This window comes from Planococcus maritimus (assembly GCF_001592825.1).
Taxonomy (GTDB): domain Bacteria; phylum Bacillota; class Bacilli; order Bacillales_A; family Planococcaceae; genus Planococcus; species Planococcus maritimus_C.
This window is the reverse complement of the sequence record NZ_LTZG01000032.1, coordinates 173015-229381: the sequence shown is the minus strand read 5'-3', so window position 1 is coordinate 229381 and position 56367 is coordinate 173015. Positions and strand designations below refer to the sequence as shown.

At 50.3% G+C, this 56367-nt stretch carries 63 protein-coding genes and 1 riboswitch (2 of these 64 only partly in view); of the genes, 48 read left to right on the top strand and 15 right to left on the bottom strand.

All coding sequences use genetic code 11. From position 1 onward, the window contains the following. The 28 genes from flgC to AY633_RS13320 form a co-directional block, all read left to right on the top strand. Positions 1-357, top strand: the 3' portion of a protein-coding gene (gene flgC, locus AY633_RS13460; RefSeq protein ID WP_068488801.1) for a flagellar basal body rod protein FlgC. 93 nt of this gene lie to the left of the window's left edge; 357 of the gene's 450 nt are visible here — the last part of the coding sequence; the start codon falls outside the window, past its left edge; the stop codon is at positions 355-357. Positions 358-382: 25 nt separating this feature from the next. Then, positions 383-679, top strand: a complete 297-nt coding sequence (gene fliE / locus AY633_RS13455) for a flagellar hook-basal body complex protein FliE (RefSeq protein WP_068488800.1) — start codon at positions 383-385, stop codon at positions 677-679. Between the two features lie 22 nt (positions 680-701). Beyond that, complete coding sequence (gene fliF / locus AY633_RS13450; RefSeq protein ID WP_068488799.1) at positions 702-2342, top strand: flagellar basal-body MS-ring/collar protein FliF; 1641 nt, start codon at positions 702-704, stop codon at positions 2340-2342. Positions 2343-2353: 11 nt separating this feature from the next. Continuing rightward, positions 2354-3370, top strand: coding sequence for a flagellar motor switch protein FliG (gene fliG, locus AY633_RS13445; protein ID WP_068459845.1), 1017 nt, complete (start codon positions 2354-2356; stop codon positions 3368-3370). After that, a complete protein-coding gene (locus tag AY633_RS13440; protein WP_068488798.1) occupies positions 3363-4151 on the top strand; it encodes a FliH/SctL family protein in 789 nt (262 codons plus the stop codon). The genes fliG and AY633_RS13440 overlap by 8 nt, the downstream gene beginning before the upstream one ends. After that, the gene (gene fliI, locus AY633_RS13435; protein ID WP_068488797.1) at positions 4132-5457 is read left to right on the top strand and encodes a flagellar protein export ATPase FliI; all 1326 of its coding nucleotides are present in this window, start codon (positions 4132-4134) and stop codon (positions 5455-5457) included. The genes AY633_RS13440 and fliI overlap by 20 nt, the downstream gene beginning before the upstream one ends. Next, positions 5454-5915 carry a flagellar export protein FliJ gene (fliJ, locus tag AY633_RS13430; RefSeq protein WP_068459851.1) on the top strand — a complete coding sequence of 154 codons (462 nt, stop codon included), beginning with the start codon at positions 5454-5456 and terminating at the stop codon, positions 5913-5915. Before fliI ends, fliJ begins: the two co-directional genes overlap by 4 nt. After that, positions 5912-7183: a flagellar hook-length control protein FliK gene (locus AY633_RS13425; RefSeq protein ID WP_068488796.1), complete on the top strand. Its 1272-nt coding sequence runs from the start codon at positions 5912-5914 to the stop codon at positions 7181-7183. Before fliJ ends, AY633_RS13425 begins: the two co-directional genes overlap by 4 nt. 18 nt (positions 7184-7201) lie before the next feature. After that, complete coding sequence (locus tag AY633_RS13420; protein ID WP_068488795.1) at positions 7202-7666, top strand: flagellar hook capping FlgD N-terminal domain-containing protein; 465 nt, start codon at positions 7202-7204, stop codon at positions 7664-7666. Between the two features lie 31 nt (positions 7667-7697). Beyond that, positions 7698-8459 (top strand): flagellar basal-body rod protein FlgF, encoded by a 762-nt coding sequence (gene flgF, locus AY633_RS13415; RefSeq protein ID WP_068488794.1) that lies wholly within the window; start codon positions 7698-7700, stop codon positions 8457-8459. A gap of 28 nt (positions 8460-8487) precedes the next feature. Continuing rightward, positions 8488-8703 carry a flagellar FlbD family protein gene (locus AY633_RS13410; RefSeq protein ID WP_068459858.1) on the top strand — a complete coding sequence of 72 codons (216 nt, stop codon included), beginning with the start codon at positions 8488-8490 and terminating at the stop codon, positions 8701-8703. An 11-nt stretch (positions 8704-8714) separates the two neighbouring features. After that, positions 8715-9659: a flagellar motor switch protein FliM gene (gene fliM, locus AY633_RS13405; RefSeq protein WP_068488793.1), complete on the top strand. Its 945-nt coding sequence runs from the start codon at positions 8715-8717 to the stop codon at positions 9657-9659. After that, the gene (gene fliN / locus AY633_RS13400; protein WP_068488792.1) at positions 9649-10698 is read left to right on the top strand and encodes a flagellar motor switch protein FliN; all 1050 of its coding nucleotides are present in this window, start codon (positions 9649-9651) and stop codon (positions 10696-10698) included. Before fliM ends, fliN begins: the two co-directional genes overlap by 11 nt. 16 nt (positions 10699-10714) lie before the next feature. Next, on the top strand, positions 10715-11326 hold the full coding sequence (locus tag AY633_RS13395; protein WP_068488791.1) for a flagellar biosynthetic protein FliO: 612 nt from the start codon (positions 10715-10717) through the stop codon (positions 11324-11326). Next, complete coding sequence (fliP, locus tag AY633_RS13390) at positions 11323-12006, top strand: flagellar type III secretion system pore protein FliP (protein WP_068459866.1); 684 nt, start codon at positions 11323-11325, stop codon at positions 12004-12006. The genes AY633_RS13395 and fliP overlap by 4 nt, the downstream gene beginning before the upstream one ends. Before the next feature lie 17 nt (positions 12007-12023). Then, positions 12024-12293 carry a flagellar biosynthesis protein FliQ gene (gene fliQ, locus AY633_RS13385; RefSeq protein WP_068459868.1) on the top strand — a complete coding sequence of 90 codons (270 nt, stop codon included), beginning with the start codon at positions 12024-12026 and terminating at the stop codon, positions 12291-12293. A gap of 9 nt (positions 12294-12302) precedes the next feature. Beyond that, positions 12303-13079, top strand: a complete 777-nt coding sequence (fliR, locus tag AY633_RS13380) for a flagellar biosynthetic protein FliR (RefSeq protein ID WP_390176120.1) — start codon at positions 12303-12305, stop codon at positions 13077-13079. Position 13080: 1 nt separating this feature from the next. Beyond that, on the top strand, positions 13081-14166 hold the full coding sequence (gene flhB, locus AY633_RS13375) for a flagellar biosynthesis protein FlhB (RefSeq protein ID WP_068488789.1): 1086 nt from the start codon (positions 13081-13083) through the stop codon (positions 14164-14166). 241 nt (positions 14167-14407) lie between these two features. Then, a complete protein-coding gene (flhA, locus tag AY633_RS13370; protein ID WP_068488788.1) occupies positions 14408-16447 on the top strand; it encodes a flagellar biosynthesis protein FlhA in 2040 nt (679 codons plus the stop codon). After that, positions 16444-17544: a flagellar biosynthesis protein FlhF gene (flhF, locus tag AY633_RS13365; protein ID WP_068488787.1), complete on the top strand. Its 1101-nt coding sequence runs from the start codon at positions 16444-16446 to the stop codon at positions 17542-17544. The genes flhA and flhF overlap by 4 nt, the downstream gene beginning before the upstream one ends. Then, positions 17537-18394, top strand: a complete 858-nt coding sequence (locus AY633_RS13360; RefSeq protein ID WP_068488786.1) for a MinD/ParA family protein — start codon at positions 17537-17539, stop codon at positions 18392-18394. The genes flhF and AY633_RS13360 overlap by 8 nt, the downstream gene beginning before the upstream one ends. A gap of 27 nt (positions 18395-18421) precedes the next feature. After that, positions 18422-19180 (top strand): FliA/WhiG family RNA polymerase sigma factor, encoded by a 759-nt coding sequence (locus tag AY633_RS13355; RefSeq protein WP_068488785.1) that lies wholly within the window; start codon positions 18422-18424, stop codon positions 19178-19180. A gap of 21 nt (positions 19181-19201) precedes the next feature. After that, positions 19202-19624, top strand: a complete 423-nt coding sequence (locus AY633_RS13350; RefSeq protein WP_068488784.1) for a hypothetical protein — start codon at positions 19202-19204, stop codon at positions 19622-19624. A 13-nt stretch (positions 19625-19637) separates the two neighbouring features. Further along, positions 19638-20072, top strand: a complete 435-nt coding sequence (locus AY633_RS13345; protein WP_068488783.1) for a YaaR family protein — start codon at positions 19638-19640, stop codon at positions 20070-20072. A 29-nt stretch (positions 20073-20101) separates the two neighbouring features. Next, on the top strand, positions 20102-20452 hold the full coding sequence (locus tag AY633_RS13340) for a PilZ domain-containing protein (RefSeq protein ID WP_068488782.1): 351 nt from the start codon (positions 20102-20104) through the stop codon (positions 20450-20452). Between the two features lie 356 nt (positions 20453-20808). Beyond that, complete coding sequence (locus tag AY633_RS13330) at positions 20809-21567, top strand: hypothetical protein (protein ID WP_068488780.1); 759 nt, start codon at positions 20809-20811, stop codon at positions 21565-21567. Between the two features lie 21 nt (positions 21568-21588). Next, complete coding sequence (locus AY633_RS13325) at positions 21589-22059, top strand: GNAT family N-acetyltransferase (protein ID WP_068488779.1); 471 nt, start codon at positions 21589-21591, stop codon at positions 22057-22059. Then, complete coding sequence (locus AY633_RS13320; RefSeq protein WP_068488778.1) at positions 22049-22678, top strand: NUDIX hydrolase; 630 nt, start codon at positions 22049-22051, stop codon at positions 22676-22678. Before AY633_RS13325 ends, AY633_RS13320 begins: the two co-directional genes overlap by 11 nt. A 64-nt stretch (positions 22679-22742) precedes the next feature. On the opposite strand, the gene AY633_RS13315 is transcribed toward AY633_RS13320, so the two are convergent. The 6 genes from AY633_RS13315 to AY633_RS13290 form a co-directional block, all read right to left on the bottom strand. After that, positions 22743-23531 (bottom strand): putative hydro-lyase, encoded by a 789-nt coding sequence (locus AY633_RS13315; protein WP_068488777.1) that lies wholly within the window; start codon positions 23529-23531, stop codon positions 22743-22745. Positions 23532-23538: 7 nt separating this feature from the next. After that, positions 23539-24744 carry an NRAMP family divalent metal transporter gene (locus tag AY633_RS13310; protein WP_068488776.1) on the bottom strand — a complete coding sequence of 402 codons (1206 nt, stop codon included), beginning with the start codon at positions 24742-24744 and terminating at the stop codon, positions 23539-23541. 22 nt (positions 24745-24766) lie between these two features. Then, the gene (locus AY633_RS13305) at positions 24767-25537 is read right to left on the bottom strand and encodes a LamB/YcsF family protein (protein ID WP_068488775.1); all 771 of its coding nucleotides are present in this window, start codon (positions 25535-25537) and stop codon (positions 24767-24769) included. Beyond that, positions 25534-26514 (bottom strand): 5-oxoprolinase subunit C family protein, encoded by a 981-nt coding sequence (locus AY633_RS13300; RefSeq protein ID WP_068488774.1) that lies wholly within the window; start codon positions 26512-26514, stop codon positions 25534-25536. Before AY633_RS13300 ends, AY633_RS13305 begins: the two co-directional genes overlap by 4 nt. Further along, positions 26498-27196, bottom strand: coding sequence for a 5-oxoprolinase subunit PxpB (gene pxpB / locus AY633_RS13295; protein WP_068488773.1), 699 nt, complete (start codon positions 27194-27196; stop codon positions 26498-26500). Before pxpB ends, AY633_RS13300 begins: the two co-directional genes overlap by 17 nt. Positions 27197-27471: 275 nt before the next feature. Next, on the bottom strand, positions 27472-28311 hold the full coding sequence (locus tag AY633_RS13290; RefSeq protein ID WP_390176119.1) for a transporter substrate-binding domain-containing protein: 840 nt from the start codon (positions 28309-28311) through the stop codon (positions 27472-27474). A gap of 181 nt (positions 28312-28492) precedes the next feature. Between AY633_RS13290 and AY633_RS13285 the strand changes: the two genes are divergently transcribed. The 3 genes from AY633_RS13285 to AY633_RS13275 are packed head-to-tail and all read left to right on the top strand — an operon-like array spanning position 28493 to position 31652. Further along, on the top strand, positions 28493-29149 hold the full coding sequence (locus AY633_RS13285; RefSeq protein ID WP_068488851.1) for a TetR/AcrR family transcriptional regulator: 657 nt from the start codon (positions 28493-28495) through the stop codon (positions 29147-29149). Continuing rightward, the gene (locus AY633_RS13280) at positions 29146-30051 is read left to right on the top strand and encodes an ABC transporter ATP-binding protein (protein WP_068488771.1); all 906 of its coding nucleotides are present in this window, start codon (positions 29146-29148) and stop codon (positions 30049-30051) included. The genes AY633_RS13285 and AY633_RS13280 overlap by 4 nt, the downstream gene beginning before the upstream one ends. Continuing rightward, positions 30051-31652 carry an ABC transporter permease gene (locus AY633_RS13275; RefSeq protein WP_068488770.1) on the top strand — a complete coding sequence of 534 codons (1602 nt, stop codon included), beginning with the start codon at positions 30051-30053 and terminating at the stop codon, positions 31650-31652. The genes AY633_RS13280 and AY633_RS13275 overlap by 1 nt, the downstream gene beginning before the upstream one ends. A gap of 80 nt (positions 31653-31732) precedes the next feature. Here AY633_RS13275 and AY633_RS13270 read toward each other — a convergent pair whose 3' ends face one another. After that, on the bottom strand, positions 31733-32422 hold the full coding sequence (locus AY633_RS13270; RefSeq protein WP_068488769.1) for an LrgB family protein: 690 nt from the start codon (positions 32420-32422) through the stop codon (positions 31733-31735). 2 nt (positions 32423-32424) lie between these two features. Further along, the gene (locus AY633_RS13265; protein ID WP_068488768.1) at positions 32425-32799 is read right to left on the bottom strand and encodes a CidA/LrgA family protein; all 375 of its coding nucleotides are present in this window, start codon (positions 32797-32799) and stop codon (positions 32425-32427) included. A 336-nt stretch (positions 32800-33135) separates the two neighbouring features. Between AY633_RS13265 and brnQ the strand changes: the two genes are divergently transcribed. Beyond that, positions 33136-34509: a branched-chain amino acid transport system II carrier protein gene (gene brnQ / locus AY633_RS13260; protein ID WP_068488767.1), complete on the top strand. Its 1374-nt coding sequence runs from the start codon at positions 33136-33138 to the stop codon at positions 34507-34509. Positions 34510-34554: 45 nt separating this feature from the next. On the opposite strand, the gene AY633_RS13255 is transcribed toward brnQ, so the two are convergent. After that, positions 34555-35217 (bottom strand): GntR family transcriptional regulator, encoded by a 663-nt coding sequence (locus AY633_RS13255; protein ID WP_068488766.1) that lies wholly within the window; start codon positions 35215-35217, stop codon positions 34555-34557. A 163-nt stretch (positions 35218-35380) separates the two neighbouring features. On the opposite strand from AY633_RS13255, the gene AY633_RS13250 reads away from it, so the two are divergent. From AY633_RS13250 to AY633_RS13215, 8 genes are all read left to right on the top strand, one after another. Beyond that, positions 35381-35740, top strand: a complete 360-nt coding sequence (locus tag AY633_RS13250; protein ID WP_068488765.1) for a SpoIIAA family protein — start codon at positions 35381-35383, stop codon at positions 35738-35740. 6 nt (positions 35741-35746) lie between these two features. Further along, complete coding sequence (locus tag AY633_RS13245; RefSeq protein WP_068488764.1) at positions 35747-36103, top strand: SpoIIAA family protein; 357 nt, start codon at positions 35747-35749, stop codon at positions 36101-36103. A gap of 1754 nt (positions 36104-37857) precedes the next feature. After that, positions 37858-39048 (top strand): class I SAM-dependent rRNA methyltransferase, encoded by a 1191-nt coding sequence (locus tag AY633_RS13240; RefSeq protein ID WP_068488763.1) that lies wholly within the window; start codon positions 37858-37860, stop codon positions 39046-39048. Positions 39049-39188: 140 nt separating this feature from the next. Next, positions 39189-40403 carry an MFS transporter gene (locus AY633_RS13235; protein ID WP_186008776.1) on the top strand — a complete coding sequence of 405 codons (1215 nt, stop codon included), beginning with the start codon at positions 39189-39191 and terminating at the stop codon, positions 40401-40403. 33 nt (positions 40404-40436) lie between these two features. Beyond that, the gene (locus tag AY633_RS13230) at positions 40437-42176 is read left to right on the top strand and encodes an ABC transporter ATP-binding protein (protein ID WP_068488762.1); all 1740 of its coding nucleotides are present in this window, start codon (positions 40437-40439) and stop codon (positions 42174-42176) included. A gap of 62 nt (positions 42177-42238) precedes the next feature. Then, positions 42239-43000 (top strand): MerR family transcriptional regulator, encoded by a 762-nt coding sequence (locus AY633_RS13225; protein ID WP_068488761.1) that lies wholly within the window; start codon positions 42239-42241, stop codon positions 42998-43000. A gap of 92 nt (positions 43001-43092) precedes the next feature. Then, on the top strand, positions 43093-43839 hold the full coding sequence (locus tag AY633_RS13220) for an endonuclease/exonuclease/phosphatase family protein (protein ID WP_068488760.1): 747 nt from the start codon (positions 43093-43095) through the stop codon (positions 43837-43839). Positions 43840-43935: 96 nt separating this feature from the next. Continuing rightward, positions 43936-44784, top strand: coding sequence for an endonuclease/exonuclease/phosphatase family protein (locus AY633_RS13215; RefSeq protein WP_068488759.1), 849 nt, complete (start codon positions 43936-43938; stop codon positions 44782-44784). Between the two features lie 61 nt (positions 44785-44845). Here the strand turns inward: AY633_RS13215 and AY633_RS13210 are convergent, their stop codons facing one another. From AY633_RS13210 to AY633_RS13200, 3 genes are all read right to left on the bottom strand, one after another. After that, entirely contained in the window at positions 44846-45475 is a 630-nt protein-coding gene (locus AY633_RS13210; protein ID WP_068488758.1) for a queuosine precursor transporter, read from the bottom strand. A 12-nt stretch (positions 45476-45487) separates the two neighbouring features. Then, positions 45488-45982, bottom strand: a complete 495-nt coding sequence (gene queF, locus AY633_RS13205; RefSeq protein WP_068488757.1) for a preQ(1) synthase — start codon at positions 45980-45982, stop codon at positions 45488-45490. A gap of 97 nt (positions 45983-46079) precedes the next feature. Continuing rightward, positions 46080-46127: riboswitch (PreQ1 riboswitch) on the bottom strand. An 855-nt stretch (positions 46128-46982) separates the two neighbouring features. Next, on the bottom strand, positions 46983-48311 hold the full coding sequence (locus tag AY633_RS13200) for a cytochrome P450 (protein WP_068488756.1): 1329 nt from the start codon (positions 48309-48311) through the stop codon (positions 46983-46985). Positions 48312-48507: 196 nt separating this feature from the next. Here AY633_RS13200 and AY633_RS13195 point away from each other — a divergent pair, with 196 nt between their 5' ends. The 4 genes from AY633_RS13195 (at position 48508) to AY633_RS13180 (ending at position 50938) form a co-directional block, all read left to right on the top strand. Beyond that, on the top strand, positions 48508-49437 hold the full coding sequence (locus AY633_RS13195; RefSeq protein WP_068488755.1) for a phosphotransferase family protein: 930 nt from the start codon (positions 48508-48510) through the stop codon (positions 49435-49437). Between the two features lie 77 nt (positions 49438-49514). Then, the gene (locus AY633_RS13190; RefSeq protein WP_068488754.1) at positions 49515-50066 is read left to right on the top strand and encodes a TraR/DksA C4-type zinc finger protein; all 552 of its coding nucleotides are present in this window, start codon (positions 49515-49517) and stop codon (positions 50064-50066) included. Positions 50067-50129: 63 nt separating this feature from the next. Further along, on the top strand, positions 50130-50495 hold the full coding sequence (locus tag AY633_RS13185) for a nuclear transport factor 2 family protein (protein WP_068488753.1): 366 nt from the start codon (positions 50130-50132) through the stop codon (positions 50493-50495). 41 nt (positions 50496-50536) lie between these two features. Then, positions 50537-50938 (top strand): thiol-disulfide oxidoreductase DCC family protein, encoded by a 402-nt coding sequence (locus AY633_RS13180; RefSeq protein WP_068459948.1) that lies wholly within the window; start codon positions 50537-50539, stop codon positions 50936-50938. A gap of 71 nt (positions 50939-51009) precedes the next feature. Here the strand turns inward: AY633_RS13180 and AY633_RS13175 are convergent, their stop codons facing one another. Next, positions 51010-52203, bottom strand: coding sequence for a DUF3238 domain-containing protein (locus AY633_RS13175; RefSeq protein WP_068488752.1), 1194 nt, complete (start codon positions 52201-52203; stop codon positions 51010-51012). Positions 52204-52389: 186 nt separating this feature from the next. On the opposite strand from AY633_RS13175, the gene AY633_RS13170 reads away from it, so the two are divergent. Next, positions 52390-53241 (top strand): STAS domain-containing protein, encoded by an 852-nt coding sequence (locus AY633_RS13170; protein ID WP_068488751.1) that lies wholly within the window; start codon positions 52390-52392, stop codon positions 53239-53241. A 53-nt stretch (positions 53242-53294) separates the two neighbouring features. On the opposite strand, the gene AY633_RS13165 is transcribed toward AY633_RS13170, so the two are convergent. Then, a complete protein-coding gene (locus AY633_RS13165) occupies positions 53295-53795 on the bottom strand; it encodes a metallophosphoesterase family protein (protein ID WP_068459952.1) in 501 nt (166 codons plus the stop codon). 128 nt (positions 53796-53923) lie between these two features. Here AY633_RS13165 and AY633_RS13160 point away from each other — a divergent pair, with 128 nt between their 5' ends. From AY633_RS13160 to AY633_RS13150, 3 genes are all read left to right on the top strand, one after another. Beyond that, positions 53924-54199 carry a hypothetical protein gene (locus AY633_RS13160; RefSeq protein ID WP_253183189.1) on the top strand — a complete coding sequence of 92 codons (276 nt, stop codon included), beginning with the start codon at positions 53924-53926 and terminating at the stop codon, positions 54197-54199. A 54-nt stretch (positions 54200-54253) separates the two neighbouring features. Next, on the top strand, positions 54254-54787 hold the full coding sequence (locus tag AY633_RS13155; protein ID WP_068488750.1) for a dihydrofolate reductase family protein: 534 nt from the start codon (positions 54254-54256) through the stop codon (positions 54785-54787). A 504-nt stretch (positions 54788-55291) separates the two neighbouring features. After that, complete coding sequence (locus tag AY633_RS13150; RefSeq protein ID WP_068488749.1) at positions 55292-55915, top strand: cell wall hydrolase; 624 nt, start codon at positions 55292-55294, stop codon at positions 55913-55915. Between the two features lie 37 nt (positions 55916-55952). On the opposite strand, the gene AY633_RS13145 is transcribed toward AY633_RS13150, so the two are convergent. Beyond that, a protein-coding gene (locus AY633_RS13145) for a carbohydrate ABC transporter permease (RefSeq protein ID WP_068488748.1) crosses the window boundary here: on the bottom strand, positions 55953-56367 show its 3' portion. Its footprint extends 395 nt past the window's final position; only the last 415 of its 810 coding nucleotides appear in the window; its start codon lies off the right edge, out of view — the gene reads right to left on this strand; its stop codon occupies positions 55953-55955.

Below are 56367 nucleotides of genomic sequence, written 5' to 3'. Positions count from 1 at the left end.
AATACGAACCGTGCCGAGTTAGTGGATGGGGAATGGGTGCCTTATCGTCGCAAAACAGTTGAGTTGTCGACGGCTGATGCTTCGCCTTTTGCCAAACAGTTGAGCTCTGCCATGGGGCAAAACGCGGGCGGCGGAGTTAAAGCGAGCGCGATTCGTGAAGACCAGACACCTTTTCCAGTGACTTACAACCCGGAGCACCCGGATGCGGATGCTGAAGGGTATGTCCGGACATCGAACGTCGATCCCATTCAAGAAATGGTCGATTTGATGTCTGCCACCCGTTCGTATGAAGCGAACGTGACAGCGATGAACGCGTCGAAAAGCATGTTCATGAAAGCACTCGAAATCGGGAAATAACGAAGTTTAGTTTAGGAGGGGCAGCATGGAGAAAATTGGACAGCTGCAGACGCCGTTTCTGCAAAATCAATTCATGGAAAAATTACAGCCAGAATCGCAAGCGACAGGCTTCGGCGATGTCTTTAAAAATGCATTAAAAGAAGTGAGCAATGCGCAAAACGTATCCGATAAAAAGACCGATCAATTGCTGACGGGCGAAGTACAAGATGTCCACGAAGTGATGATCGCTTCGCAAAAAGCAAGTTTGTCCCTGCAGATGACGATGCAAGTGCGCAATAAAGTGGTAGAAGCGTATCAAGAAGTCATGAGAATGCAAGTATGAAAAAGACTAAGGTGTGCGGTCAATGAAAGAAAAGTTCGAAACGTATAAAACCAAAACAAAAGACTCCTGGGGCAGTTTATCGAAAGCGACCAAATGGCTAATGGCCGCGTCCTTTTTCATCACTTTACTTGCTCTAGGGCTTTTTGTTTTCTTCAATAGCCAATCGAATATGTCGCCGCTTTATGCCAATTTGGATCCGGCAGAAGCGGGCGAAATCAAAGCAGCCATCGAGAGCCAAGGCATCCCGGTCGAAGTGTCGACAGACGGGTCCACGATTTCCGTGCCGGATGAACAAGTCGCCGGGCTGAAAGTCAGCTTAGCGGCTGAAGGCTTGCCGAAAAACGGCAATGTCACGTACGGCATCTTCAGTGAAAACATGGGCCTCGGCATGACCGACCGCCATTTTGATGTCGTCGAACGCGATGCCATGCAAAATGAATTAGCGTATTTGGTCAAGCAAATTGCGGGTGTGACAGATGCCAACGTCATGATTACCTTGCCGAAAGAAAACGTCTGGTTGACCGATGAAGAGCAAGTGTCGACAGCCTCGATTGTCGTCAAAGGCGACGGCACCTTAAATCTAGACCAGAAGCAAATCAATGGCTTGTATCATTTGGTCAGCAAATCGGTGCCGAATTTACCGATGGAGCAAATCGTCATCATGGACCAAAACGGCCAAGTGTTTGAATTGCAGGATACCGGAGCACCGGATACCAATTTGACAATGTATCAGCAAAACCGCGAAATCCAGCAAGGCATCGAACAGGATATTCAGCGCGAATTGCAACAAATGCTTGGGTTATTGCTCGGGCAAGACAAAGTCGTCGTGTCCGTTATGGCGAATATTGATTTCACGAAAGAAAAACGCGAAGAGCAATTGGTGGAACCGGTCGATCTCGAAACCGGAGAAGGCATCGACATCAGCGTTGAGCGGATCGTCGAGACTTACGCAAGCGAAGGCCAAGCCTTGGCAGACGATGCCGGTACCGGAGAGACGGATATTGCCAACTATCCATCAGCGGATGGCAGCGGCACAAGTGAATCTGAACGTACCGAAGAGCGCATCAACCGCGAAGTCAATCGCATCAGCCGACAGATCGAAATGAGCCCTTATGTCATTGATGACATTACGATCAATGTCGGCGTCGAACCGCCCGTGCCGGATAATCCGGCAACATTAACCGAACAGAATATGACGGATATCCGTACCTTATTAGCAAATACTGTTAGCGCGTCGCTCAGCATGAACGAATTCCAGCCGACTCCAGCAGAACTCGATGACCGAATTTCGATCTTTGCGACGGAATTCCAAGGACGTCCCGAACTGGCGGAAGAAGAGCCGGTCGTGACCCTTTGGACAGGCATCCCGCTTCTATGGTATGTGGCAGCAGGTGTTGGCATCCTATTGTTGACGGGCATTATCTTATTCGTCGTGAAAAGACGCAAAAAGCAACAAGCAGAATTGGAAGCGGAACTGGAGATGGATTATTTCGAGCGAGCGGCAGCGAAAATGCAACCAGCAGCAAGCACGCAAGAAGGTGAAGTGGATTTGTCCGAGTTTAATAATCGAACGAATCCGAAACGCAAAACGATCGAGAAGCTTGCCAAGGGACGCCCGGACGACTTTACGAATTTACTGCGCTCGTGGATGGCGGATGATTAGGAGAGAACTGAATGGTAGAACGGATAAAAGAATTGACGGGCATCCAAAAAGTGGCCGTATTGCTTGTGGGCATGGGGCCGGATGTGTCAGTGGAAGTGTTCAAGCGCCTGTCTGAAAAGGAAATCGATCAATTGACGATGGAAATTTCCAATGTGCGCCAATTGAAAAACAGCCAATCGGAACGGGTCATCAACGAATTTTATGAAATGGTGCTGGCTCAGGATTATATGAACGAAGGCGGGCTCAGCTATGCGCGGGAAGTGCTTGAAAAAGCGCTCGGCAAAGAAAAGGCCATCGATACAATTGGCCGGCTGTCGAATCGCCTTCAAGTCAAGCCGTTCAATTTTGCAAGGCGCCTCGACCCAGCACGCATTGTGACGGTGCTGCAAAGCGAACAGCCCCAGACGATCGCGTTGGTGTTGTCGTATTTGGATCCGAAGCAATCTTCTGCGATCCTGTCGCAGCTGCCTGTCGAGCAGCGGGCGGAAGTGGCGAAGCGCATCGCCTTGATGGAAAGCACATCGCCTGATGTCATCCAGCAAGTCGAGCAAGTGCTAGAACGCAAGCTTTCTTCTGTAAACGGCGCACAGGATTATGCGGCAACCGGCGGCGTGGAAGCGATTGTCCGCGTGCTTAACCAAGTGGACCGAAGCACCGAAAAAGCCATCTTGTCTGAACTTGAAACCGGCAGTCCGGACCTTGTCGCTGAAATCAAGAAGCTTATGTTTGTTTTCGAAGACATCGTCAAATTGGACGTCCGTTCGATTCAACGAGTCATTCGCGAGGTGAGCGACTTGGACTTGAGTTTTGCGTTAAAAGCGGCCAGTGATGAAGTAAAAGAAAGCATTTTCCGAAATATGTCGACAAGGCGTTCGGAAATGATCCGTGAAGAAATCGACGTCATGGGGCCTGTCAAATTAAAAGACGTAGAAAATGCCCAGACCGAAATCGTGGCCTTGATCCGCAAACTGGAAGAAGAAGGGGAAATCACCGTCTCACGTGAAGAGGGAGATGAACTGATTGTCTAACATCATCCGCAGCACGGAACAAAGCGGCACGAAAATCATCCAATTGCGCAAAGTGGAGACGCGCAGGCAATTCACCAGCCAAGCGGATGGAGACATCGAGCAATACGGCGTTCGCTTGAAAGATGAGGTTGCGACGCTTGAACAGCAGCTCGACACTTTACGGCAGCAATTGGCCGAAGAGCAACAGCAAGCGCATGCAGAAATGGCCGCTTGGCGGGAAGAACAGCAGCTACTAGCGGCGGCAGAAGCCCAGGAACAAGCACAAGCCGCAGCAACAGAAGGGTTTCAAGAAGGCTTCACGCAAGGACTCGCACAAGCCGAAGCGGATTTTCGCGAACAGCGCGAATTGATGGAAAGCTTGATTGCGGGAGCGTACGAAGAGCAAAAACGCATCATCCGCGAAGCAGAGCCATTCTTGCTGTCGCTCAGCACAGAAATTGCGCGCAAAATCATCCGCAATGAACTCAAACAAGACGATGCCCAGCTTTTGTCGATCATCCAACATGCTCTCCGGCAAGCGGACGATTCAGAAGAAGTGGTAATCCATGTGGCACTCGAAGATTATCCGGCTGTTTTGCCATTTGAAGATGAGCTGAAAAGCTATATCCGGGCAGGCGCCGAGCTAAAATTGATGCCGGTGGCGAACCAAGCGCCTTCAGGCTGTACGATCTACACGAAAAGCGGATCGTACGATGCGACGTTGGATAGCCAATTGAGCGAGATCAAAAAACAATTGCTTCTTTATTGTGAGGAGAAGGCCAATGACGAAGCTGGAAGATAGCGAATACTTAACGCTTCTAGAAGAAATCGAACCGGTGAAAAAACACGGCAAAGTCGTCCAAGTCATCGGCTTGACCATAGAAGCGCAAGGGCCGAACGCCAAGCTTGGCGAGTTGTGCTTATTGTACCCAAGCCGTTTTGACCCGCCGATTGAAGCGGAAGTGGTCGGTTTTAAGGAAAATAAAATCATGCTCATGCCGCTAAGCGACCTCGCGCAAGTGGGACCAGGCTGTCTCGTCGTTGCGACAGGTGTGCCGTTGCAAATTCGCGTCGGCCCGGCGATCCTCGGAAAAATCCTGGACGGCACCGGAAAACCGCTCGATGACAATAAATTGCCAAAAGGCTTGAAGAAATATTCCACGACCAATACGCCGCCGAACCCGCTCAAGCGGCCGCGCATCGATAAGCCTCTAGAAGTCGGCGTCCGCGCGATTGACGGCTTGCTGACAGTCGGGCAAGGCCAGCGCATCGGCGTATTCGCAGGAAGCGGCGTCGGCAAAAGTACGCTCATGGGCATGATCGCCCGCAACACCGAAGCCGACGTTAACGTCATCGCCTTGATCGGCGAGCGGGGCCGGGAAGTGCGAGATTTCATCGAGCGCGATCTCGGGCCAGAGGGCTTGAAAAACTCGGTCGTCGTCGCCGCAACTTCCGACCAGACACCGATGCAGCGCATTAAAGGAGCGCTGACGGCGACGGCGATTGCGGAGTATTTCCGCGACCAGGGCAAAAACGTCATGCTGATGATGGACTCGGTCACTCGTTTTGCCATGGCGCAGCGCGAAGTCGGACTTGCAGTCGGAGAACCGCCGACCAGTAAAGGCTATACGCCAAGTGTTTTTGCCTTGCTGCCGCGCTTGCTCGAACGTTCCGGCACTTCGGCGAAAGGGTCGATCACCGCCTTCTACACAGTGCTGGTCGATGGCGACGATATGAACGAACCGATTGCCGATGCAGTGCGCGGGATTTTGGACGGCCATATCGTGCTGGACCGCAAATTGGCACAAAAAGGCCAATTTCCGGCGATCAATATCATGGCCAGCGTCAGCCGAATCATGAATGAAGTGACGACGCGCGACCACCAGCAGGCAGCGACCGAACTCAAGCGCCTGCTCGCAGCGCATGATTCGGCGGAAGACCTAATCAATATCGGGGCCTATAAGAGTGGGGCCAATAAGGAAATTGACGAAGCGATCCGCGCGTACCCGTTAATCCGGGAATATTTGCAACAGGATATTTACGAGAAGGCCGAATTGACGGAAAGCGTCGACCGGCTCGCACGACAATTTGGAGGTGCTGAAACGTGACACGATTCAATTTCCGATTCCAGAAAATTCTCGAACTGAAAGAAAACGAAACGCAGCTAGCCCAAGTCGAGATGGCGGAAGCGCTGAAAAAAGAGCAGGCCGTCCGCGAGCAAAGCGAAGCCTTGCAAACGAAGATCATGGAAGCTGAAGAAATGAAAAAAGCAAAAGAACAAAAAGGCATTCCGATTTCTGAGCTGCGCATGCTCGAAGGCTATATCTATCAGTTGTATGAGCAGTCGTCTGCGGCAAACCGTGAAGTCGCGGCGCACGAGCGACACGTCTCTCAAAGCCAGGATGCCTTAAAAGCAAAAGCGCGCGAAGAGAAAACCTGGGGCAATTTGAAAGAACAAAATTATGCCGCCCACCAAAAAGAGAACCAAGCGGCAGAGCAGAGCTTTTTCGATGACCTGGCAGGGAGCCGCTACCATCGCCTCGGCAGAACCGGTGATGCCCAGTGAACGCCCTATCTTCTATCTTGATGGGAAGCACCGCTGCTCCTACTGCTGCGAAAGCGGCGAAGGCCGCCGATCCGGCACGGCAATTTGAACAATTGCTGATGGGCTTGTCAGCGGGATCAACAGAACAGCTGGAACTTGAAGCGGCCGCAGAACAATTACCTGAAGAAGAACTGATGGCGCTGTTCGGGCAATTGATGGTTACACCGACAGAGCAATTGACCGAAGAACAGCAAGCCTTGCAATACGCAGTCTTCCAATTGCTCGGCGATGCAAACGGAGAACAGCTACAACTGGCCATTGAAGCTTACAGTGCCGGTGAAGAAATGCAGGCGGAATTGACTGCACTGGTCAAACAATTGAAATCGTTTATGACAGCTGCTAAAGAATTCGCACAGCCCGATGGATTTTCGGGGGTCGCGCTAAAAGAAATGGACCTAACTGATGCGGCACCGGAAGAAACCTTGCGCCCGCTCATCGAACTGGCTGCGCAGTTGACAGAAGAAACGCCTTCTTCAGAAAAAGTGCAAATAGTAAAAGAGCTCATGCCTGTTAAACCAGAAACGCGCCTGCCATTTGCGCAAACGCCCGCTTTCTTGCTTCGTGCCTTAACACAAGAAAGCGCTCCAGTTGATCGCGCGGTGGAGCAGCAAGCGCCTGATGTGCAAGCGATGCCTGCGGAAGAATTGGTTCCAGAAGCTGAGGCCGTTCAACCCGCAGCTCCCGTGAAAACAGAAGGACAAGTACAAGCCGCGGTGCTTCCGGCCGCATTCGCTGAACAAAAACCGGCGGATGTCCAAGTGCGGCAAGTGCCGGTGCAAAAACTTTCGGAAACACTCGCGGAATGGATCAGCTCTCCTGCTCGCCTTGCCGCTGGCGGAAATGAAACGCGCTTACGCATCAATATTTTCCCTGAGCATCTCGGCCATTTAGAGATTTTGGTCAGTACAGCAAGCGGAAAAGTCAGTGCGCAAATCATTGCAAGCCACGGGGCAGCAAAAGAAGCGGTCGAGCTTCAATTAAATCAATTGCGCCTATCGCTGTCTCAACAAGGCGTGGACATCGATCGCTTGGAAGTGCGGGAAGACAGCGGTTCACCGGAATTCCAACAGCGCGAACAGCAGCAACCGCCTTTCTCCAATGCACCTAAACACACTGCTAGCCAAGGCAGCGGAAACGGCGGTGAAGCTGTGTCGGACGATGCCGATATACCGCAACAGCGCGAGCGTGAAACCGCATCAGCCAATGGCCAAGTGGATTATAGCGTTTAAACAAAAGGGAGTGCTTGAATGAATATCGCAGCAACAGGGACAACGACGGCGGCAAATCAACCGGCGGCAACAACAGAAAAAACAAAGCCGGATGCTCTCGGGCAAGACGCTTTCCTGAAAATCCTCATCGCGCAGTTGAAATACCAGGATCCGATGGAACCACAGAAAGATGCAGAGTTTATCGGGCAGATGGCGCAGTTCAGCAGCCTCGAGCAATTGACGCAATTGAATAAGACGATGAGAGGATACGCCGGAGAAGGCGGTAACGCATCACTTGCAGGTTCCGCCCATTTACTCGGGACGGAAATCAGCTGGTCGGCGAATGGCGAAAGCGGCACCGGCATTGTCCAAGCCGTGACGATGAAAAATGGTGAAGTCATGGTCGAGCTGAAAGACGGGGAAACCAAAATCCCGCTATCGGCCATTGAACGGATCGAACAACAAAACGACAATCAAAACGAACAGGCGGCCGAGCAAGCTTAAACTTGCAGCCAGCTGAAAGGGGAAATGACAAATGTTGCGTTCTATGTACTCAGGGGTAGCCGGCATGAAAAACTTCCAGGTGAAATTGGATGTAATCGGGAACAATATTTCCAACGTCAACACGATCGGATTCAAGAAAAGCTCGATCCAGTTTCAGGATTTACTCAGCCAAACGGTCTCAACAAGCGGGGCAAACCCGATGCAGGTCGGTCTTGGCTCTAGCGCCGCTTCTCTCAATATCAACCACAGCCCAGGATCTGCGATTTCGACTGGGGTAGCAACAGATTTGACGATTATGGGCGATGGATTTTTCGTTGTACAATCGCCGGAAGATGCCAACGAACGATACCTGACGCGGGCTGGGAGTTTCACTTTGGACGAAACTGGCTTATTGATAACCGCGCAAGGCTATAACGTACTTGATACAGCAGGAAACCCGATCCAAATCGACCAAGGCAGCAATTTCAGCATCGACCGCCTCGGCAATATCCAGCAAGAAAACGGCCCGACAATACAAATCGGCATGTTTGATATCGACAACCCGGCAAGCCTCGAAAAGGTCGGCGGTTCGATGTATAAACTAGGAAACCAAGAAGCGATCGCAAACGGCGATATTTCAGATGCAGGAACAATCAATTCCCAAATCGGCTCCGGCTTACTCGAAATGTCCAACGTTGACCTTACGGAAGAGTTTACGGAAATGATCATCGCCCAGCGCGGCTTCCAAGCAAATTCACGGACCATCACCACTTCAGATGAATTGCTACAAGAAGTCGTGAACTTGAAACGATGATAATACTGGCTGGGCGGGGTGAAGCTTTATGATTCGCTTAACGAGGCTGAACCGTTCTGAAATCGTCTTGAATGCGGTCTATATCGAACGGATTGAAGCGATGCCGGATACGGTCATTACATTGACGACCGGAAGGAAAGTCCATGTACTGGAGCCGGTGCAAACGGTGATCGGCCAAGTGACGGCCTACTACCGGGACATCAACATCCTTCCGAAATTGCACGACGCACCTATGGAAGAGTAAGGAGAGTCAGCATGGAACCTAATTTTTCAGAAAAGGATGCGGAGGATTTGAGCAACAAGAATATTCATACCTACGATTTCAAGAAAGCTTTGCGGTTTTCACAAGATCAGATCCGGACATTGTCCCGTATCCATGAAAATTTCGCGCGATTATTGACCTCTTACTTTTCGGCGCAGCTGCGCACCTACGTGCAAATCACAACGGAAAAAGTGGAACAAGTCGCGTATACGGATTTTCTTCAGCAAATCGAAAAAAAGTCGATTCTCGGGGTCTTTGAAGCCCAACCATTGACAGGCAGCATGGTGATGAAGTTTTCGCCGGAAGTGGCCTATGTCATGTTCGACCGCCTGCTTGGCGGGCAAGGGAATGTGCTTCAGCGGTCGAGCGATTTGACTGAAATCGAGATCAGTGTCATCAACCGGATCTTCAACCAGTCATTGAGCTGCTTTCAGGAAGCTTGGACCTCTGTAATAGAATTATCGGCAGAATTAAAAGAAGTTGAAGTAAATCCGCAATTTTTACCGATGGCTTCGCCGAACGAAACCGTCATCATCGTCAATTTGGTGGCTAAGATCGGCGACACGGAAGGAATAATCCAATTGTGCTTGCCACATTTGGTGCTTGAGCATGTCTTGCCGAAACTATCGGCCCGCCATTGGCTCGCCAGCCAGAAAAAAGCGATTGAACACGAGGAAGTGGAAGCCTTAGAAAAACGCCTCCACGGAACGAAGATGGACATCGCTGCGGTTCTCGGAGAAGTGACGGTCGACATTAAGGATTTTCTGGATTTGAAAACAGGGGATGTTCTTCGATTGAATGAATCGGTGGATGCGCCGGTCAAACTGTATGTGGACCAAAAGCAGAAATTCCTGGCACAGCCTGGGACTTCGAAAGGCCGGTTAGCGGTCCAAATTACCGGCTTGTGCGGGGAAGGGGAATTTTACGATGAAGGATGAGCGTTTATCGCCAGAAGAAATGGAAGGCTTGTTAAACAAGCCGGAGCATACCGAATCAGCTGAAGCTTTGAGCAGCCATGAACTCGATGTGTTAAAAGAATTATTCTGCACGGCGTTCGGCGGCAAAGCGGTGCTGCAAGATTCGCTGTTTCCGGAAACGTCCGCCATCGAAGGACCCGTTTGGACAGTAAAAAGCAAAGAAGCCTTGTTTTCAGAAATGGAGACGCCGGTCTATATAGCACTTGGAGAGTATACGGGCTTTGTCAAAATGCCCCAGATTGTGACGTTGGACCAAACAGATGCTCACGCGGTGGCATCTCAGTTGACTGGAGAAACAGAAGAAGAAGCCTTGTTCGCTGCGGTTCAAGACATGCTGTCGCGCTTGTTTACTGCTTCAGCGTCTGCTTTATCGATGGTGACTGGCCAAGAGGCGGGTTATTCCTTATCGGGCATGGACATTCTCGAAGCCGGGCAAACGTTTCCGTTCACCCATTTCACGAAAGAACAATGGTTTGCGGAGGCGCTGTTCACGCTGTCTGTCGGCGACCGCCAAAATGTCGCATTCCGCATGTATTTGCCGGCGGGGCCTTGTCGAGAGCTTGTCGAAAAACTGGCAGGCTGCGATGAACATGCAGAAGAAGTAAAGGAGGGACAGGATATGCCATCAAACGATCAACAACCACCGGAAAAAACGCAACAGCCAGAAGGAACAAATGGGCCGAGTGTCCAGTCGGTTCAATTTTCGAGCTTTGACGATATTACCTCTGAACAATCGGCGCCGAACAACCTTGACATGCTGTTAGACATCCCATTGCAAGTGACGGTAGAACTTGGCCGCACGAAGCGAATGGTCAAAGACATCCTTGAAATGTCACAAGGTTCGATTATCGAACTCGATAAACTGGCAGGAGAGCCAGTGGATATTCTCATCAACAATAAATTGATCGCGGTTGGCGAAGTCGTCGTCATCGACGAAAATTTCGGCGTGCGTGTGACAGATATATTAAGTACGGCAGAGCGCATTTCCAAACTGCGTTGATGCAAGGCGAAGGAGTATGGCAAGTGTGAATTACAGACATTGGATTTTATTACTCATAACGCTCGCTGCCCTTTGGCTTGCTGCACCGGTAGCGTCTGCAGAGACGGGAAACGTAGCCGATTGGTTAAAAGAAGACCCGGCAAGCGAAAGTGAGCCGGCTGAGGCGGAAGCGGTGCCGGAGATCGAAGAAAAAAGTTTCGGCTTGATTATCGGCCAATTGATTTTCTATACGCTGCTGATTGTGGGCTTGATCTATGGCCTCATCAAGTTTTTGGCGATGCGCCAAAAAGGCGGGCAGTCGCAGCGGGCGATTCAACTGATGGGCGGTTCGCCACTCGGCCAGAACAAATCGCTGCAACTGGTCAAAGTCGGCGGCCAATTCTATTTGATTGGTGTCGGCAATGAAGTGACACTCATTAAAGAGTTTTTAGAGCCTGAAGAGATTGCGGCGTTAGAGCAAGATCTAGAACAACAACGTCCAGCCTCTGCTTTGTTCGGCAATAACGGCAAAGCAAAAGCGCCTTTTGGAAATTTCGAGCAGTATTTCAACCGCAGTTTGGAGAAGCAAAAAGAGCGGCGCTTGTCTTTTGGCGAGAAACGCGCAGATGACGGGGAGGACCAACGATGATTCCTGACTTGTTATTGGCCATCCCCGGCATCTCACTCGATAATAACGACCCTGGTGATGTTTCGACGACTTTGCAATTATTATTGATGCTCACGGTATTGTCACTCGCCCCGGGCATCTTGATCATGATGACGAGCTTTACGCGAATCATCATCGTCTTGAGCTTCGTGCGGACGGGGCTCGGCACGCAGTCGATGCCGCCTAACCAAGTATTGGTCGGCTTAGCGTTATTTTTAACATTTTTCATCATGGCGCCAGTTGCGACAGAAATTAACGACACGGCCTTGCAGCCATATTTGGATGAAGAGTTGGAACAAGAAGAAGCGCTTGATGCGGCTATCTTACCGATCAAGGAATTCATGGCCCAGCATACGCGTGAAAAAGATTTGGCGTTGTTCTTCAAATACGCCGAACTCGAAAAGCCGGAGGGCATTGAAGGCATTCCGTTGACGTCCTTGGTCCCGGCATTTGCACTTAGCGAATTGAAGACGGCGTTCCAGATCGGCTTCGTCATCTTCATCCCGTTTTTGATCATCGATATGGTCGTCGCATCGACTTTGATGGCGATGGGGATGATGATGTTGCCGCCGGTCATGATTTCCCTGCCTTTTAAAATTTTATTGTTCGTCCTGGTGGATGGATGGTATTTAATCATCGAATCGCTGCTTGTCAGCTTTTAGCGAGAGGAAGAATTTATTTGACGCCGGATATGGTCATCAAACTAGCAGAACAATCCATTTATCTCATCATACTCATTTCAGCTCCGCTTTTGCTTATCGCCTTGGGAGTGGGCTTATTGGTCAGCGTGTTTCAGGCCATGACCCAAATCCAGGAGCAAACTCTAGCATTCATCCCAAAAATACTGGCCGTGTTTTTGTCTCTGGTCATTTTCGGCCCCTGGATGCTGACGATGCTCCTGGATTATACGCGCGATTTGTTCGAGCAGTTGCCGCGGTTCGTCGGATAAGCGGCGATGTTGAATGAGGCTCTCACTCTGCTGCCGTTTTTCCTGCTCGTGCTTATCCGCCTGACTTCTTTTTTCCTCATTGCGCCATTGTTTGCGATGAAGGGCGTGCCCACTCAATTCAAAATCGGCATCGCCGCTTTTCTCGCACTCATTGCGACTGCGGCCTGGTCACCGGAAACCGCGCTGGTGCTCGACGGGGGCTATGCCTTATTGATCTTCAAGGAACTTGCGGTTGGGCTTGCGCTCGGTTTTACGGCTGCGCTTTTGCTGTATGCGGTGCAGATCGCCGGTTCGTTCATTGATTTTCAAATGGGCTTTGCGATTGCCAATGTACTGGATCCGCAAACAGGCGCACAGGTACCAATTATCGGCCAATTCAAATACACACTTGCCTTATTATTCCTATTGACCGTAAACGGCCACCATATGATGCTCGACGGCGTGATGCAAAGCTTGCGTTCCTTGCCGCCAGAAGAGTTTCTGTCGGTCGCTCCTGAAGCCGTTGCGCGTTTTATGACCGACTTGTTTATCGAAATGTTCATTATTGCCTTCCAGATTTCCCTGCCGATCGTCGCGTCTTTGTTTTTGATCGATGTGGCGCTCGGGATCTTAGCGAAAACCGTTCCGCAATTGAACATTTTTGCGGTGGGGCTGCCCTTAAAGATTTTTGTCGGCTTTGTGCTGTTGCTGCTGACGATGACGGTATTCTTCTACTTGCTGCAAATTCTTTTCGACAAAATGATGGTCAGCATGGGCGAATTAATCAGCTTATTGGGAGGCGGATAGGATGACACGCTATCCATTGGACCTGCAATTTTTTGCTGGTGAAAAAACCGAAAAAGCGACACCGCAAAAGCGCCAGGAATCGCGCAAGAAAGGCCAAGTCGCCAAAAGCCAGGAAGTCGCGGCAGCACTCATCATGCTCGGCGGTATCCTGTTGCTGAGCTTTTTAGGAGATTGGATGCTAGACCAGCTGCTCGCTATTTACCGCATCAATTACATCCAATACATTAGCTGGGAAATCACGCCAGACACCATCCGCCTCATGTTCGAGCAATTGGCGATGGATGCGTTCTTGGTGATTGTGCCGATCATGGTCATCGGCGTCGTGTTCGGGTTTCTTGGCAATTATGTGCAAGTCGGACCGCTGTTTACGGCGGAACCTTTAAAAGCAAAGCTCGAACGGCTCGACCCGATCAAAGGCGCGAAACGAATCTTTTCAGTCCGCGCTTTAGTGGAACTCGCCAAGTCTTTGTTAAAAATTGCCATCATCGGGGGTGCCGCATTCGGGGTGCTATGGGCCGGGCAAGAACAAATCTTCTCGCTATCGCGGCAAAACCTGCGCGATTCGCTGAGCCTCGTCGGCGGACTCGTCGTCCAGATGGGCATGATCGCGGCGTTGATCTTGCTGTCGCTATCAACACTCGATTATATGTACCAAAAATACGAGTTCGAAAAAGGCATCCGGATGTCGAAACAAGACATCAAAGATGAATACAAAAAGGCAGAAGGCGACCCCTTGATCAAGCAAAAGATCAAGGAAAAGCAGCGCCAAATGAGCATGAACCGCATGATTCAGGACTTGCCGAACGCTGATGTCGTCATTACCAACCCGACGCATTACGCCATCGCGATCCAGTACGACGCCGAAACGATGGAAGCTCCGAAAATCATCGCCATGGGGAAAGATTTCACGGCGCTCAAGATCAAAGAAAAAGCGAAAGAGCTCGGCATCGTGACAATGGAGAACAAGCCGCTCGCCCGCTCGCTCTATGCGCAAGTATCAATCGGCGACACCGTACCGGAAGAACTATTCCTAGCCGTCGCCGAAGTCCTGGCTTATATCTATGCTTTAAAAGGGAAGCTTTCATAAGTTTTACCAATGTGAGATCGCTGCAGGCGGACGCTTTCCACTTTTTAATCATTACAATAAAAGGATATGGAGCAAAACAGCGCAGACTCCTGGGGGGTCAGTGAAGTGCTGAAATCCATTCGGGCGGCTAGCCCGAATTAGTTCAGCGCGAGCCCCCCGGAAAGCCAGCTGTTTTGCGGAATCTCCCGACTTAACTTCAACATACATAGCTAAACAGCAACACGAAAGAGGAGGAAGCAGTTTGAAATTTAGAGATTATGCGATATTGGTATCGGTGATCATGATTGTCATCATGATGGTTATCCCGCTGCCGCCGCTGTTATTGGATATCTTAATCATGATCAATATCAGCTTGGCGCTGACTATCATCTTAGTGGCCATGAACACGCAAGAGCCATTGCAATTCTCGATTTTTCCGACGCTTCTCTTGCTGACAACCTTGTTCCGTCTCGGCTTGAACGTCTCCACAACGCGTTCGATCTTGACCAATCAAACCGGCGGGCAAGTGATCGAAACATTCGGTTCGTTCGTGGTCGGGGGCAGTGCCATTATCGGGATTTTGGTGTTCTTGATTTTGGTTATCATCCAATTTCTCGTCATCACGAAGGGCTCGGAGCGGGTAGCAGAAGTTGCCGCCCGTTTCACGCTCGATTCGATGCCCGGTAAACAAATGAGCATCGATGCGGATCTAGGTGCCGGGATGATTTCGGACCGCGAAGCGAAAACACGCCGCGAAAAAGTCGGCCAGGAAGCGGACTTTTACGGCGCGATGGACGGGGCCAGTAAATTCGTTAAAGGCGATGCCATCGCGGGCATCATTATCACCATCATCAATATCATTGGCGGCTTGATGATCGGTGTCATCGTCCACGGTTTGCCGATCGCGGAAGCGGCGCAATTGTTCACCTTGCTATCGATCGGTGACGGGCTGGTCAGCCAAATCCCTGCGCTGTTGATTTCAACGGCGATGGGGATTGTCGTCACCCGTGCGGTCTCTGACGGCAACCTGGGCTCCGATGTCACACGCCAATTGTTCGCTTACCCGAAAATGCTTTATGTAGTTGCCGGTACCTTGATGATGCTCGCGATTTTCACGCCGATCAATCCGCTGCTTATTATGCCGGTCGCCGGCGTCATTGCCTTCAGCGCTTTCCGAATGGGAAGGACGCTTAAAGCTGAGGAAGCGGTCGAGAAAGACAGCGACCCGAACGAAAAAGAAGCAGCTGAGTTGAAAAGCCCGGAAAGCGTCACGGACTTGCTTCATGTCGATGCCATTGAGTTTGAATTCGGCTATGGCTTGATTCCCATCGCTGATAAGAACCAAGGCGGCGATTTATTGGACAGGGTCATCATGATTCGCCGCCAATGCGCGATGGAACTGGGCATTGTCGTCCCGGTCATCCGCATTCGCGACAATATCCAATTGCAGCCGAACGAATACGTTATCAAAATCAAAGGCAACCGGGTCGCACGCGGTGATATTATGCTCGATCATTATCTCGCGATGAGCCCTGGGGTCGATGATGAGAATGTTTACGGCATTGAAACGATCGAGCCTGCGTTTGGCATGCCGGCGCTATGGGTCGATGAAGACATGAAAGAAGAAGCGGAGATGGCCGGTTACGCCATCGTCGATCCGCCGTCTGTCGTGTCGACGCATTTGACGGAAATCATTAAACGCCATGCGCACGAACTCGTCGGCCGCCAGGAAGTGAAGTCACTGATTGAAAACATCCGGGATTCTGCTCCGGCTGTCGTCGAAGAATTGATTCCCAATTTGATGAGCATCGGCGAAGTCCAAAAAGTGCTGATGAAATTATTGAAGGAAAAAGTATCGATTCGTAATTTACTGGTCGTTTTGGAAACCTTGGCCGATTACGCGACGCAAACAAAAGACACCGATTTGCTGACGGAATACGTGCGCCAGGCACTAGCTAGACAAATCACGCGCCAATATGCGCCGGATAATGAAGCCTTGAAAGTCATTACCGCAGGAGCGAGCTTGGAGAAGAAATTCGCCGAATCGGTCCACCGCTCCGAGCAAGGCAATTACCTATCGATCGATCCGGAATCGTCCCAGACGATATTCCAGAAAATCACAGAGCAGGCGGGCCAACTTCAGCAAAACGGCGTTCAGCCGATCTTGCTTACGTCCCCTGCCATCCGCATTTATATGCGCCAATTCGTAGAACGGTTCGCCCCGGATCTGCCGGTCTTGTCTTATAACGAATTGGAACCTGAAATCGAAATTCAAAGTGTTGGAGTCGTGAATATCCCATGAGATTAAAAACTTATCGCGTCGCTACAATGCCTGAAGCCATGGTGCTCATCAAAAGAGATTTGGGCGACGATGCCCTCATCTTGAATACGAAAAAAGTGAAAACGGGCGGCTTGTTCGGCTTGTTTCGAAAAGAGCGCCTGGAAGTCACGGCGGCGGTCCAGACAGCAGAAGAAACAGCCCCTCAACCTCAAGCTGCCAAATCACAGCCTGTCGAAGTCCCAAAAACAACCGAACCCAAAAGACCGGACACCGATGTAGTAATGGAAGAGTTGAAAAGCTTGAAACGGCTTATGATGCACGAAGGCCCGGAAGACCGGTTGCCTGAGCCGTTACGCCCGATGCGCCGCCTGCTCGAAAAGCAAGGCGTTGATGAGGCGGTACAGACGGAGTTGCTGTCTGAGCTATTGCAAACTGCCGACACCGCTGAATCGGTGCAAGAGGCGTTCCATGCAGAGTTGGTCCGTTTTATCGAACAGCATCAGCAGGCTGTCCAGAACGACTCGCCTTCGATCGCTTGTTTTATCGGACCAACAGGTGTCGGCAAGACGACAACCATTGCGAAAGTCGCCGCTGAACAATTGCTTGAACACAAGCGAACGGTCGGATTGATCACCGCCGATACATACCGCATTGCCGCCGTAGCGCAATTGAAAACTTACGGCGAGATTCTCGATGTGCCGGTGGAAGTGGTCGAATCCCGCGAACAATTGGCCGGCGCGCTTGAAGCCTTAAAGGCATGCGACGTCATCTTGATCGACACGGCGGGGCGCAATTACCAGCAAGCTGAATATGTCCAAGATCTGCAGAAACTGCTGCCGGATACGCAACACATCCATACAACATTGGTGCTCAGCTTAACAGCGAAATACGAAGATATGGTTCAAATTATTGGAAACTTCGATGCGCTGTCAATTGACGAACTATTGCTGACGAAAAAAGACGAAACGGCTTCTGCCGGCGTCATCCTGAATTTATTGTATCGCTACCGGATTCCGCTTCGCCGCATCGCGACCGGCCAAAACGTGCCGGATGATTTGGTTGCGGCAACGCCAAGCCTGATTGCCGATTATATTGCGGGGGAGCTGCGCCATGCGTGACCAAGCCATTCAGTTAAGGGAAAAGATGACACGCAAAAATGCCAAGCCAATCACGCGCAACACACGTGTCTTGGCTGTGACGAGCGGAAAAGGCGGCGTCGGCAAATCGAATTTCACTTTGAATTTCGCGCTCGCGTTGATCGAACAAGGGAAATCGGTGCTGATCATCGATGTTGATTTGGGCTTTGCCAATATCGACATTCTGTTCGGCCACGTTCCCAAACAAACCATTGCTGGCATGCTCGACAAGCAATTATCGATCCAAGAGCTTATCGAAAAAGGACCGCTCGGCTTGCAGTTGATCGCCGGGGGGCAAGGGTTTTCAGGCTTGCTTGAAATCAGTGCGGATAAAATGAAACACTTCATGGAACAGCTCGGAAGCCTTCAAGGACAAGTGGATTTCGTGCTGCTCGATACAGGAGCGGGCTTGTCGGAAAACAATATGCGCTTTCTGCTCGCAGCCGATGAAGTATTGCTCGTCACGACGCCTGAACCGACCTCGGTCACGGATGCCTATTCGGTCGTCAAGGTGATGCACGCCAAAGATTCAGACTTGGCAATCCGGCTCGTCGTCAATCAATGCACCGATGGCAAAGAAGGACAGCAGACAGCCATGAATTTCACGAAAGTCGCCAGGAATTTCCTGGACAAAGACATCCGGACGCTCGGCATCTTGCCATCGGACTTTCACGTACCGCAAGCGGTGAAAATGCAGCAACCGTTCTTGCTAGCCCATCCGAACAGTGCGGCGAGCAAGGCGTTGCGTATGCTCACCGCAGAGTATCTGGAGATGCCGTCGCCGTTCAAGATTGGGCTTCGAGGATTCGTCATGAAATTATTCTTTAAATAAAGGCATAGCGGAAGAGGGGTGGACAGCTTGGTAAATCAGAAATTGTCGAATGCAGAACTGGCGCAATGGGACAACTGGCAGCAGCATAGGGACCAGGACGCCGGCGATTATTTAGTCGCGAAATACTTGCCCTTGGTGGATTATGTGATTCAACGCTTTCTCATCAGCTTGCCGAAAACCGTCGATAAAGATGAAGTCCGAAGCTACGCCTACGAAGGCTTGCTGGATGCCCTCGATAAATTCAAGCCCGAGAAAGACTGGAAGTTCGAAACCTATGCCGCCTGGCGCATCAAAGGGGCGATCATCGATGGCTTGCGAAAAAGCGACTGGCTGCCGCGCTCGCTGCGGGATAAGGTCAAGAAAATCGAAAAAGCATACGCCGAACTCGAACAGCGTAAAGGCGAGAGCGTCAGCGACCAGGAAGTGAGCGAGCATTTGGGGATGACTCCAGCAGAGTTGAATCGTGCAGTGTCAGAAGCTGCTTTATCGGCGATGCTGTCGATGGACGATGATCAGGCGAACATGGAAGATCGCTTGCCGCGAGCTGTCGCCGGTTCTCCGGAACGAGAGCTGTCTGGGCAATTGACGAAAGACGCTTTGTCGAAAGCCATCGCCAAGCTTCCGGAAAAAGAAAAATTGACGGTTTCCTTATGCTATTTTGAAGAGATGAAGCTGACCGAAATCGCTGAAATTCTCGGGCTCAGCGTTTCGAGAGTGTCGCAATTGCATTCCAAAGCGATGCTCCGGCTGCATGCAGCGATGTTATCGGTCCATGAACATTATTAAGTGAAGGAAAGCAGGGAGCAGATGGTAACGCTATTGATAGTGGTCAGCACTTTATTGGTATTGCTGAACGTCAAATTGATATTATCGAGGAAACTCATGGTCGAGCAGGAGTCCGAACGGCTTGAGGCGGCGATGGCGGAGTTCGTCGCAGCTGTCGAACAGGAAAACGATGCCTTGTACGATAAACTGATGGAGCGCTTGGAACAGGCGGAAGCGAAAATGGCCGGAGGGGGAAAAGCGGATCTCCCGACAGTGCCAGCAGTCCAACCGGAAAGTGCGCTTGATGACGTGGTTGTGCCTGCAGTTGAAAGCAGCCGCCGGGACCAAGTGAGGCAATTGATGAGGCAGGGCTTTTCAGCTGCCCATATCGCGAAACTTTTGGAACTGCCGATCGGCGAAGTGGAAGTCGCCGTGCAATTAGAGAAGAAAAGACAGATTCAGTAGGTGGGGGAGAAAGATGCGCATTGATGCTGCAAGGCCGCGGCCTTCGGAACAACCCAATACGGCCGCTTTAAAACCATCAGGCGGCGGATTTGCACAGGTGATGAAGCAATCCCGCACAGAACTTCGCCGCGATGCGCTGACGCCGTTGTTCACCAATGTGGAGCAAACCGGCAAACGGCTCGCGGAACATAGGACCCTGGAGAATGTGGTGGCGTATAAACAATCCATCAAACAATTTCTCAAGGAATCGCTTCGCCACGGGATGCAACTGACTGACCAAGCTGCCGGAAATTTTGGGGAAGGGACCCCGCCTCATCAGCTCGTGAAAGTCATTGATGAAAAAGTAATTGCGCTGCAAGATCAATTACTGGATAATGAAGTGGAATATATTGGGGTGCTGGATACAATAGGGGAAATAAAAGGTTTGCTGCTGAATCTTTATATGTAAGCAGTATGGGGGAAGGGAGATACGCCGCAATGGAGGATAATCGAAGGGAATTCTTTCGTGTATCGTTTGTTCGGACCATTGATGGGAAATTGGTGGTTCCAGAAGGTGGGGAAGTGCTTATAGACATTTCCAATTTAAGTGCGGGCGGAGTGGTTTTCGACGGCTATTTTGACATCGCGCTTCGCGAAAAAGTGCTGTGTCGCTTTGCGTTGTTGGATGAACCTTTTGAATTAGAAGGGCACATTATCCGCAAGGTAGCGAAAGACTATAGTTTCGAATACGCTGTGGAATTTTTGGCGGGCCAGCGGGCAGTGCCTAAGTTGTTTCAGCAATTGAATACATACCAGATCCGCAAACGCAGAAGTTTGTTGAATGACTAAAAAGAAGGCCTCGGCCTTCTTTTTTTAATAGTATTGAAGAATTCTACAATTCATTAATAATCAAAAGAATCTTCTTTTCTACTATTAGAAATCAATGATCTCTCTAAGTATTTGGAGAAGCGTTCGCTCGACTCCGGTGGATCAGCGAGACGACCGAGACCCCGCAAGACGCAGAGCGGCTGAGGAGGCTTGGGCGCGAGCCCACGGAAAGCGAGCGATAAGCTTCGGAAAATACGACTTTTTAACTTTCTCGATAAGATCGAAAAAGAAGGCTCAGGCCTTCTTTTTTTCATGCAGGAATATAGATGCCCCGAATCGAAAGTAAGGGAAGATGGACGAGGAGAGGGGATTGGGCAATGCGGGCAGGTGAACATCTTCTGAATGTCTGGCAGCGCTTTGACGGGCTGCCGATGGATAATTTGGTGAAGGCCTGGAATTACGAACGGGCTGGATTGAAAAAGCAGCGCAGCGTCGACCAAATGCGGGAGCATCGTGAGGCTTACGGGCTTGGCGGGAATTGCTTTGACCTGGCGCTTTGGCTGCTGGCGGAATTTCGCGAAGCGGGAATCGAGGCCTATCCGGTTGGGTCGGAACTCAGCACGGCAGAAGCGCATGCAGCGGTTGTGGCAATCGACGGGCAGGGCAGGCGCTTTCTGTGTGATTTAGGAGACCAGTGGATTCAGCCGATTTTAGTAGACACGCAAGATGCCTCTTTTTCGGATGCCCCGCAAACAGGATTTTTCCCGGGAGCAGATGTGCAATTATCGGCTGAGCCGGATGGCATAACGATCGTTTATCAGCGGCCGGGCGGGAAGTTGTCGGTACAGAAGTATTCACTCGCTCCGGTTAGCGAAGAAGCATTTTGGCAGGCAGCGGAATATTCACAGCATCAGCTCGGCACAACGCCGCTCATCGAAGTCCGTGTGCCTTACGCAGGAGAAGTGGCGCATTGGGAATTCAATGATTGGCAAAGCGAGCTCAGCACAAGCAAGGGCTTGGTTCAGGAGGAAGCTGCCGCAAGCTTTGACGCATGGGTGGAGCGCATCCAGGGGCGATCAGGGTACGCGCGCGAGATCATCAAAGAAGCACTGTCATTTTACAAAAGCATGGACTGAGCAAGGCAAGGAGGCAAAAATATGAACACCAATTCATTACCGAAAGAAATTCAGACGGAGCGGCTAAAGTTAATCCCCATCACTGAAGAACTGTATCGGAATTTGTATGGCAGTTATGCGATGGATGCACACATTACCCTACATCTGGACGATTTAAAACAAGATCAGCGTCTCCACGGCTGGGGGGCATGGATCGCTTTTGACCAATCCGGCGCACCGATTGGCGATATGGGGTTCAAGGGATGTCCAGACAAAGCCGGAAAAGTGGAGATCGGCTATGGCATAAAAGAACCGTATCAAGGGAACGGCTACGCGACAGAAGGCGTGCAAGGCTTAATCGACTGGGCTTTTGCGTTTCCGGAAGTGCGTGAAGTGACGGCGGAATGCTATGAAGACAACGAGCCTTCGATCCGTGTGCTCGAGAAGCTCGGGTTTGAACGCACCGCCCAATCAAAAGAGCTGGTGTTTTGGAGATTGCGCGATGGCTATTGAGAAAATTGCCTGCGTAACCGAGCAAGGCGCTCTGTCCGGGGTAGCGACTCGGGAAGAAGTCCATCGCCAAGGTTTGTGGCACGAGACCTTTCATTGCTGGATCGTTTCGCGTGAACAAGGGCGCACCTTGATTCATTTGCAGCTAAGGAGCCAAGATAAAGCAGACTTTCCCGGGCTTTTCGACATTACGGCAGCTGGCCATATCGCAGCGCACGAATCGATGCGAGACGGCGTTCGGGAAATTGAAGAAGAGCTTGGCTTGGCGCTGTCATTTGAACAATTGGCGCAGCTAGGTGTCGTGCATGACGAGATCGTCTTGCCTGGATTTACCGACCGCGAGCGCGCTTTTCTTCATTTGTACGAAGGCATGCAGGTTGACCTGGAGGATTACCGCCTGCAACCAGGGGAAGTCTCAGGCATGGTCGCTGTCGAGTTTCTGGCTTTCTTTGAACTGTGCATGAAGCAGACAGAAGCAATCGATGTCCGTGGGTTTATTGAAACGACAGAGGGAAGGCAGCCGTTTCATCAGAAAATCGGCTTGGCCGATTTCGTGCCGCATCAACTCACTTACTGGCAGCAAGTGGCGATCCGTATCCGCCGCAAGTTAATGGATGACTAAAAAAGCGCCTGTATGGAAAAGAGCCGAATTGGCAACTTTTTCATACAGGCGCTTTTTGAATGGGTTAAAACACGCTAAAGTTTTCTGATTTCAAGTCAGTGACGAACATATGGCCAGGTGCATGGGTGATCATCAAGGGAGGCTTGCTTTCCATCGCGACAGCTTGTGGCGTGACGCCGCATGCCCAGAAGACCGGCACTTCGCCTTCTTTAATTTCAACGGCATCGCCGAAATCGGGCTTGTTGATGTCTTGGATGCCAATCGATTCGGGGTTGCCGATATGGACGGGAGCGCCGTGGACGTTCGGGAAGCGGCTCGTCACTTGCACCGCGCGGACAATGTCTTGTTCCTTGACCGGGCGCATGCTAACGACAGTCGGGCCTTGGAAACGGCCGGCCGGGACAGCGGGAATTGATGTCTTATACATCGGCACGTTGCAGCCCTGTTGTTGATGGCGCATCGGGATGCCGTTTTGCGTCAGCGCTTCTTCGAATGTAAAGCTGCAGCCAAGCAGGAAAGCGACCATGTCATCTGTCCATAACGGGCGGATGTCTGTTGTTTCTTCCGTCAACACGCCATCACGGTAGATGCGGTATTTCGGAATGTCGGTGCGCAAATCTGCATGCGGCGCGGACAATGCCGGAACAAATGAACCGGGTTCTGTGACGTCGATGACCGGACAGGCTTTTGGATTGCGCTGACAGAACAGCAGAAATTCAAACGCCATGTCTTTTGGCAAAATCGCCAGGTTCGTTTGGATGAATCCGGGGGCGAATCCCGAAGTCGGGGCTTGGAAATCGCCTTGCCGGATGGCGTTGCGCAGCTCTTCTGGAGATGTGAATTGCATGTCCATTCACTCCTTATTTAAATAATTGCGGGATGCCATTCAATAATGTGTAACCGCCCATCCAGGACATGGCGATCACGATGACGACACCGAAGATTGTCATCCACAGCGGATGTTTGTAATCGCCGACGATTTTCTTTTTGTGGGCCGCGATCAGCATGACGCCGAGCGCGATCGGCAAGATCAAGCCGTTGAGTGAACCGACAAGCACGAGAATTAAGACCGGGCGCCCTATGGAGATAAAGACGATGGTCGAGATGACGATAAAGCCAATGGTCAGGTAGCGGTGGTATTTCTCAAGCACCGGGCTGAACGAACGGATAAACGAAACGGAGGTATAAGCGGCGCCGACGACTGAAGTGACTGCGGCTGCCCACATAACGACACCGAAAATTTTATAGCCGATATTGCCAGCAGCGAGCTGGAACACCGAAGCCGGTGGATTGTCCGGGTCGAGTGCAAGCCCTTGCGAGACAACACCGAGTACGGCAAGAAATAAGATGACGCGCATGATGGACGCGACACCAATCGCATAAATGGAGCTGCGCGTCACTTGCGGCAGATGCCTTTGGCCGGTCATACCGGCATCGATCAAGCGGTGGCCGCCGGCGAATGTGATATAGCCGCCGACCGTTCCGCCGACGAGCGTGACGATCGCAAAAATATCGATTGTATCAGGAGCAAAAGTTTTCGCAACCGCTTCACCGACAGGCGGTTGTGCGGTGATCATGACATAAATCGTCAAGGCGATCATGACAAAGCCGAGAATTTGGGCGAAGCGGTCCATCGCGCGTCCCGCTTCTTTCACCATGAAGATCCCGACTGCCAGCAAGCCGCTCAGTCCGGCGCCGAGTTCCGGGGAAATGCCGAACAACACATTCGTACCGAGCCCGGCACCAGCAATGTTCCCGATATTAAAAGCAAGGCCGCCGATGACGACGAGAAACGCCAGCACATAACCGAGCCCTGGCAGCACATCATTTGCGATATCTTGCGCGCGCTTTCCTGAAATGGCGATGATGCGCCAAATGTTCGTCTGCGCACCGATATCGATGATGATGGAGATTAAGATGACAAAGCCGAATGACGCCAATAAAGTCTCAGTAAAAACGGTTGTTTGGGTCAAGAACCCGGGTCCGATAGCGGAAGTCGCCATTAGGAAGGCAGCGCCGAGCAGGACGCTGCGGTTGGTATTTTTCATCTTTTTGACATTGTCCATATAAGTTCCTCCTTAGGCGGTGTTAAACAATTTTGCGGATATGTTGGATAGCGATTCCCGCCTCTTTCAAGGAACCGGAGATCTGCATTGCAAATTCTTTTGCAGTCTTGCCATCGCCGTGAATGCAGATCGTTTCTGCCTTCAAGGCCGTCTCGGTGCCTTCTGTATTGATGACTTTGTTTTCTTTGACCATGTGAATGACTTGCTGGATCGCAGCATCTGGATCGGTGATGAGCGCGTTGTCTTGGTTGCGCGGCGTGAGCGTGCCATCTGGCTGATAAGTGCGGTCGGAGAACACTTCATTCGCTGTGCGCAAGCCGATCTTATTGCCGGCTTTGATAATTTCACTGCCAGACAAGCCGAACAAGACAAGTTCCGGGTCGATTTTATAGACCGCTTCTGCGATCGCTTCCGACAGTTTGGCATCACCTGCGGCCATATTGTACATGGCGCCGTGGGCTTTCACGTGTTGAAGCTTGCCGCCTTCTGCTTTGACAAAGCCGTAAAGTGCACCAATCTGGTAAATGATAAGATCGTATATTTCCTGTGGCGTGACAGCCATATGGCGCCGCCCGAAACCGGCAAGGTCCTGAAGGCCGGGGTGCGCGCCGATGCCGACGTTTTTGTCGAGTGCCAGTTTGACGGTTTGGCGCATCGTCGCCGGGTCGCCTGCGTGAAAGCCGCACGCGATATTGGCGGACGTGACGTAATCGAGAATCACCCGGTCATTGCCGAGTGAGTACGTGCCGAAGCTTTCGCCCATGTCACAGTTCAAGTCTACTTGGTGGTTCATGTCCATTCCTCCCGTTTCATTTGGATTGCGATTTTCAATTGACGGATTTGCTGTTCTTGTTCGATGTAAAGCTGTTGTGCGTCATGCACAGAGATGTGGCGGAATTTCAGTGATTCGCCGGGTTTTAACTGACTGATCAGCGGCAAATCGACTGATGCGATTTGGCCGATTTTCGGATAGCCGCCGGTCGTTTGGCGGTCGGCGAGCAAAACGATGGGGTTGCCATCTGCCGGGACCTGCACAGAACCGAACGCGACCGCTTCTGAAATCAATTCTTCCTGCTTTTCAAGCGCCAATTCAGCACCTTCCAAGCGATAGCCCATGCGGTCCGAACTGGCCGAAATGGTGAAGGTTTCTTCGAATATACGTGTACGGCTCTCTTCATTAAAGAGAGTGAATTGCCGTCCCGGCATCATCCGGACGATCGGCTGTTCGTGGTAGCGTGCAGGTGGGATGAGCCAGTCAGGCGCCTGAGCGTTCTGATTTTTTAAGGCTTCCAGGCGACCTGCTGGAAGAGGGCGCGTCTGTAAGCTATCGCCGTTTTTCAAGGCACGTCCTTTGAATCCGCCGATGCCTGCCCGTAAATACGTCGATTGGCTGTCCATGACAACCGGAATATCAAAACTGCCCGCAACGGCCACGTAACTGCGTGCGCCGCGCTTTGGTTCACCGAATGACAGGACGCTGCCTTTTCGGACGAAATGGCCGCGCCACATCGTGAGGGGCTCGCCGTCGAGCGAAGGGGACAAGTCGCCTCCGCAAATGGCGATGAAATGGTCGGCTTCGAACTCGATGACTGGGCCGGACAAGGCGATTTCCAGGGTTGCTGCCGTTTCGGCATTGCCTGCGAGCAAATTGGCGATGCGGTGGGCAAACGGGTCCATAACGCCGCTTGCGATGACGCCATAGCGCTGGAATCCGGTGCGGCCGAGATCCTGTACAGCTGTTTGCAGCCCGCTTTTACGAATGGTCAGCATCTTGCTTCGCCTCCTGTTCCCGGTATTCGGCTTCATCGATTTGCGTGAAGCGGATTTCGTCTCCGGCCCGAAGCAAACTCGGGATGTCTTGGTCTGGCACAAATAGGCGCAAAGGCGTGCGGCCGATCAACTGCCAGCCACCCGGTGTTTCAATCGGATAGACACCGGTTTGCATGCCGGCAATCCCGACAGTGCGTTCAGGAATGCGCAAACGCGGCGATTTCCTTCTAGGTGCGGCAATTTTTTCGGACATGCCGCCAATGAACGGAAAGCCCGGGGCAAACCCAATCATGTGCACGCTGTAGATGCCGGACGTATGGATGGCTATGACTTCTTCTTCGGTCAGGCCATTATGCTCTGCGACAAAGCAGAGGTCGGGACCAAAATCGCCGCCATAACAAACCGGGATTTCGATTTGGCGTGGAGCGGGTGCTTCAACCTCGTCCATTTGGGCCATTAGCGATTTTAATTCCTGCTCGACTTCCGCTTGTTTGAGCTGGCACGGATCATAAAATACGGTGACCGTCGTGAACGCTGGGATGAATTCAATCAGCCACTCTGGCGCTTCTTTTTCTAAGAGCGCCGACAGCTTGCGGACGGCCTGTTCCGACTCTTTATTGATGATGGCGCCGGTTTCGATGACCAGTGCCTGTTCACTGAGCGGGGAAAATGTGAATGCCAAAAAGTTCACCTCATCTGCAGATTATTCTAAATACTTTAACAGTATAATGCTTCTCATTAGTGAATGAAAGTGGAAGAAAGTTGGAGTTTGAAGAGCGCACTTATCGATAAATCGCTTCATCTATTAGCACGAATCAATAATTTGACCCAATGAACAGGAGGATTATGGAAAAAATCGCAAAAAAGCTTTCGCATTAGGTTCAAAAAATGTTATTGAAAGAATAGCATTCCACAAAAAACCGATGCCAGCAAAAGCCGGCATCGGGGCAGTAAAACTTATTCTTCAATTTCAATCGGCTGTGTCACATCGGCTCCGTCAAAAAACTCAGCGGAAAGTTCAGCGATTGTGCCATCTTCAAGCATTTCATCGATTGCATTGTTGACGTTTTCGACCAGTTCGTCGTTGCCTTTGTTCATGACCATGCCGCCTTCAGACGGGCGGTATTTGATCGTTGGGTGGATGACGATCTCGAGTTCTGGGAACGCTTCGATGGCGAGCGTCTGCAAGTAATAGTCGTTGAGAATGACATCGGTGCGGCCGATCGCCACATCGCGCAAATACGTTTCATTTGTTGCGTTGTCGTAAGTTACTTCTTCAGCGCCGTATGAACGGGCAGTTTCCATGTAGACCGACGTCGAAGCGCCGGCTGCTTTTTTGCCTTCAAGGTCTTCTAGCGTTTCGATGCCGGAAAGATCGCCTTCGCGAACGATGGCTGTGCCGTACGAATATTTGAACGGCGTGGAGAAGACGAATTTCTCTTTGCGGTCTTCGTTGATCTCGATATCATTCGCAGCGATGTCGACTTGGCCCGTTTGGACGGACGTCATCATCTCGTCAAAGCCCATTTCAGAAAATTCCACTTCAAGTTCGAGGCGTTCCGCCATTTCGCGGACGACTTCGACTTCAAAGCCGGTCAATTCATCAGTGCCTTCTTCGCGGTAGGAAGTCGGATAAAGCGTACCGGATGTTGCGACGGTCAAGGTGCCTTGTTCTTGTATTTCGTCCCATGCGCTTGGTGTTTCTTCAGCGGTTTCTTCGCTGTCGCTTCCGCATGCGGACAAGGTAAGTGCAGCAGCGGCAGAAATTGCGGCGATGGAAAACTTAGATGATAAAATTTTGTTCAAAAGAAGTTCCTCCTGTCTTGTCATATGTACGTCAAACATAGCATGATAAGCGCTTTCAGGAAAGCTGAAATACTCATTTGAATAAAGTTATAATTATCTGATATTTAAATTGACCAGAGTGGTCGAATATTGTATATTAGAGTCGACCAGGGTGGTCAAGTTGTGTGTGGAAATGGAGGTGATCGCCATCGTTGAACGATTTGAAAATTTAGAAGAGCGCAAGCAACGCACCATTCGCCAGGCCGCGCTTGCTGAATTTGCGGCGCATGGCTATGCGAAAGCCTCGACCAATCGCATCGTCAAAGCGGCAGGTATCGGCAAGGGGATGTTGTTTTATTATTTCACGAGCAAGCAGGAGCTGTACGCGTATTTGGTGAAGTATAGCCTTGAAACCATCCAGAGCCGTTTTCTGGACCGGGTGGACGGGAAAGAACCGGATATGATTGAACGACTCACACAGCTTGCCCGCCTGAAAATGGAAGCCCAAATCGAAAACGAGGAAGTATTCAATTTCTCATCAGTATTTATGCAAGAAAACGATGCGCCTTTGCCTGACGGGCTGGCGGTGAAAATAGGCGAACTGAAACAGACCGGCTACCGGCTCATGTATGAAGGCATCGACAAAAGCCGTTTCCGGAAAGATGCAGATCCCGATAAAGTATTTCATTTGATCCGTTGGTCGATCGATGGCTTCCAACAGGAATTGCTTGCGAAGCTGTCTGGCCAGAACCTTGCTGAAATTGACTTTGCGCCGTATTGGGACGAGTTTTATGGCTATTTGGCTATTTTGAAAAGGAGTTTTTACGAAACGGAGGGGGAATCGTCATGACGGTCGTCAAAACACAAGGGCTCAGTAAAGCATTCGGAGGGTTTAAAGCGCTGGATGGCGTCGATATCGAAGTGAAAGAAGGGGAAGTCTTCGGGTTTATCGGGCCGAACGGGGCAGGGAAATCAACGACTTTACGTGTGTTGCTTGGTATTTTGAAAGCATCGGAAGGCAGTGCCGAGATTTTTGGCAAAGATGTCTGGAAAGATGCCGTCGATATCCATAAACGAGTGGCGTATGTGCCGGGAGATGTCAATCTATGGCCTAATTTGACCGGTGGCGAAGTGATTGATTTGTTCGGCAGATTGCGTGGCGGCTACGATAAAAAACGACGCGATGAGCTGATCAGCCGGTTCGGGCTCGATCCAAGCAAAAAATGCCGGACCTATTCAAAAGGCAATCGGCAGAAAGTGGCGCTCATCGCTGCTTTTTCTGCAGATGCAGATCTTTATATTTTCGATGAGCCGACGTCTGGTCTCGATCCGCTCATGGAGCGCGTATTTGCCGAATACGTACAGGAAGCGAAATCGCAAGGCAAGAGCATCCTGCTATCGAGCCATATCCTCTCGGAAGTAGAAAAACTGTGCGACCGGGTGGCAATCATCCGCAAAGGGCGCATCATTGAAACCGGGACGCTTAAAGAGATGCGCCATTTGACCGGATCCTTGATGTTCATTGAAACCGCTCAACCGATACCGGACTTGGCCGAACTGCGAGGCGTGCATCGTGTTGAGCCCTTTGATGGTGGCTGGTCATTCCAAGTGGACAGCGATGAACTTGATGTAGTCGTCCGCCATGTAAGCGCGTTCGGCCTGAAGCGGATGGAAAGCCGCCCGCCGACCTTGGAAGATTTGTTTATCCGCCATTACGAAGAAACGGAGACAGGAGCAGGGGGTGGCGTGTGATGAGCCAGCTTTTTGACCATACGTGGAGTTTGATGCGTTTTATTTTGCGGCGGGACCGCATCCGCCTGCCCATTTGGATTTTGTCGTTCGCTTTTGTATCAGCAGGTGTCGTCCTCGTCTTCGAAAATTTATACGGCGACGATGTCGAACGCCAAGCGTTAAGCGAAACGATGGAAAATCCGGCGATGATCGCCATGGTCGGCCCGAATTACGGCGGGGCGGATTATACGACAGGCGCTATGACGGCACATGAAATGCTGTTAATGACGGCCGCTGTTGTGGCGCTAATGAACATTTTATTGGTCAGTCGCCATACACGAGGCGATGAAGAGGAAGGGCGGCTAGAATTGGTCCGCGCGCTCCCTGTCGGCCGGTTGTCGAGTGCGGCCGCAGTTTTAGGCGTGCTAGCGGGTGTCAATGCCTTCCTCGCTTTGGTAACCGGCATTTCGATGGCTGCCCTTGGAGTCGACAGTGTGGACCTCCACGGTTCTCTCTTGTTCGGTGCAGCATTAGGAGCCACAGGATTCTTCTTCGCGGCATTGACGATTGTCCTTGCACAATTGACACAGAACGCCCGGGCGACGACTGGATTGTCCATTGCCGCGCTGCTCGCATTCTACATGATCCGCGCAATAGGCGATGTTATGAGCGAACCATTGGCACTCACCTCTCCGCTTGGATGGATCCTGCGTGCCAAGCCCTATATCGAAAACGAATGGTGGCCGGTTGGGCTGTCGATTGGCTTGGCTCTTGCCCTCTCTGCCCTTGCCTTGTATTTGAATAGCATCCGTGACCACGATTCGGGCTTTTTACCGACGCGAGCTGGACGAACCACCGCTTCTAGTATGTTGCAGGGCACGTTCGGTTTAGCATTTCGTCTTCAACGCACGAGCCTGATTGCTTGGGCAGTAGCTATGTTCATTCTGGGCGCTTCTTATGGATCGGTGCTCGGGGAAATCGAAAGTTTCTTCGATGATATCGAGCTTTTCCAGCAGTTGATTGTCCAGCAGGCAGGATTCAGCCTGATCGAATTGTTCATCCCCGTGTTGTCATCGGTCATGGCCATTCTGGCTTCAATTCCAGCGATTATGGTGGTATTGAAGATCAAGACAGAAGAAAAGAACGAGCGCATGGAACACCTGGTGAGCCGCTCGGTTTCCCGCGTGCGCCTTGTTTTCAGCTATTGGCTCTTAGCTTCATTGACAGCCGTCACGATGCTCGCAATGACAGGGCTTGGCCTCGGCATTGCGGGCAATAGCGTATTAGAAGACAGCTTGTCGTTTAATACCTATCTCGGCGCGCCGCTAGCGTATTTGCCTGCGGTGCTGGTCATGATTGGGCTGGCCCTGGCATTTATCGGCTTCTGGCCTAATATTGCGAGTTTCCTCTGGCTTTACTTGGGAGTGTCATTTTTCGTCGTCTACTTGGGAGAGTTACTGCAACTACCGGAGTGGGTGGAAAAGCTGACGCCTTATGGACACATCCCGGCAATTCCATTGGATGAGGTCAATTACGGCGTGCTCGTATTGATGGTTGTCATTGCAGCAGTCTTGGCGCTAGCCGGTGCCTATGGCTTCCGCCGGCGCGATTTGCAAAATTGATAGCTGACTGAATGGCAGCATAGAATAGAAGGAGAAATGAAAAAATCCCCGGCGCGATAAAGCGCTGGGGATTTTCGCGTTCATAACAGCAGCCAGGCGACGAGGGGGCTGAGCAATGCGCCAAGAACAGCAGCCAAAGTCATCGCGACAGAACTCATCGAAGCTGATTCAGGGCCGTATTCGAACGCTTTCGCTGTGCCCAGGCCATGGGCTGATGCGCCGAGACCGATACCGCGCCCAATCGGGGAATCGATATGCAATGCGTGCAGCATATACGGGCCGAGCAGAATGCCTGTGAACCCCGCGACCATGACGAAGACGGCAGCGAGCGACGGGATGCCGCCAATGGTCGAGGCGATCTGCATGGCAACAGGCGTCGTCAACGATTTCGGCAAGACCGTCAAAATCAATTCATCCGCAAAACCGAGCCAGCGCGTAAATAAGGTACCGCTGACGAGGCCAGCAAGGACCCCGGCAGTGATTCCGGCTGCGATCGGGACCAAGTTTTTCTGGAGCAATTGACGATGCTTATAGAGCGGGACGGCAAGTGCCACAACAGCCGGTCCGAGGAGAAATGCGATCCAGTCGCCACCTTCCATATAAGTTTCGTAAGGAATATCGAACAGGACCAAGATCGCCACGAGTGCGACGGTTGTGGTAATGACCGGGTTCAAGGGCGTTTTGCGAAATCTCAAATAGATGAAATTGGCAATGACATAGGCCGTGACGGTCAGCGTGGAAAAAATAAGGGCTGCAGGAGTAAGGACCATAATCACGACACCTCCTTTTTCGCTGCCTGTCGATTCGCCATGTATTGGCTTACGAATCCGGCCGCGGCCATCGTGATCAAGGTGCTGATGGACACGATCGGCAGCAGCCATACGCCTTTACCGGAAAAAAGCGGACCATAATCGACGACGCCGACCGTAGCCGGAATGAAATATAAGGAAAGAAAACTCAATAAGAATGTCGCGCCGGCATCGATCCATTCAAGAGGATAAATTTTCAGCAATAATGCGCCAAACAGTAATAAAAAGCCGATGATGCTGCCGGGCATCGGCAATTGGAGCAAAGCTTGTATGGCTTCGCCGATCAGCAAAAAGCCATAAAGCACAAGCAATTGCACAATAATGCGTATGATTTTCATGTAGCACCTCCGCCTTCCGGACAATTTTGGAAAACGATGGACGTCTTCATCTACGTAGATATTTTACAGCAATAGGCACAAAATGCGAGCCAATATGTTCGGTAATGAACACGGAAAAACTGCCAGTCAAGGAAGAAAATGTTATAGCGAAAAAGCTCTATATCGCAGCATTTTCAGCGTATAATGAAATTTTCCGAAAACAAAAATTTAATCCTTGCAATTTATAAAAGATGTTGTAGTATTACATTGTGCAATATATCGCATACAATTATTCGCTGATAGTATTTAGGGATAAAAGAAAATGAATATTCAAACAAGTAAGGGAGTTAGTTAAGTATGGACAGCAAATTATCGATGAAAGCATATCTTATTATTGGGACAATGCTTTTCGCATTATTTTTTGGAGCAGGGAATTTGATTTTCCCGGCACAGCTCGGCCAGTATGCAGGTGAACACGTTTGGGTGGCGATGGCCGGTTTCTTGACAACAGGTGTCGGGCTGCCGCTTCTTGGCATCTTGGCAATCGGCTTTTCCAAAAGCAAAGACTTGCAGGACCTTTCAAGCCGTGTACATCCAGTGTATGGTCTATTGTTCACTGCCGCTCTTTATTTGACGATTGGGCCGTTCTTCGCCTTGCCGCGGACGGCTGCCGTTTCTTATGAAGTCGGCATCGTGCCGTTTATCGGTGACGGGTCAGTTGCCATCGGCTTGATCGTCTTCTCGGTTATTTTTTACGTTATTTCTTTATTGCTATCGTTGAATCCGACGCAGATGGTCGACAGCATCGGCAAATTCCTCGCTCCGGCCATTTTGGTTGTCCTCGGCATTTTGCTGGTTGCGGCGTTTGTTTCTCCGATGGGGGAGGCAGGACCTGCGCAAGGAGGATACGCAACTGGTGCATTTCTGACTGGCTTTACGGAAGGATATAACACGATGGATGCGCTCGCTTCACTCGTATTCGGAATTATCGTCATTTCAGCCGTTCAAAAAATGGGCGTATCTTCTTCTAAAGGCTTGCTCAAAGCAACACTTCGCAGTGGGGCTGTCGCTGCGGCTTTATTGGCGATCGTTTACACAGGCATTGCGTTTCTTGGCGCGACGAGCACGGCTCAACTCGGTCTATTGGAAACGGGCGGACCCGTTTTGAGCGGTGCCTCTGAACATTATTTCGGCACGTTCGGCGCCATGCTATTGGCCGTCATCATCATCTTGGCCTGTCTGACAACTGCAGTCGGCTTGACGGTAGCGACTTCGGAATTTTTCCATAAGCTGACGCCTGGCATCAGCTACCGCACCTACGTCTTTATCTTTACGGTGTTTTCATTGGTTGTGACGAATGCTGGATTGTCGAACATCATCACGTATTCGATTCCGGTATTGATGTTCTTATACCCATTGGCGATCGTCTTGATCATGCTGGCGTTCATGTCACCGCTTTTCAATCACAGCCGTATCGTTTATGTATCGGCCATTGGCGTGACATTCCTTATCGCCATCATCGACGGGTTGAAAACCTTGACCGGGTCGCTGGGTACGGAGAATCCTGCTTGGCTCCAAAGCATCATCAACTTCTATGCAGAAGTTCTGCCGCTGTACAGCGATGGGCTGGGTTGGTTTGTCCCGGCATTAGCTGCCATTCTCATTTCCGGCATTGTCGCCCGAATGAGAAACCGCAACGGAGCGGAATCGCCTGCATTCACCAATCGCTAAAAAAAGCTGTTCCCAACGTGTCTGACACGTTGTGGAACAGCTTTTTTAAATACCTTTGGAGGCGGTCAATTCTTCGATGGTGCGGACCCAGTTGGATTTCATTAAATGTGAGATCTTGTCGCTATCTCCTGCTTTGAGTGTTTCGATGATTTCAATATGCTCATCGTGAGAACGCATCGTCAGGACAAGGGAGTGATGGAAAAACTGTCTGCGGACGTGTGATTGAAGCTGGCCGAGAATGGAATCAATATATGGATTTCCGGCCGCATCGACGATGATTTGATGAAACTCTTCATCGATCTTTAAGGCAGAGAAGGAATCGCTGCTGCGGATTGCGCGCGCAAACTTCCGGTTGGTTTCTTCCAAAAGCCCGAAAATTTCAGGAGTCAAGTTCGGGATGGCCAGTTCACCGGCAAGTGCTTGCAGCACAGCTAGAGGAGGCAAGAGGTGTTTGATGTCTTCGATATGGATATCCGTCACGCGTGTCGCTTTGCCAGGAAACATTTCAATGAATCCTTGTACTTCTAAAAGCTGCAGGGCTTCGCGAATCGGCGTGCGGCTCAGATTGAGTGCTTCGGCGAGTTCGGTGTCGACCAGTTTTTCACCAGGCTGCAACGTGCCATCGATGATCCATTGCTGCAGTTGCAAGTGGGCGCTTTCTTTAGCGGAAACGCGTACCGGCCTTGTATGATCTACAGGAATCGGCATAGTAAATCTCCTTTCGAAATTATCTGACTCCATTATACACTAATTTACACATCAGTAAAATGCAGAATGCAATATATCTGAAACGCGGATTTGCGAATGGCAGTTTGAGGCCCTCCCTAAAGGGAATAACAGCTCTATCAGGAAACTTTAAGGAGGAGCCGCCATGTTATCATTCGTTACCAGTAAGGACGAACAAACTTTTGCTATCGAAGTCGAAGGCAAAGTGACCAAAGACGATTTGAAAAAATTCGATAATGTCGTATTCGAGAAATTCCGCAACGATGAAAAATTCAATGTCTATGCCGTTATCGGCGATATCGACGTCCCAACAGCAGGCGCGATATTCGAGGAACTGGCCATCGATGCCAAGCGCTGGACCCAGTATAATAAACTGGCCATTATCAGTGAACAAAATTGGCTCGACAAAGCATCTGGTGCTCTCGACAAACTTCCAGGCGTTCAAGCAGAATATTTCCCGATCGACCAGATGGAGCAGGCCTGGGATTGGATTAAGGAGAGGTGAAGGGACATGCTGTCCATTGTGCCGAGTAAAGATATCGAAACAATCGCAATTGAAGTAGAAGGACGTGCCAGCAAAGCCGATTTTGAGAAGTTGGATCACGTCATCCGTGAGAAAGTGAACGAAAAAGGCCATTTCAATATATACGCAATCATCTACAAAGTGGAAGATTCCACATTGTTCGATGCAGCAGACAGTGCGGACATCGACCGCAATAGCTGGAGCCAAGCGCGCAAGTTCGCGATCATCAGCGAAAAAGACTGGACACAGGCCACGAGCGGCTGGAAAGGGTTCGCAGATGGCCTGGAAACACGCCATTTCAGTCTCGACGAAATGAACGATGCCTGGGGATGGGTGCAAGAATAAGTTATGGACACAAAGCGTTCCGCATGGTTGCGGAGCGCTTTTTTGTTGAGAAAATCATTGAAACTAGAAATTAGAAGACTTGGAATGAAAAGAAGTGACTGGAAAAGCTTCCGCTTGTCGACTGCGTTGCGGGAGGCTGCTTGGGGCTCGCAGAATGCAAGTCATGCAGCTGATGCGACAGAACGTCGCGCTTTCAGCTGCCCGAGAATTGGGCGGGTGTTGAGCCAACGTGCCGCAAAGAGCGCGCCACGTTTGTCTCGCCAGCCCGCGCGGTCCCACAGGCGTCAGCCCTCTTCCACTCCGTCTCTAGTTTTAAAGGGGAAGAAAACTTCTTCTGTCCACTCGATAGAAAATGAAGAAATGCTTCATGTTTTGTAGCTCAAGTTATCTTTGGTCTAGAGAGGCTAGTTAGTTCTGACCCACCACCAAAGTTTTTTGCTGAAGCACCAACGTGTCAGACGCTGCATCCCGGGAAGCGATTTCCCCAATAGCCGGCAACTGGGTAAAAAAGTAGATCTACTTAAACACACAGTGATCAACAAAATCACTCAGCCGGCGAGCGCCAAGGGTGAGCCGACGCCGTAAGACAGGTGTTCTTCCTGTCTTATGGCAAGAGGCCAACCCAAAGCCGGCCGGCGATTCTCAAGCAGAAGCCCAATCCAGCAACCGAAACAAATCCACAAGCAAACTTCGCGATTCACCAACAATTCTCTCGGGAAGCGATTCCCCCACAAGCCGGCAACTGGGTACGGAAGCTGAACTGCCTAAACATGCTTCACTCAATGAAATCACTCAGCCGCCGAGCGTAAAGGGGTGAGCCGAAGCGGTAAGACAAGTGTCCTTCTTGGCTTACTGCGAGAGGCCAACCCAAAGCCCGGCGGCGAATACCAAAAATGAAACCCGAATCGAATAGCGAAATAGGTGGTCACGCAAACACTCACGAGCTGCTTCAAACTTGTCCCAGGAAGCGATTCCCCCACAAGCCGGCAACTGGGTACGGAAGCAGAACTGCCTAAACACGCTTCACTCAACGAAATCCCTCAGCCGCCGAGCGTAAAGGGGGTGAGCCGATGCCGTAAGACAGGCGTTCTTTCTGGCTTACGGCAAGAGGCCAACCCAAAGCCCGACGGCGACTACTCAGGCGAAATAAAAACAAAAGCAAAAACAATTCAACACCCAAACTCCCGCTATCTTCTCCAAGCACGTCCCAGGAAGCGATTCCCCCACAAGCCGGCAACTGGGTACGGAAGCAGAACTATCTAAACACGCTTCACTCAATGAAATCTCTCAGCCGCCAAGCGTAAAGGGGTGAGCCGATGCCATAAGACAGGCGTTCTTTCTGGCTTACGGCAAGAGGCCAACCCAAAGCCCGGCGGCGACTACTCAGGCGAAGTAAAAACAAAAGCAAAAACAATTCAACACCCAAACTCCCGCTATCTTCTCCAAGCACGTCCCAGAAAGCGATTCCCCCGCTAGCCGGCAAGAGGCCAACCCAAAGCCCGACGGCGACTACTCAGGCGAAGTAAAAACAAAAGCAAAACAATTCAACACCGAAACTCCCGCTATCTTTTCCAAGCATTTTCCAGAAAGCGATTCCGAAGTGAGTCGGAAAAGAATAGCCATTGCGTTTTCACAAGCCTTCTCGTTTCCATGCCCATTTCACCGAAAAGGACATTTGAAAGTGGGCAGGGCGACAGATTTCCTTTACACTGATTATAATGCAAAACGCAACGGCATAGATAGGATGAGGAATTGTGAGAAACGAATTGACCGTAACAGTGAAAGACACATTAAGAAATGAATTGGCGAAAGGGTCGCCGCTCATTACTAAAGACGGCTTGATGAACGACATCGACGCACCCGAAGGCAGCTTGCTGCGCCTCGTTGACAAAGACAGGGAATACCTCGGTACAGGCTATTACGGCGAGCAAAACAAAGGCGCCGGTTGGGTCTTGACGAGAAACCAGGACGAAGCAGTCGGCCAAGCCTTTATCGAACGCAAGCTAGAACTCGCCTTCAGCCGCCGCGAGAAATTCTTCAACAACCCAGAGACGACGGCCTTCCGTGTATTCAACGGCGAAGGGGACGGTTTTGGTGGATTGACGATCGATTATTACGCCGGCTTCTACTTGCTGTCCTGGTATAGCGAAGGGGTCTATTCGTTCCGCGAAGACGTCGTAGCCGCTTTGGAAAACGTAGTAGAATGCATCGGCATTTATGAAAAGAAACGCTTCGACACGAAAGGTCAATATATCGAAGACGATGATTTCGTATCGGGCGAGCGCGGGGAATTCCCGTTGATTGTTCAGGAAAACGGAGTGAATTACGCGGTTTATTTGAATGATGGCGCAATGACCGGCATTTTCCTTGACCAGCGCGATGTGCGCCAAGCGATCCGCACGAAATATGCGGACGGCAAGAGCGTCTTGAATACTTTCTCTTACACAGGTGCGTTTTCTGTCGCAGCGGCGCTTGGCGGTGCAGACAAGACAACAAGCGTGGACCTTGCGAAGCGCAGTTCGGCAAAAACGATCGAACAGTTCAGCATCAACGGCATCGATTTTGACGAACAAGACATTTTGGTCATGGACGTTTTCAATTATTTCAAATACGCCAAGCGCAAAAACTTAAGTTTTGATGTGGTCGTCTTAGATCCCCCAAGCTTTGCGCGTTCGAAAAAGCACGTCTTCAGTGCGGCGAAAGATTACACCAATCTCATGAAAGAGTCGATTGATATTACGGCGCCGGGTGGCTTGATTGTCGCCTCGACCAATAGCGCTTCATTTAATATGAAGAGATTCACTCAAATGATCGATAAAGCATTCAAAGATAGAGACCAGAAATACAAAGTGATGGAGACCTACAGCCTGCCGGCAGATTTCCATGTCGACCGGAGATTCCCGGAAGGCGATTACTTGAAAGTGTTATTCCTCCGCTTGCTGTAGAGTGGGCTCGTAGGCAAAAAACAAGAGCGCAGATGGGCATTCAACAACGAATGTGCAACTGCGCTCTTTGTGCAGGCTCTTGCACACGAAAAGTGGGTTATAATGGAAAAAACGCAATTACTTAATTTGGAGGCGGCACTATGGCAAAAGCAATTTCCTCATCTTCGCTCGCGGGCAATCCGGTGTATCCGGTGATGTTTGCGATCGGCGGTGTCCATTTACTGAATGATTCCTTGCAGGCAGTGATTCCGGCGATGTTCCCGATTTTGGAGAAGGATTTGGGACTCAGCTTCACGCAGCTCGGGCTGATCGCTTTTGCGCTCAATATGGTGGCATCTGTCTTGCAGCCAGTCATCGGATTTGCGAGCGATAAAAAACCGATGCCTTACGCCTTGCCGCTCGGTATGGTGTTCTCGTTTATCGGCATTGCCGGCTTGGCATTTGCGCCGGAATACTGGCTTATTTTGTTGTCGGTCATTTTCCTTGGTTTTGGTTCTGCGGTCTTTCATCCGGAAGGCTCGCGCGTATCGTATATGGCAGCTGGCTCAAGGCGCGGCCTGTCGCAATCGATTTACCAAGTTGGCGGCAACTCTGGTCAAGCGCTGGCGCCATTAATCAGTGCGTTCATCCTGGTGCCGCTCGGGCAACGGGGCGCAGCGCTGTTTTTGTTTGTCGCAGCACTCGGCATTTTTGTATTATCCAAAATTTCGGCTTGGTACAAAGAGCAGTTAGAGCGTGATAAGCTCGCGAAAGTGAAAAAAGCGGTGCTGTCTTCACTTCCGCCTTTGACAAAAAAACAAGTCGGCACGGCGTTGGCCTTGCTGTTGTTAATCATATTCGCGCGTACTTTCTACATAACGACGATAACGAGTTTTTATATATTCCATTTGATGGAGAACTATGGCGTGACGATCCAACAAGGACAAATGTTCATTTTCTTGTTCCTTGGAATCGGGGCATTCGGGACCTTTTTCGGCGGCCCGCTCGCAGACCGCATCGGCCGCAAGCGCGTCATTGTGCTATCGCTGATCGTGCCGATTCCACTGGCACTTGTGCTGCCATATGTAGCGTTGCCGGTAGTCGCCGTCATTCTTGCCGTGCTTGGCTTTTTCCTCATGTTGAGTTTTTCCGTCATGGTCGTCTACGCCCAAGAGCTTGTGCCAAGCAGGATTGGCACAATGTCTGGGCTGACAGTCGGTTTGGCGTTCGGCATGGGGGCGATTGGTGCAGTCGCAATAGGTGTGTTGATGGATTCGATTGGCGTTTATGAAACGATGGTCATTATTTCGATCTTGCCGGTTCTTGGTTTGGTCGGTTTGGCATTGCCAAAAGACCGGAAAATTACCGCCGCATAAACAGTTGCAAACGGATAGATAGGGGATGTAGAGATGGAATCTATAGAGAAAAAACAAAGCATCAAGCCATTTTTCACGCTTTTGAGGTCGATTAAGATCCCGAAATGGGCGCTGGTTTTTGGACTGGCGACGAGCCTGGTGACGACAATTGTCGGATTGCTTGTGCCATTGCTCACGAGAGAATTGGTGGACGGCTTTTCAGTAGAAGCATTAAGCGCGGGGTTGATTGCGGCGCTTGCGGCTGCGTTTATCGTACAAGCTGTCATTAACGGCGTATCGATTTATTTACTGAGTATGGTCGGCCAGCGCATCGTGGCGGGTCTGCGCGAACGCATGTGGCTTCATTTGCTGCGTTTACGTGTTGGCTATTTCGACCAGCATGCGAGTGGCCAGACAGTGAGCCGTGTCGTTAACGATACCGGCATCGTCCGGAATCTGATCACTGATCATTTCCCGAATTTCGTCACTGGCATCATTACCATTATCGGGGCGGTTGCTATTCTTCTTGTGCTGGACTGGAAAATGACCTTGATCATGATGCTTGCCGTACCGTTGACGATCGCCATCATGATTCCTTTGGGACGCAAAATGGCGAAGATTTCCCGCAGTTTGCAAGATGAAACCGCTGTGTTCACAGGCGATGTCCAACAGACACTCGGGGAAATTCGCTTGATGAAATCATCGACTGCCGAACAAGTGGAAGAACAGCGCGGGTTGTCTGGCGTTCAGAAACTTTATGGCCTTGGCATGAGAGAAGCGAAAGTTTATGCCTTGATCGGCCCGCTCATGTATTTGGTCGTTATGGTCGTCATCGTGATGATCATCGGCTACGGCGGTATCCGAGTATCGGAAGGATCGATGTCGACCGGCTCGCTAGTTGCCTTTTTGCTGTATCTCTTCCAAATTGTCGTGCCGCTCGCTACGTTTGCGCGCTTTTTTACGGAGTTGCAAAAAGCGAGAGGCGCGACAGAGCGCATCATCGACATTCTGGAATTGCCGCTTGAAGAACAAGAGCGGGGCAAAGAAATAGACATCAGCGGCAAAACGCTGCGCCTTGAAGACGTCAGCTTTTCCTACGAAACCGGCGAACCGGTCTTGCAAGGCGTGTCATTCGAAGCGCATCCTGGCCAGAAGATTGCCTTTGCCGGGCCGAGCGGTGGCGGCAAGACGACCATTTTCGGGCTAATTGAACGCTTTTACGAACCGACCGCAGGAAAGATCACGATCGGAGACGTGCCGATCGGTGAAGTGGCCATTTCTTCCTGGCGCGACCAAATCGGTTATGTGTCACAAGAAAGTGCCATGATGGGCGGCACGATCCGCGCCAATTTGACGTATGGTTTGCCGGATGCCGATAGCTATCAGGATGAAGAATTGTGGCGTGTTTCCCGCATGGCGTATGCTGAAGAATTCATCGCTTCGTTTCCCGATGGATTAGACACACAAGTCGGAGAGCGCGGCGTGAAATTGTCCGGCGGGCAAAGACAGCGCATTGCGATCGCTCGTGCATTTTTACGTGATCCGAAATTATTGATGATGGACGAAGCGACCGCAAGTCTCGACAGCCAATCCGAGGGCATCGTTGGGCAAGCACTTGGCCGTTTGATGGAAGGGCGCACAACATTGGTCATTGCCCATCGCTTGTCGACCATCGTTGATGCGGATCAGATTGTTTTTATTGAAGGCGGCCGTGTTACAGGCACCGGCAGTCACCGCGAGTTAACTGGGAAACATGCTTTATACCGCGAATTTGCCGAGCAGCAATTAACTTAATGTTTCTTCTTGACCTTGACGTTGCGTCAAGGTTTAAGATGGAGTCATCAGGAGGTGGCGGCATGTATACAGTGCAAAAACTGGCTTCGCTTGCCGGCGTCAGCGCACGTACTTTACGTTATTACGATTCAATCGGCTTGCTGATACCGCAGAAAAACGAATCGGGCTACCGGGTATATGGAAGTGCAGAAATCGATCGCCTGCAGCTCATCTTATTTTACCGGGAGCTTGGGTTTGGGCTGCAAGAGATCGCAAAGCTTCTGGACGACCCGGATTTTGATGAAACGGAAGCATTGATCAGGCAGCGGGAACAATTGCTTGAAGAACGCAGCCGCCTGGACCTTTTGATCATTAATGTGGAAAAGACCATTTCCACAAAAAAAGGAGAGAGCCATATGGCAGATCATGAAAAGTTCGAAGGATTCAAACGGCAGCTGATCAAGGACAATGAAGCGGCATACGGAACAGAAATCCGCGAGAAATACGGCGACGCGGAAGTCGACCGCTCCAACGCCAAGATGCTCGGGATGGGCCAAGAACAATATGAAGCGTTCAAGCGCCTCGAGCAAGAAATCCTCGACAAGCTGGAACACGCGCTACCAGAAGGCGAACCGGCGGGGGCTGCGGGTCAGGAAGTAGCCGATTTGCACCGGCAATGGCTCGGGTTTACATGGGGCAGTTACGATCCCAAAGCACATGCCGGCCTAGCGGAGATGTATGTGGCAGATGAGCGCTTTGCAGCTTATTATGAAAGAGCTGGTGAAGGGGCAGCGCAGTATTTGCGCAATGCGATTATTGCGTACACCGATCAGCACAATGAATAACAGCAGGCCCGCCTTAGCGGGTCTTTTTTCGTTTCGTTTGGAAAAGCAAGGGAATAGAAGTTAAATACAATGAGGATGGTGGGGTGAGGAAGATGCTGACCGTGATGAGCTTTAATATTGCCTCAGGAAAACGAATTGACGGCGAACTGGACCTTGAATTGACAGCACAGGCCATTGAACAGGGGAGAGCGGATATTGCCGGTTTACAAGAAGTGGACCGTAACTTTTCCTCGCGCAGCAAATTTTTGGACCAGGCCAAATGGCTGTCCAACCGGCTTGGCATGGAAATGGCGTATGGGCCGAATTTGATCGACAGGGGAGCCGGGGGCGCTCGGCCGAAGCGTGAATACGGCAACGCTATCTTGAGCTGTCATCCGATTATTGCCTCTAAAAACCATGATTTAAGCGCTGTCGAAACACACCCGGAAGATTTCGAGCCGCGCGGGATGCTTGAAGCGGTCATTGAAGTGGCAGGGCGGCGATTTTCTTTTTACAATACGCATCTATCGCTGATTGACGAAGAAGTGGATCGTAATTTGACAGAAATTCTTGCGATTACAACCAGCAACCCGCTGCCTCAACTACTGGTGGGGGATTTTAATGCGTCGCCATCGACGAAGCATATTCAGCGATTCTCAAAGCATTTTCACAATGCATTTGGCGCTGGCCCTTATCCAGACACGTATAAAAAGCAGGGGGATCACGGCAAAAAAATCGATTATATTTTCCACAGTAACCATTTTGAGTCGTTAGAAGCCTGGACGATCCAAAGCGAGGCATCAGATCACGTACCAATTGTGGCAAAAATCAGAAATTTACAAAACTATAACATTTTTTAACCTGTTTTTAACTTAGAAAAGCGCCGTGCCTGCTATAATTAAGAGGACAATTGCAGCTGCCACTGATTCGTTTCAACCTGAAAAGGAGATGGTCTCATGCACGGCGACGCCAGCAGGACACCAACAGTGAAAGTAATGTCGTTCAATATTGCCCACGGAATGGGAATGGATGGCCAAGTAGATTTAGAAAGAACGGCACAAGTGATCGAAGCATCAGGCGCTACCATTGTAGCCCTCCAGGAAGTCGACCGTTATTTTTCAGCTCGCAGTTTTTACATGGACCAAGTCGAATGGCTTGCCGAAAGGCTTGGAATGTACGCGGCGTATGGCGCCAACTTGAATCAAGCGCCAGATGATCCGGAACGCCCGAATCGCCAATACGGCAATGCGACGTTAAGCATTTATCCTATCAAATATGCAGAAAACCATTTTTTGACGCAAGTCATCACCGACGACTACAATAATGAGCAGCGAGGCGTTCTTGAAACTGTGATTGAAGTCGGGAGCACGTACCTCAAAGTATTGAATACCCATCTAGCGTTGAAAGACGAAGAGCTTGAAATGAGCGTTGCAGAAATATTGGAGATTGCCGGCAAAAGCCATTTCCCGAAAATCCTTGCGGGGGATTTCAATGCGCCGCCGACACACCGCCACTTGAGCCATCTTCATCACCTCATGACGGATGTCTTCTTGAAAACCAAACGGGGCGACGCCTATACGTATCCGTCTCCTTTTGAAAATCCTGAAACAGGTGAATCGTTCAAGCCGATGACGCGCATCGATTATCTTTTTGCTGACCATGGTTTTGACGTGCGGGAGGTCGAAACAATGGAAACGGCGGTGTCGGACCATTTGCCGATCACCGCAGAACTGGTCTGGACACAGAAAAAGGTCTCAACTGCCATCCTCGTGCCTGCAGTCCTGCCAGCTAAACAAAAAATATAAATACGAAAAGCCGCCGGCCATGTTGAGGGCCGGCGGCTTTTCTGCGCGTGGATTTTATTCATTAAGCAAAGCTTTTTTGGGTGCTTGTTTTGGAGCGGCGCGCGAGTTTGACGAGCAAGTAAACAAGTGGGGTATCCGCTGCAGCGACTGCCCATTTAAATAGATACTGGGTTACAATCATCGCGGTTAGCGCCGATAGCGGCATCGTCCCATAAAAAGCGATCGTGATAAAAATGGACGTATCGGCCAATTGGCTGATCATCGTCGATGCATTATTGCGCAGCCATAATTTCGATTCACCATTGCGTGCTTTTAATTTATGGAAAATCGAGACGTCCAGGTTTTGGCTGATGAAATACGATACCAAACTTGCGAGCGTCACCCGGAAGCCGGCCGAGAAAATCGACTCGAACGCTTGCTGGTCCGCAAAAAATGGCGCAGACGGCAAGTGGATCGCCGCAAAGATGAACGCCAGGGCGGCGAGTTGCGTGATAAACCCAGCCATGACCGTTTGGCGCGCGGCTTCTTTGCCATATACTTCCGCAATCGTGTCAGTGATGGGAAACGTAAAAACGTAGACGATGACCGCGGCCGGCAGCACGGCCCATTCACTGATCGAGAATAGTTTGACCGCTAGGATATTCGACAGGATGAGCAGGCCGACAAAAGCGCCGTTTAAATAAAGTAACATGGCCGCTTCCCCTTATCGGTTGGTGATCGTTTCCGGGTTCATGTCGTGGTTCATCATCCGGTACGTCGCCATTTCTTCGTATTTTGTGCCGGGCTTGCCGTAGTTCGTATACGGATCGATCGACAAGCCGCCGCGCGGAGTGAACTTGCCCCATACTTCGATATAGCGGGGGTCGAGCAGTTCGATCAAGTCGTTCATGATGATATTGACGACGTCTTCATGGAAATCGCCGTGGTTGCGGAAGCTGAACAAATAGAGCTTCAGCGCTTTGCTTTCAACGAGTTTCTTATCGGGAATGAAGCTCAAGTAAATCGTCGCAAAATCCGGCTGGCCGGTTTGCGGGCACAGCGAAGTGAATTCCGGGCAATTGAATTTGACGAAGTAATCGCGCGGGTGGAGATTGTCGATCGCTTCTAGAATGCCTGGGTCGTATTCGAATTTGTAGCGTGTGTTCTGGTTGCCGAGCAAAGACAGATGCTCGAGTGTCTCTTCGTTTCTTCCTGCCATGGTGTTGGCCTCCTTTTAAGTGGGCCGGCTGGGGGAGAGCTATAAAAAATGCGGACAAACGAAAAGCCGAATCGCATGTGGATTCGGCTTGATTTCAAAATCCATAGTTTTTTATAGAGGGTGGAATGCTATGAACCTCTCCCGTTGCCGGGTTATTTAATTTCCTGCTTTATCGTATAAGATGGGGGCGGTTCTGTCAATTGTTGGTTTGTTAGGGAATAGCATCTTCAAGTTGCGGGTCATACATTTAACTATGTGAAGGAGTAAGTAGAAAAGCTTCCGCTTTTCGACTGCGTTTCAGGAGGACGCTTTCCGGAGGGCTCGCATTGAGCCGCTTCGTCGCTGCGCTCCTGCAGGGTCTCAATTGTCTCGCTATTCCTCCCGGAGTCGCCCCCTTCCACTCCGTCTCTAGTTTTAAAGGGGAAGAAAACTTCTTCTGTCCACTCGATAGAAAATGAAGAAATGCTTCATGTTTTGTAGCTCAAGTTATCTTTGGTCTAGAGAGGCTAGTTAGTTCTGATCCACCAACAAAGTTTTTGCTGAAGCACCAATGTGCCAGACGCTGCATCCCGGGAAGCGATTCCCCCGCTAGCCGGCAACGGACTACAAAAGCAGAACTGCCTAAACACGCTTCACTCAACGAAATCCCTTAGCCGCCGAGCGTAAAGGGGTGAGCCGAAGCGGTAAGACAAGTGTCCTTCTTGGCTTACTGCGAGAGGCCAACCCAAAGTTCGACGGCGAATATTAAAAATGAAACCCGAATCGAATAGCGAAATAGGTGGTCACGCAAACACTCACTAGCTGCTTCAAACTTGTGCCTGGAAGCGATTCCCCCGCTAGCCGGCAACTGGGTACGGAAGCCGAACTACCCCAAAGCCCGGTGGCGGCTCCCAAAATGAAGCTCAACTAATGAACTGGAATGATTCCACAAGCAAACCCTCGCTCTCTTCTTTTCCAGCAAATAAAAAAAGCTAGAGACAGAATCTCTAGCCTTTCATGATCAATGAAATGGGCAACCTGATTGCACCGTCGTGTTCTTTTGTTCGTGATAGAACACATTATCTGGGCGGTTTTTCAGTTTTTGCACGTCTTTCAGGATCAAGCGGCTTTTTGGCATCGTCGGCATGCGGGACATATCGTAGGACAAGTCCTGTTCAGGCACGTTGTATTCCAGGTTCTCTGCAAAATACTTAAAAATCGACTGCATATACATGACCGTCATCCATTCACCCGCACAGCGGTGTCCGGTATGATGGTCGCCGCCGCCTTGCGGAATGAAAGAAAACGGGCTGCCGTCCCATGTGCTGAAACGTTCTGGGATGAATTCGTCGGCATTGTCCCAGGAATCGGGATGATGGTTCGTGCCGTAAAGATCCAGGATGACGCGCATATCTTTTTTGAACTGGACGCCGTTCCAGTCGAAATCTTTTTTGGCAATCGCTGCCATGACGGGGGCGAATGGATAATAGCGCCGCACTTCTTGGGCGAAATTGTGGCTGTAATGGTTTTCGTCAGCCTGCAGTTTTTCGCGTGTGGCCGGATTTTCGTTCATTGCCATGACACCGAAGACGATAAAGTAAGCCGTCGCGATCATCGGGCGGTAAGCGTTGTTCAAATCGACAGCTGCTGTCTCGAGGTCGAGCAGTTTGCCGTTTGGCGTGCGGTGATGGGCGACGATATACGCTGCTGTGTACGCTGGCGGATTGTATTCGCCTTTACGAATTTGCTTGATGATTTTCTTCAGCCAATCTTCGTGCGCATTACGCGCTTTCATGCCTTCGAGGTAGCGGCCTTCGGTGAGGCCAAACGAATCGACCATCGTAACAAGTTCCCATGTGCGCTGCTTGACTTCGCTTTCTTTCATTGGCAGGCCAGCCCAATGAATCATCGAGCGCGTGAAGATTTCTTCGATTTCATCCAATAAGACGACTTCGTCCATGTGCTGCCATTGTTCAGCTTTGGCGTCGAGTTCTTGGATCATCATGCGCTTGGAGTCTTCTAATCGCTCAGGTGTCATCATCGACAGGAACATGCGCTTTTGCTGATGATGGTCTTCGCCGTCGCGTCCATGGACCGCACCGCGCCCGAATAGCGTTTGTTCAAGTGGAAGCGGCGCTGCACCGCTGCGTTTGAAGTAATCGTTATTGTGGAACAGTTCAGCGGCTTCCTCGCCGGCCATGCACACGACCTTTTTCCCCATCAGGCGGGTTTCAAAAATATCCGAGCCCAGCTCTTTGCGGCGGCCAGGCAGGAAATCAAATCCTTCACCGAGAAGGGATAGAGTATTGTCCAATTCTTTTGCTTTCGGGATCGGGTGCTTCACTTTCATGTAACGTCAGCTCCTTCAGTCTATTCAATGCAGGAAATTCACCTGTTAAGTTGAAAAATCATTGTAGGAAACCATACCCTTCTGGCCTCCCCGTAAACGCTTCCGGAATTTTGGGATAGCGCATATCAAAAAGCTGGAGTAGGCGTTTTTTCATGGTACACTGAAAGCACTAGATAGGCTGAAAGGAGCGGCAAGAATGACAAATGGATTCGGCGGCTTGTCCCGTCAGACACTCGACTGGGTCGAGTTGAAATGGCCAGGAGCTGCGCTAGAAGAAGCTGTCCCTTTAGAAGGCGGGACTTCTTCACTGCTTTATGAAATTCGCGCAAACAAAGACGGAGAGCGGCAAAGCCTTGTGTTGCGGCTGCATCATAAAGGTGAGTGGCTTGATCAGGAACCGGATTTGGCCAAGCATGAGGCAATGAGTCTGGAACTCGCCGAAAAAGCAGGTATTTCCGCCCCGCGCGTTCTAGCGTTTGAAGAGAGTGGAGAAGCATGCGGCATGCCGGCCGTCTTGATGACAAAAGTACCAGGTAAGGTTGTTTTGCCGCCTTCGTATGATGCGGCGTGGCTTGAAGGCCTTGCTGAGACGCTCGCAGAGATTCACCGCCATAAAGCGGAAGGGTTTCCTTATGAATACTTTGCCTACAACGATGCAAGGCGTCTCGAGCGGCCAAAGTGGTCGCGTGTAGAAGGCGATTGGATGCGCGCGTTTTATATCGTCGCTGCGGGTGGTCCGCCGGTTGAGTATGGCTTGATCCACCGCGATTATCACCCGGGAAATATTTTATGGGAAGCTGGGCGCGTTAGCGGGGTCGTTGATTGGGTGAATACGTGCTTGGGTCCGGCTGGAGTCGATGTCGGGCATTGCCGCGTCAATTTGGCGCAACTTTACGGCACACGGGTCGCCAACGAATTTTTGGCCGCTTATGAACGCCATGCCGGCCCATCATTTACTTATGATCCGTATTGGGATTTATTGTCTTTGATTGACACATTAGACGGCAGCCCGGCAGTCTATCCGGGTTGGAAAGCATTCGGCTTGTCCGGCTTGTCAGATGAATTGGTCCGTTATCGCTTGGATGAGTACTTGATGAGCTTGATGGATCGCTTCGATGATTTCTGAGCTGTGCCCCTGAGGTTTGATTTCTCCCATACAGGCAATATATATAGCACAAGCTTGTATTTAGAGGAGGAGTCAACATGACAGACGAACAGCTAACAGGATTAAAGGAGCAACTCGAAGCGCAATTAAAATCGCTCGAGGAACGAATGGAACATGCAGAGGAATTTGAAACTAGCGAACTATCCACTTACGATAATCACCCTGGCGATAATGCCACTGATTTGTATGACCAGGAACGCGGAATGGCGATGGAGCAATTCAAGGAAGAAGAGCATGCGGATGTCGTGGCTGCTTTGAAAGCCATTGAAGAAGGAACGTATGGCAAATGCGCGGTATGCGGAAAAGACATTCCGTACGAACGACTCGAAGCGATACCGACCGCGCTGACCTGCATCGATCACGCGGATCATAGCCTGGACTTGGAAAGCCGGCCATCAGAAGAGGATGTTATCGGATCGTCGACCGACCACCCTGCAAAAACGGAAGATGGCCGAATTCGTGATTACGAAAACAGCTTTGACGATGTGGAGAATTTTGGTTCGTCAGACGGCCCTCAAGATCAACCGGGTGAAGATCAGGAAGATTTTTATAAAGACGATGAGGCAGAAGAAGACGAGCAATTTAAATAATTCGGTCCCGGCGCTTGCCGGGGCTTTTTTTCTTCGTTGCGTATTTGCGAAAGGAGTGTCTGGATGGAAGACTTACATAAACAGTTTTTGGCCTTGGAAAACAGCCATTTAGCACCAGTTGCCAGAGAATCGAACCAGAATATGGCAGAAATACTGGATAATGATTTTTTTGAATTTGGCATTTCCGGCGGTATTTGCCAGCGCGCTGATTTTGATGGGAGTTATGATTTACCTGAAGACGACTACCGCGTTTCTCGCTTTGAAGTAAAACCACTTGGTCCTGAGGCGGTTTTAACAATGTATTTATTGGAGAACCGGACGACAGGCATCTGGAGCCACCGAAGTTCGGTATGGAAAAAGCGAGAAAATGGATGGAAGCTGCTTTTTCACCAAGGCACAAAGACAGATGGTTTCAAGAAATGGGAATAGGGAAAGTAAAAGGCAGGTATTAGTTCAAAGGAGGATCATCTATGGAGCATGCAATTGTTTTATTTGATGGAGATTGCAATTTCTGCGATTCCAGTGTGCAATTCATCATCAATCATGACCCGGCAGGTTATTTTCAATTCGCTTCCCTGCAAAGCGAGATCGGGCAGGAGCTTTCACAAAAGCACAAAATTCCGGAAGATGTGGATAGCTTGGTGCTCATTGAAGGCGGCGAAGCGTACGTGAAGTCACAGGGTGCACTCATGATTTCGCATCACCTGACGGGCCTTTGGAAGCTTGCTTATCACCTTCAACCATTCCCACGCATACTACGCGACGGGGCATACGACGTCATCGCAAAAAACCGCTACAAAGTATTCGGCAAGCTCGACAGCTGCATGCTGCCGCCTCCGCATATCCGCAAGCGTTTTTTGGATCAATTTTAAATAGACAAAAGGGCGGTTCCAGATTTTTCTGGAACCGCCCTTTTCGTATGGATCGATTTTCAGGATGTTTCTTACAGGAAATTCGAAAAGCGCCAATAATGAGCTGCAATCGGATCGGCCATCCAGGCGAGCCCTTCGCTTTCTGTCTGATGGAGTGTCTGCCAGCTTCCTTGGTCCCCGAGCTTTAAGTAAATTTCGTGATTCGGCGATTGGTCATGGACACCGATTAAATTGTAAACACCATTTCGGTAGAAGGTAGCGGATACTTCGTAATCGATATTGGGTGATGTCGTCAACGGATTCCCGACACTGTGATATAGCCGGAATTCGGTCTTTTGATCCGTGTCTTCAATGATCTTCGCCGAGACCCCTTCACTTGAGGCGACATCCGCTTTGCGGAATTTTTGCCGCCAGTTGTACGCGATGCTGGTACCGATGTCTTTATCAAAATCAAACGTGCTTTGTGGGGCTGTCAAGTTGACGATGCAATTGCTGAGTGAGCGGTACTGTTTCGCTTCCGGATCAAACGATCGGTTGTCCCCTTGGAAATAAGGGTTTGGCGATGTCAGATTAGGATTTTTTAGAATATTGTCAGGCAAAAAGGTCAAATATCGCAGATGCCATTTCAGTTCTGCTGCCTTGTCTGGGCCTTCTGCCAGCAATTGATTGAGCGGAGCAATCTTTTTCGATAGCCAGAATTTTTCTACGGCTGCTTGCTCTTGTGAAGAGCCCAAATTCAAAACTCCGAATACAGTGGCCACGATTGATTTGATTTTGCGCAACGGGCTTTCGGTCCGGTTAACAGGGCGTCTTGCACGTACCCAATAGGTCACTTCGCGGTCTTCCGGTACGTCCCGGTCAGTGAATTGTGTGCGGTGAGTCTTCGTTACGGGCTCCCCATCGCGGTAGATATCGTATGCGTCGATGCCGTCGATGGCCCCCCAAGCAAGTGAAACCCGCTTGTGAGATACGATGGTCGATAAGACAATCTGTTCGAGCTGATTGATGCAATCAGGGTCGCGCTTTTCGGTACCGGTTAATAATTTTAAGGCGGGGATCCAGTTGCCTTGAGGCGATTGGCGTTCGATGGTATAACGAATCACTTCGCCAGGGCTTAGTCCATCATCTTGAAATGTCGCCTGTGTCCCCATATAGACCACTTCACCGTTTTTTTTGACTCGTGATATTTCATCTGTTGGGGTCCAGTTGAAAGAAATCATGCTATCGGTTTGTTCCAATAATTCAATGTCCCATTCTTCGTTCATTAAGGATCCTCCTTTCGCTCGTGATAAGGTATACCCGATATTTGGAAATGATGAACGTGACAATCTAACTGATTTTGTTACACAATTTAAACATTTCAGATAGTAAAGAGCGTTATAATAAAAAAAGAGAGAGAAGTGAGTTGCATCCGTAGATGAATGACGAGTTGAGAAGGGGGAGATGGGGAAATGGTCAGGGGAAATCTCGAAAATGCACAGAATTTTAGTGATTTCGACGAAGCGGCTTCATATGCTCTCCAGATTCTCAGCAAGCAGGCGGGCATGAATAGCTTTTACGTGGCAAAGCAAGAAGGCGAAGCCCAACATGTCGTGAAAGTGCATAATTTGAAGCATCATTTAATTGAGGAAGGGCAAGTGTCTGTGCTGCCATGTACGTTATCGGCTTTGTGTGTTGAGCATGGGGCGCAGGCTTTAGTCATTAAACACATTGGCGAACATGCATTGACGCGTGCTTTGGGCATCGCGGATGGAGTCGAAACCGGCTGTTTTATCGGGGCGCCTATTTTTTATGAAGATGGGTCGGTTTATGGCACGATCTGTGGAATCGACGACGGCCCGTGCGAGCTGCCGGCAGATTTACCGTTTATTTTCGAGACGCTCGCCACCTTATTGACGTATGTGTTGGAACTTGAACAAGCATACGAAGAAATTGAATCGCTCGCAGCCCCGCTAGTCCCTATCGTCGGAAAAGTGGCGATCTTGCCGATCATCGGCGAAGTCAGGGCTTTGAGGGCGAAAACCATCATTGACCAAGTGATGCATGATTGTGCCGAAAAAGGCATTGAAGTGCTAATTGTCGATGTATCGGGAGTGTCGCAGATCAACTCAGAAGTTGGCGAGCATTTATTGAAGCTCGTGAAAGTATTGGAGTTGATCGGCGTCAAGACTGCCGTGACCGGTATCCAACCCTATATGGCATTGAAAGTTCCACATTTTGCCCAAGCGTTAAAAGGGACGATGATTGAAGCGAATCTCGAGACCGCACTCAAGCGCCTCGGATTCAGCTTCCAACAAAATTGAGGATGCCATGGGTCGAAAAAGCCATTTCCTGAACATCAGGAAATGGCTTTTTTTCACTCTTCTTTATCGAAAAATACGTGCTTAAGCTCCCAAGTGTCGCCGATTTCTAGCAACCCGAATGAGTATTGCGGTTCGCGGCGCTTATCGGTTGGCGATCCCGGATTGAATAAGGTCAGGCCGCCTGTTTCGCGCATAAGCGGCTGATGGGAATGGCCAAAAACGATGATGTCGACGTCTTCGCCTTCAAAGCTATCGAACGCTCGTTGTTCGGTCGTTTTCCGTATGCCATCTCCATGAACGACACCGATTTTCAAATCGCCGAATGTCAGGATTTTTTTGCGTCCGAAACGGTCAACAATTTCCCAAGGATCGACATTACCAGCTACACCGTCCGTCTCGGCGTAAGCCGATAATTCGTGGTAAACGTCGAGGATTTGCCAGTCGCCGGCATGAATAATGAAGTCAGCGCCGTCACAGGCGTCGACAAGCGGTTGCGGGAGCTTTTTGCCGCGGTTGGGGATATGCGTATCAGATACAATGACTATCTTTTTCATCAAATCGCCTCCAAGGTCAGTTTGTTCCACTTTACCAAACTCTCGCCTGTGCGTCTAAAAGCTGTAGCGGTTAAGATGATTGTAAAAGGGGAAGGTAAGGTAGTAAAGAACAATTTGGAGGGATTAGTATGAGCATCAACATGAAAAAGTTCATCGCATCGGGCGCGGCACTGGGCGCAGGAGTGATTTTGCTAAAAGCGTACAAAGACAAGAAACGCAGCATTTGGGTATATGAGGATAGCGATATGCATAATAGTTATGAAATTGACCATGAGGAAAGCGTGAATGCGCCATATGATTCTGCAGAAGAAGGGTTGACCCAATTGGATTCCGCCTATCGTTCGGAATGGCAAGCGAATGCGTTTCCGCAGACAAAAAAACAATTGGAAGAACTGGAATCGTAAGTTTTTCCTGAATTTAGAAACAAGCGGGCTGGCCCGCTCAAGGAGGCAGTTTGGATGGCTGAAAGGAAAGTCGTGTGCTATATTGCACAAAGCTTGGACGGCTATATCGCCGACACAGAAGAGACCTTGGACTGGTTATTGGATGTGGAAATGGACGGAGACGCTGGCTATGGGGAATTCATCAACACGGTCGATACAATTTTGCTCGGCAGACGCACCTATGATTGGGTAGTTGATCGTGTGAGTGAGGAATTTCCCTATGCCGATCAGCATTCTTATGTGTTTACTTCCCATCCGAAAGAGAACGAAAGCAACATTACATTCACTTCGGAAGATCCGGCAGACGTCGTGAAAACACTCCAGCAGCAAGAAGGAGGCACGATTTGGCCTGTCGGGGGCAGCTTGTTAATCGAGAGCCTGCTAAACGAAGACCTAGTTGACGAATTTATTATTTCAATCGCTCCTGTGACGCTTGGAAAAGGCATCCCTTTATTTCAAGAAGCCCAGCGCCGTCTCGATTTCACTTTGGAGAAAGTTGAAAAAGACGGTCAAATCGCGCAATTGTCTTACAAAAGGAAAAGAAATTGAATCCAAAAGGTAGCGAAAAGACGGGCGATTTGCCCGTCTTTTTTTTAGGTTGTCGAGAAAGTGATAAAGTAGTATTTTCCGAAGCTTATCGCTCGCTTTCCATGGGCTCGCGCCCAAGCCTCCTCAGTCGCTCTGCTCCTTGCGGGGTCTCGGTCGTCTCGCTGATCCACTGGAGTCGAGCGAACGCTTCTCCAAATACTTAGAGAGGTCATTGATTGTGGAAAATAGAAAAGACTCTCTTTTTCATAGTTGAGAGCGAACCATAGACTTCTTCAACACTCTGGCAAAAAGACGGACGACTTGCCCGTCTTTTTCTTGTTTTGCGTACATCTGAGGGATCTTCTGGGCCTAAAGGATCCAATGGGAATAGAAAGGCCTATCGAGTTGATGGAAATATTTGAAAACAAAGTAACTCCGTCATGTTGTGTTTAAGATTTGCCAAAGATATACTTTAAAAAGGAATCAATTGTCGATTCTTGTCAGTAAAACAAAAGGAGAGAACGCATGAAAACAATTAAAGTGCTCTTATTCAGTTTAGCTACGATTTTCTTTCTCACATTTTCCCACTCGGCGGCTTCCGCTCATGCGCCCGATCTACACGTAGGTGTCTCCGGCAGCGAAGTATCAGAGCTTCAAGTGAAGCTTCAAAAACTTGGCTATTTCCACGTAGCCCCGACCGGTTACTATGGTTCTATTACTAAAAACGCAGTCATTCAGTTCCAACGCGATTTCGGTGTTAGCGCGACTGGTTTTACTGGACCCATGACACGGGAAAAGATGAAGCAAGTCGACATGATGGCGCGGACCGTTCACGGCGAAGCCCGCGGTGAACTATTCGAAGGGAAAGTCGCGGTAGCGGCCGTCATCATGAATCGTGTGCAATCGAGCGCGTTTCCAAACAGTACATATGGAGTTATTTTTCAGCGTAATGCCTTTACGGCAGTGAACGATGGACAATATTGGTTGACGCCAAACGCTTCTGCTTATCTCGCTGTCCGGGAAGCGGCGAAAGGCTGGGATCCATCAGCCGGTGCAACTTATTATTATAACCCGGTAACCGCCACTAATCAGTGGATTTTCACACGCCCGACAATCAAAAAAATCGGCAAGCATGTATTTGCCAGATAATAAGAAAAGCCTCCGGAAAGATTCCGGAGGCTTTTTATTATCCTTTGACTGCACCAGCCGTGATGCCTGCGACAAAATAACGTTGCAGGAAAACGTAGGCGATGACCATTGGCGCTGAGGCGATGATAACGCCTGTGAACAGCATTGGATAATTGGTGGAATATTGCCCTTGAAACTCAAGAAGCGCGAGTGGCAAGGTTTTGTAAGCATTGTCCGTGATGAACAGCAGTGGATACAATAAATCGTTCCAGTGCATGACGAATAAAAAAATCGCTGTAGCTGATAGAGATGGTAAAGATAATGGAATGGCCACTTTCGTGAACATCTTCCAATTGCCAGCGCCATCAATCGTGGACGCTTCAAACAATTCCTTCGGCAAAGTTTTCATGAAACCGGTCAAGATGAAGACCGCAATCGGCAAAGTCGAGGAGATGTTGACGAGAATAAGCCCG

Bases quoted from the DNA above. Each gene is read 5' to 3' on its own strand.
- fliI (WP_068488797.1), top strand. From the start codon at position 4,132: ATGACGAAGCTGGAAGATAGCGAATACTTAACGCTTCTAGAAGAAATC.
- AY633_RS13350 (WP_068488784.1), top strand. From the start codon at position 19,202: ATGGTAACGCTATTGATAGTGGTCAGCACTTTATTGGTATTGCTGAAC.
- AY633_RS13225 (WP_068488761.1), top strand. From the start codon at position 42,239: ATGTATACAGTGCAAAAACTGGCTTCGCTTGCCGGCGTCAGCGCACGT.
- AY633_RS13280 (WP_068488771.1), top strand. From the start codon at position 29,146: ATGACGGTCGTCAAAACACAAGGGCTCAGTAAAGCATTCGGAGGGTTT.
- AY633_RS13165 (WP_068459952.1), bottom strand. From the start codon at position 53,795: ATGAAAAAGATAGTCATTGTATCTGATACGCATATCCCCAACCGCGGC.
- AY633_RS13270 (WP_068488769.1), bottom strand. From the start codon at position 32,422: ATGGTCCTTACTCCTGCAGCCCTTATTTTTTCCACGCTGACCGTCACG.
- AY633_RS13245 (WP_068488764.1), top strand. From the start codon at position 35,747: ATGCTGTCCATTGTGCCGAGTAAAGATATCGAAACAATCGCAATTGAA.
- AY633_RS13300 (WP_068488774.1), bottom strand. From the start codon at position 26,514: ATGCTGACCATTCGTAAAAGCGGGCTGCAAACAGCTGTACAGGATCTC.
- AY633_RS13285 (WP_068488851.1), top strand. From the start codon at position 28,493: ATGGAGGTGATCGCCATCGTTGAACGATTTGAAAATTTAGAAGAGCGC.
- AY633_RS13190 (WP_068488754.1), top strand. From the start codon at position 49,515: ATGACAGACGAACAGCTAACAGGATTAAAGGAGCAACTCGAAGCGCAA.
- AY633_RS13275 (WP_068488770.1), top strand. From the start codon at position 30,051: ATGAGCCAGCTTTTTGACCATACGTGGAGTTTGATGCGTTTTATTTTG.
- AY633_RS13180 (WP_068459948.1), top strand. From the start codon at position 50,537: ATGGAGCATGCAATTGTTTTATTTGATGGAGATTGCAATTTCTGCGAT.
- queF (WP_068488757.1), bottom strand. From the start codon at position 45,982: ATGGCAGGAAGAAACGAAGAGACACTCGAGCATCTGTCTTTGCTCGGC.
- flhB (WP_068488789.1), top strand. From the start codon at position 13,081: ATGACACGCTATCCATTGGACCTGCAATTTTTTGCTGGTGAAAAAACC.
- fliF (WP_068488799.1), top strand. From the start codon at position 702: ATGAAAGAAAAGTTCGAAACGTATAAAACCAAAACAAAAGACTCCTGG.
- AY633_RS13235 (WP_186008776.1), top strand. From the start codon at position 39,189: ATGGCAAAAGCAATTTCCTCATCTTCGCTCGCGGGCAATCCGGTGTAT.
- fliE (WP_068488800.1), top strand. From the start codon at position 383: ATGGAGAAAATTGGACAGCTGCAGACGCCGTTTCTGCAAAATCAATTC.
- AY633_RS13160 (WP_253183189.1), top strand. From the start codon at position 53,924: ATGAGCATCAACATGAAAAAGTTCATCGCATCGGGCGCGGCACTGGGC.
- AY633_RS13155 (WP_068488750.1), top strand. From the start codon at position 54,254: ATGGCTGAAAGGAAAGTCGTGTGCTATATTGCACAAAGCTTGGACGGC.
- AY633_RS13320 (WP_068488778.1), top strand. From the start codon at position 22,049: ATGGCTATTGAGAAAATTGCCTGCGTAACCGAGCAAGGCGCTCTGTCC.
- AY633_RS13170 (WP_068488751.1), top strand. From the start codon at position 52,390: ATGGTCAGGGGAAATCTCGAAAATGCACAGAATTTTAGTGATTTCGAC.
- AY633_RS13195 (WP_068488755.1), top strand. From the start codon at position 48,508: ATGACAAATGGATTCGGCGGCTTGTCCCGTCAGACACTCGACTGGGTC.
- AY633_RS13185 (WP_068488753.1), top strand. From the start codon at position 50,130: ATGGAAGACTTACATAAACAGTTTTTGGCCTTGGAAAACAGCCATTTA.
- AY633_RS13255 (WP_068488766.1), bottom strand. From the start codon at position 35,217: ATGCCGATTCCTGTAGATCATACAAGGCCGGTACGCGTTTCCGCTAAA.
- AY633_RS13395 (WP_068488791.1), top strand. From the start codon at position 10,715: ATGGCAAGTGTGAATTACAGACATTGGATTTTATTACTCATAACGCTC.
- fliG (WP_068459845.1), top strand. From the start codon at position 2,354: ATGGTAGAACGGATAAAAGAATTGACGGGCATCCAAAAAGTGGCCGTA.
- AY633_RS13150 (WP_068488749.1), top strand. From the start codon at position 55,292: ATGAAAACAATTAAAGTGCTCTTATTCAGTTTAGCTACGATTTTCTTT.
- flhF (WP_068488787.1), top strand. From the start codon at position 16,444: ATGAGATTAAAAACTTATCGCGTCGCTACAATGCCTGAAGCCATGGTG.
- AY633_RS13305 (WP_068488775.1), bottom strand. From the start codon at position 25,537: ATGAACCACCAAGTAGACTTGAACTGTGACATGGGCGAAAGCTTCGGC.
- AY633_RS13410 (WP_068459858.1), top strand. From the start codon at position 8,488: ATGATTCGCTTAACGAGGCTGAACCGTTCTGAAATCGTCTTGAATGCG.
- fliN (WP_068488792.1), top strand. From the start codon at position 9,649: ATGAAGGATGAGCGTTTATCGCCAGAAGAAATGGAAGGCTTGTTAAAC.
- AY633_RS13325 (WP_068488779.1), top strand. From the start codon at position 21,589: ATGAACACCAATTCATTACCGAAAGAAATTCAGACGGAGCGGCTAAAG.
- AY633_RS13250 (WP_068488765.1), top strand. From the start codon at position 35,381: ATGTTATCATTCGTTACCAGTAAGGACGAACAAACTTTTGCTATCGAA.
- AY633_RS13175 (WP_068488752.1), bottom strand. From the start codon at position 52,203: ATGAACGAAGAATGGGACATTGAATTATTGGAACAAACCGATAGCATG.
- AY633_RS13420 (WP_068488795.1), top strand. From the start codon at position 7,202: ATGAATATCGCAGCAACAGGGACAACGACGGCGGCAAATCAACCGGCG.
- flgF (WP_068488794.1), top strand. From the start codon at position 7,698: ATGTTGCGTTCTATGTACTCAGGGGTAGCCGGCATGAAAAACTTCCAG.
- AY633_RS13345 (WP_068488783.1), top strand. From the start codon at position 19,638: ATGCGCATTGATGCTGCAAGGCCGCGGCCTTCGGAACAACCCAATACG.
- fliP (WP_068459866.1), top strand. From the start codon at position 11,323: ATGATTCCTGACTTGTTATTGGCCATCCCCGGCATCTCACTCGATAAT.
- AY633_RS13210 (WP_068488758.1), bottom strand. From the start codon at position 45,475: ATGTTACTTTATTTAAACGGCGCTTTTGTCGGCCTGCTCATCCTGTCG.
- AY633_RS13215 (WP_068488759.1), top strand. From the start codon at position 43,936: ATGCACGGCGACGCCAGCAGGACACCAACAGTGAAAGTAATGTCGTTC.
- AY633_RS13230 (WP_068488762.1), top strand. From the start codon at position 40,437: ATGGAATCTATAGAGAAAAAACAAAGCATCAAGCCATTTTTCACGCTT.
- AY633_RS13330 (WP_068488780.1), top strand. From the start codon at position 20,809: ATGCGGGCAGGTGAACATCTTCTGAATGTCTGGCAGCGCTTTGACGGG.
- fliM (WP_068488793.1), top strand. From the start codon at position 8,715: ATGGAACCTAATTTTTCAGAAAAGGATGCGGAGGATTTGAGCAACAAG.
- AY633_RS13360 (WP_068488786.1), top strand. From the start codon at position 17,537: ATGCGTGACCAAGCCATTCAGTTAAGGGAAAAGATGACACGCAAAAAT.
- AY633_RS13340 (WP_068488782.1), top strand. From the start codon at position 20,102: ATGGAGGATAATCGAAGGGAATTCTTTCGTGTATCGTTTGTTCGGACC.
- AY633_RS13200 (WP_068488756.1), bottom strand. From the start codon at position 48,311: ATGAAAGTGAAGCACCCGATCCCGAAAGCAAAAGAATTGGACAATACT.
- AY633_RS13265 (WP_068488768.1), bottom strand. From the start codon at position 32,799: ATGAAAATCATACGCATTATTGTGCAATTGCTTGTGCTTTATGGCTTT.
- AY633_RS13220 (WP_068488760.1), top strand. From the start codon at position 43,093: ATGCTGACCGTGATGAGCTTTAATATTGCCTCAGGAAAACGAATTGAC.
- AY633_RS13310 (WP_068488776.1), bottom strand. From the start codon at position 24,744: ATGGACAATGTCAAAAAGATGAAAAATACCAACCGCAGCGTCCTGCTC.
- brnQ (WP_068488767.1), top strand. From the start codon at position 33,136: ATGGACAGCAAATTATCGATGAAAGCATATCTTATTATTGGGACAATG.
- AY633_RS13315 (WP_068488777.1), bottom strand. From the start codon at position 23,531: ATGGACATGCAATTCACATCTCCAGAAGAGCTGCGCAACGCCATCCGG.